At 76.3% G+C, this 53845-nt stretch carries 51 protein-coding genes, 1 tRNA gene and 1 pseudogene; 19 read left to right on the plus strand and 34 right to left on the minus strand.

The annotated features are described in order from the left end of the window. Positions 1 to 474: 474 nt before the first annotated feature. On the minus strand, positions 475 to 1176 hold the full coding sequence (locus tag ACYVOF_RS18160) for a TetR/AcrR family transcriptional regulator (RefSeq protein ID WP_460868995.1): 702 nt from the start codon (positions 1174 to 1176) through the stop codon (positions 475 to 477). 130 nt (positions 1177 to 1306) lie between these two features. Here ACYVOF_RS18160 and ACYVOF_RS18165 point away from each other — a divergent pair, with 130 nt between their 5' ends. From ACYVOF_RS18165 to ACYVOF_RS18185, 5 genes and pseudogenes are all read left to right on the plus strand, one after another. Further along, positions 1307 to 2812 carry an MFS transporter gene (locus ACYVOF_RS18165; RefSeq protein WP_460868997.1) on the plus strand — a complete coding sequence of 502 codons (1506 nt, stop codon included), beginning with the start codon at positions 1307 to 1309 and terminating at the stop codon, positions 2810 to 2812. Positions 2813 to 2852: 40 nt separating this feature from the next. Continuing rightward, positions 2853 to 3518 (plus strand): annotated as a pseudogene (locus ACYVOF_RS18170) (SDR family NAD(P)-dependent oxidoreductase); the annotation flags it as partial. A 186-nt stretch (positions 3519 to 3704) separates the two neighbouring features. Then, on the plus strand, positions 3705 to 4556 hold the full coding sequence (locus ACYVOF_RS18175) for an alpha/beta fold hydrolase (RefSeq protein WP_460869086.1): 852 nt from the start codon (positions 3705 to 3707) through the stop codon (positions 4554 to 4556). Further along, positions 4553 to 5284 carry a hypothetical protein gene (locus ACYVOF_RS18180; RefSeq protein ID WP_460868999.1) on the plus strand — a complete coding sequence of 244 codons (732 nt, stop codon included), beginning with the start codon at positions 4553 to 4555 and terminating at the stop codon, positions 5282 to 5284. The genes ACYVOF_RS18175 and ACYVOF_RS18180 overlap by 4 nt, the downstream gene beginning before the upstream one ends. Before the next feature lie 202 nt (positions 5285 to 5486). Beyond that, entirely contained in the window at positions 5487 to 6011 is a 525-nt protein-coding gene (locus tag ACYVOF_RS18185) for a DUF302 domain-containing protein (RefSeq protein WP_460869001.1), read from the plus strand. 518 nt (positions 6012 to 6529) lie between these two features. On the opposite strand, the gene ACYVOF_RS18190 is transcribed toward ACYVOF_RS18185, so the two are convergent. The 3 genes from ACYVOF_RS18190 to bluB form a co-directional block, all read right to left on the minus strand. Further along, positions 6530 to 6602 (minus strand) — tRNA-Thr (locus ACYVOF_RS18190). Between the two features lie 73 nt (positions 6603 to 6675). Continuing rightward, on the minus strand, positions 6676 to 7914 hold the full coding sequence (locus ACYVOF_RS18195) for an aminodeoxychorismate synthase component I (protein ID WP_460869003.1): 1239 nt from the start codon (positions 7912 to 7914) through the stop codon (positions 6676 to 6678). A 1-nt stretch (position 7915) separates the two neighbouring features. Continuing rightward, complete coding sequence (gene bluB, locus ACYVOF_RS18200) at positions 7916 to 9640, minus strand: 5,6-dimethylbenzimidazole synthase (RefSeq protein WP_460869004.1); 1725 nt, start codon at positions 9638 to 9640, stop codon at positions 7916 to 7918. A 190-nt stretch (positions 9641 to 9830) separates the two neighbouring features. Here bluB and ACYVOF_RS18205 point away from each other — a divergent pair, with 190 nt between their 5' ends. The 4 genes from ACYVOF_RS18205 to ACYVOF_RS18220 are packed head-to-tail and all read left to right on the plus strand — an operon-like array spanning position 9831 to position 15574. Further along, positions 9831 to 10478 (plus strand): precorrin-8X methylmutase, encoded by a 648-nt coding sequence (locus ACYVOF_RS18205; protein WP_460869006.1) that lies wholly within the window; start codon positions 9831 to 9833, stop codon positions 10476 to 10478. 2 nt (positions 10479 to 10480) lie between these two features. Next, positions 10481 to 11992 (plus strand): precorrin-3B C(17)-methyltransferase, encoded by a 1512-nt coding sequence (gene cobJ, locus ACYVOF_RS18210; RefSeq protein WP_460869008.1) that lies wholly within the window; start codon positions 10481 to 10483, stop codon positions 11990 to 11992. 10 nt (positions 11993 to 12002) lie between these two features. Further along, entirely contained in the window at positions 12003 to 13079 is a 1077-nt protein-coding gene (locus tag ACYVOF_RS18215) for a cobalt-precorrin-5B (C(1))-methyltransferase (RefSeq protein ID WP_460869010.1), read from the plus strand. A gap of 32 nt (positions 13080 to 13111) precedes the next feature. Beyond that, the gene (locus ACYVOF_RS18220; RefSeq protein WP_460869012.1) at positions 13112 to 15574 is read left to right on the plus strand and encodes an excinuclease ABC subunit UvrA; all 2463 of its coding nucleotides are present in this window, start codon (positions 13112 to 13114) and stop codon (positions 15572 to 15574) included. Positions 15575 to 15640: 66 nt separating this feature from the next. Here the strand turns inward: ACYVOF_RS18220 and cysK are convergent, their stop codons facing one another. The 7 genes from cysK to allB form a co-directional block, all read right to left on the minus strand. Beyond that, on the minus strand, positions 15641 to 16576 hold the full coding sequence (gene cysK, locus ACYVOF_RS18225) for a cysteine synthase A (protein ID WP_460869014.1): 936 nt from the start codon (positions 16574 to 16576) through the stop codon (positions 15641 to 15643). A 46-nt stretch (positions 16577 to 16622) separates the two neighbouring features. Then, complete coding sequence (locus ACYVOF_RS18230; protein ID WP_460869016.1) at positions 16623 to 17516, minus strand: serine O-acetyltransferase; 894 nt, start codon at positions 17514 to 17516, stop codon at positions 16623 to 16625. A 36-nt stretch (positions 17517 to 17552) separates the two neighbouring features. Then, a complete protein-coding gene (locus ACYVOF_RS18235; RefSeq protein ID WP_460869018.1) occupies positions 17553 to 18425 on the minus strand; it encodes an HAD family hydrolase in 873 nt (290 codons plus the stop codon). Further along, positions 18422 to 19597: a DNA polymerase III subunit delta' gene (locus ACYVOF_RS18240; protein ID WP_460869020.1), complete on the minus strand. Its 1176-nt coding sequence runs from the start codon at positions 19595 to 19597 to the stop codon at positions 18422 to 18424. The genes ACYVOF_RS18235 and ACYVOF_RS18240 overlap by 4 nt, the downstream gene beginning before the upstream one ends. Positions 19598 to 19658: 61 nt before the next feature. Beyond that, a complete protein-coding gene (locus tag ACYVOF_RS18245; protein WP_460869022.1) occupies positions 19659 to 20879 on the minus strand; it encodes a DUF6986 family protein in 1221 nt (406 codons plus the stop codon). Beyond that, positions 20879 to 21913 carry an allantoicase gene (gene alc, locus ACYVOF_RS18250; RefSeq protein ID WP_460869024.1) on the minus strand — a complete coding sequence of 345 codons (1035 nt, stop codon included), beginning with the start codon at positions 21911 to 21913 and terminating at the stop codon, positions 20879 to 20881. The genes ACYVOF_RS18245 and alc overlap by 1 nt, the downstream gene beginning before the upstream one ends. Beyond that, positions 21910 to 23226: an allantoinase AllB gene (gene allB, locus ACYVOF_RS18255; RefSeq protein WP_460869026.1), complete on the minus strand. Its 1317-nt coding sequence runs from the start codon at positions 23224 to 23226 to the stop codon at positions 21910 to 21912. The genes alc and allB overlap by 4 nt, the downstream gene beginning before the upstream one ends. 46 nt (positions 23227 to 23272) lie before the next feature. Between allB and ACYVOF_RS18260 the strand changes: the two genes are divergently transcribed. Then, positions 23273 to 23638 carry an MmcQ/YjbR family DNA-binding protein gene (locus tag ACYVOF_RS18260; protein ID WP_460869028.1) on the plus strand — a complete coding sequence of 122 codons (366 nt, stop codon included), beginning with the start codon at positions 23273 to 23275 and terminating at the stop codon, positions 23636 to 23638. A gap of 77 nt (positions 23639 to 23715) precedes the next feature. Here the strand turns inward: ACYVOF_RS18260 and topA are convergent, their stop codons facing one another. From topA to ACYVOF_RS18275, 3 genes are all read right to left on the minus strand, one after another. Then, entirely contained in the window at positions 23716 to 26706 is a 2991-nt protein-coding gene (gene topA, locus ACYVOF_RS18265) for a type I DNA topoisomerase (protein WP_460869030.1), read from the minus strand. 129 nt (positions 26707 to 26835) lie between these two features. Continuing rightward, positions 26836 to 27429: a hypothetical protein gene (locus ACYVOF_RS18270; protein WP_460869032.1), complete on the minus strand. Its 594-nt coding sequence runs from the start codon at positions 27427 to 27429 to the stop codon at positions 26836 to 26838. 127 nt (positions 27430 to 27556) lie between these two features. Further along, positions 27557 to 27760 carry a cold-shock protein gene (locus ACYVOF_RS18275; RefSeq protein ID WP_003935252.1) on the minus strand — a complete coding sequence of 68 codons (204 nt, stop codon included), beginning with the start codon at positions 27758 to 27760 and terminating at the stop codon, positions 27557 to 27559. Between the two features lie 283 nt (positions 27761 to 28043). Between ACYVOF_RS18275 and ACYVOF_RS18280 the strand changes: the two genes are divergently transcribed. Continuing rightward, positions 28044 to 30389, plus strand: a complete 2346-nt coding sequence (locus ACYVOF_RS18280; protein WP_460869035.1) for a DEAD/DEAH box helicase — start codon at positions 28044 to 28046, stop codon at positions 30387 to 30389. Positions 30390 to 30731: 342 nt separating this feature from the next. Here the strand turns inward: ACYVOF_RS18280 and ACYVOF_RS18285 are convergent, their stop codons facing one another. From ACYVOF_RS18285 to ACYVOF_RS18320, 8 genes are all read right to left on the minus strand, one after another. Then, on the minus strand, positions 30732 to 31115 hold the full coding sequence (locus ACYVOF_RS18285) for an Rv3654c family TadE-like protein (RefSeq protein ID WP_460869037.1): 384 nt from the start codon (positions 31113 to 31115) through the stop codon (positions 30732 to 30734). After that, entirely contained in the window at positions 31112 to 31492 is a 381-nt protein-coding gene (locus tag ACYVOF_RS18290; RefSeq protein ID WP_460869039.1) for a TadE family type IV pilus minor pilin, read from the minus strand. The genes ACYVOF_RS18285 and ACYVOF_RS18290 overlap by 4 nt, the downstream gene beginning before the upstream one ends. 3 nt (positions 31493 to 31495) lie before the next feature. Then, entirely contained in the window at positions 31496 to 31693 is a 198-nt protein-coding gene (locus tag ACYVOF_RS18295) for a DUF4244 domain-containing protein (protein ID WP_460869088.1), read from the minus strand. Positions 31694 to 31788: 95 nt separating this feature from the next. Continuing rightward, positions 31789 to 32298, minus strand: coding sequence for a type II secretion system F family protein (locus tag ACYVOF_RS18300; RefSeq protein ID WP_460869090.1), 510 nt, complete (start codon positions 32296 to 32298; stop codon positions 31789 to 31791). A 212-nt stretch (positions 32299 to 32510) separates the two neighbouring features. Next, on the minus strand, positions 32511 to 33305 hold the full coding sequence (locus tag ACYVOF_RS18305; protein WP_460869041.1) for a type II secretion system F family protein: 795 nt from the start codon (positions 33303 to 33305) through the stop codon (positions 32511 to 32513). Beyond that, positions 33290 to 34489, minus strand: a complete 1200-nt coding sequence (locus tag ACYVOF_RS18310; protein ID WP_460869043.1) for a TadA family conjugal transfer-associated ATPase — start codon at positions 34487 to 34489, stop codon at positions 33290 to 33292. The genes ACYVOF_RS18305 and ACYVOF_RS18310 overlap by 16 nt, the downstream gene beginning before the upstream one ends. Beyond that, positions 34486 to 35532 carry a septum site-determining protein Ssd gene (ssd, locus tag ACYVOF_RS18315; RefSeq protein WP_460869045.1) on the minus strand — a complete coding sequence of 349 codons (1047 nt, stop codon included), beginning with the start codon at positions 35530 to 35532 and terminating at the stop codon, positions 34486 to 34488. Before ssd ends, ACYVOF_RS18310 begins: the two co-directional genes overlap by 4 nt. Positions 35533 to 35687: 155 nt before the next feature. Further along, positions 35688 to 36197, minus strand: coding sequence for a gamma carbonic anhydrase family protein (locus tag ACYVOF_RS18320; RefSeq protein WP_460869048.1), 510 nt, complete (start codon positions 36195 to 36197; stop codon positions 35688 to 35690). A 41-nt stretch (positions 36198 to 36238) separates the two neighbouring features. Here ACYVOF_RS18320 and ACYVOF_RS18325 point away from each other — a divergent pair, with 41 nt between their 5' ends. Beyond that, positions 36239 to 36871, plus strand: coding sequence for a MaoC family dehydratase (locus ACYVOF_RS18325; RefSeq protein WP_460869050.1), 633 nt, complete (start codon positions 36239 to 36241; stop codon positions 36869 to 36871). A 142-nt stretch (positions 36872 to 37013) separates the two neighbouring features. After that, a complete protein-coding gene (locus ACYVOF_RS18330) occupies positions 37014 to 37886 on the plus strand; it encodes an HAD family hydrolase (RefSeq protein WP_460869052.1) in 873 nt (290 codons plus the stop codon). 483 nt (positions 37887 to 38369) lie between these two features. Here ACYVOF_RS18330 and ACYVOF_RS18335 read toward each other — a convergent pair whose 3' ends face one another. After that, positions 38370 to 39779: an aminopeptidase P family protein gene (locus ACYVOF_RS18335; RefSeq protein WP_460869054.1), complete on the minus strand. Its 1410-nt coding sequence runs from the start codon at positions 39777 to 39779 to the stop codon at positions 38370 to 38372. 51 nt (positions 39780 to 39830) lie between these two features. Continuing rightward, entirely contained in the window at positions 39831 to 40223 is a 393-nt protein-coding gene (locus ACYVOF_RS18340; RefSeq protein WP_460869055.1) for an SRPBCC family protein, read from the minus strand. Here ACYVOF_RS18340 and ligD point away from each other — a divergent pair. Both ligD and ACYVOF_RS18350 read left to right on the plus strand, forming a co-directional pair. Beyond that, the gene (gene ligD / locus ACYVOF_RS18345; protein ID WP_460869057.1) at positions 40222 to 41238 is read left to right on the plus strand and encodes a non-homologous end-joining DNA ligase; all 1017 of its coding nucleotides are present in this window, start codon (positions 40222 to 40224) and stop codon (positions 41236 to 41238) included. The genes ACYVOF_RS18340 and ligD overlap by 2 nt on opposite strands. 43 nt (positions 41239 to 41281) lie before the next feature. Then, positions 41282 to 41977, plus strand: a complete 696-nt coding sequence (locus tag ACYVOF_RS18350; RefSeq protein ID WP_460869059.1) for a DUF4870 domain-containing protein — start codon at positions 41282 to 41284, stop codon at positions 41975 to 41977. Between the two features lie 4 nt (positions 41978 to 41981). On the opposite strand, the gene crcB is transcribed toward ACYVOF_RS18350, so the two are convergent. From crcB to ACYVOF_RS18365, 3 genes are all read right to left on the minus strand, one after another. Further along, a complete protein-coding gene (gene crcB, locus ACYVOF_RS18355) occupies positions 41982 to 42350 on the minus strand; it encodes a fluoride efflux transporter CrcB (RefSeq protein WP_460869060.1) in 369 nt (122 codons plus the stop codon). Continuing rightward, positions 42347 to 42793, minus strand: a complete 447-nt coding sequence (locus tag ACYVOF_RS18360; RefSeq protein ID WP_460869062.1) for a fluoride efflux transporter FluC — start codon at positions 42791 to 42793, stop codon at positions 42347 to 42349. The genes crcB and ACYVOF_RS18360 overlap by 4 nt, the downstream gene beginning before the upstream one ends. 73 nt (positions 42794 to 42866) lie before the next feature. Then, positions 42867 to 43784 carry a LysR family transcriptional regulator gene (locus ACYVOF_RS18365; protein WP_460869064.1) on the minus strand — a complete coding sequence of 306 codons (918 nt, stop codon included), beginning with the start codon at positions 43782 to 43784 and terminating at the stop codon, positions 42867 to 42869. 97 nt (positions 43785 to 43881) lie between these two features. On the opposite strand from ACYVOF_RS18365, the gene ACYVOF_RS18370 reads away from it, so the two are divergent. Further along, complete coding sequence (locus ACYVOF_RS18370; RefSeq protein WP_460869065.1) at positions 43882 to 45030, plus strand: TDT family transporter; 1149 nt, start codon at positions 43882 to 43884, stop codon at positions 45028 to 45030. 5 nt (positions 45031 to 45035) lie between these two features. Here the strand turns inward: ACYVOF_RS18370 and ACYVOF_RS18375 are convergent, their stop codons facing one another. From ACYVOF_RS18375 to ACYVOF_RS18390, 4 genes are read right to left on the minus strand one after another with little or no spacing between them, the layout of a single operon-like run. After that, positions 45036 to 46301: a chloride channel protein gene (locus tag ACYVOF_RS18375; RefSeq protein ID WP_460869067.1), complete on the minus strand. Its 1266-nt coding sequence runs from the start codon at positions 46299 to 46301 to the stop codon at positions 45036 to 45038. Continuing rightward, positions 46298 to 46609 carry a DUF202 domain-containing protein gene (locus ACYVOF_RS18380; RefSeq protein ID WP_460869069.1) on the minus strand — a complete coding sequence of 104 codons (312 nt, stop codon included), beginning with the start codon at positions 46607 to 46609 and terminating at the stop codon, positions 46298 to 46300. The genes ACYVOF_RS18375 and ACYVOF_RS18380 overlap by 4 nt, the downstream gene beginning before the upstream one ends. Before the next feature lie 10 nt (positions 46610 to 46619). Next, complete coding sequence (locus ACYVOF_RS18385) at positions 46620 to 46985, minus strand: YidH family protein (RefSeq protein ID WP_460869071.1); 366 nt, start codon at positions 46983 to 46985, stop codon at positions 46620 to 46622. Next, positions 46978 to 47724, minus strand: coding sequence for an oxidoreductase (locus tag ACYVOF_RS18390; protein ID WP_460869073.1), 747 nt, complete (start codon positions 47722 to 47724; stop codon positions 46978 to 46980). The genes ACYVOF_RS18385 and ACYVOF_RS18390 overlap by 8 nt, the downstream gene beginning before the upstream one ends. A gap of 135 nt (positions 47725 to 47859) precedes the next feature. On the opposite strand from ACYVOF_RS18390, the gene acs reads away from it, so the two are divergent. The 3 genes from acs (at position 47860) to ACYVOF_RS18405 (ending at position 51430) form a co-directional block, all read left to right on the plus strand. Next, positions 47860 to 49827: an acetate--CoA ligase gene (gene acs, locus ACYVOF_RS18395; protein WP_460869074.1), complete on the plus strand. Its 1968-nt coding sequence runs from the start codon at positions 47860 to 47862 to the stop codon at positions 49825 to 49827. Positions 49828 to 50028: 201 nt separating this feature from the next. Then, positions 50029 to 50490 (plus strand): phage holin family protein, encoded by a 462-nt coding sequence (locus ACYVOF_RS18400; RefSeq protein WP_460869076.1) that lies wholly within the window; start codon positions 50029 to 50031, stop codon positions 50488 to 50490. 7 nt (positions 50491 to 50497) lie between these two features. Further along, positions 50498 to 51430, plus strand: a complete 933-nt coding sequence (locus ACYVOF_RS18405; RefSeq protein ID WP_460869078.1) for an alpha/beta fold hydrolase — start codon at positions 50498 to 50500, stop codon at positions 51428 to 51430. Positions 51431 to 51437: 7 nt separating this feature from the next. Here ACYVOF_RS18405 and ACYVOF_RS18410 read toward each other — a convergent pair whose 3' ends face one another. The 3 genes from ACYVOF_RS18410 to ACYVOF_RS18420 all read right to left on the minus strand — a co-directional run. Further along, entirely contained in the window at positions 51438 to 52619 is a 1182-nt protein-coding gene (locus ACYVOF_RS18410) for a MarP family serine protease (protein WP_460869080.1), read from the minus strand. Continuing rightward, positions 52616 to 53392 carry an NUDIX hydrolase gene (locus ACYVOF_RS18415; protein WP_460869082.1) on the minus strand — a complete coding sequence of 259 codons (777 nt, stop codon included), beginning with the start codon at positions 53390 to 53392 and terminating at the stop codon, positions 52616 to 52618. Before ACYVOF_RS18415 ends, ACYVOF_RS18410 begins: the two co-directional genes overlap by 4 nt. Next, positions 53389 to 53845: TlpA family protein disulfide reductase (locus tag ACYVOF_RS18420; RefSeq protein WP_460869084.1), on the minus strand; the 457-nt coding region annotated here is incomplete at its 5' end. The genes ACYVOF_RS18415 and ACYVOF_RS18420, both read right to left, overlap by 4 nt.

Genomic DNA, 53845 nt, shown 5'->3' on the forward strand with positions numbered 1-53845 from the left:
GTGGCCGTCTCACCTCACGACGCCACGCCCATCAGCGAAGCCGTACACCACGTCCCTGGACGCAACTCACGATGCAAGATCATCCGCGATCACGTCACGATCACACGACCCCTCGCTGGCACTCGCGAGATGCAATCCTGCAGGTCAGAACCGGAGCCGCCTGTCGGAATCGAACCGACGACCTTCTCATTACGAGACGGGTGCAGCACGTCCTGCGCCCCGGCCGGGGTCCCGTTGATGCTGGTCAGCGGGCCGCGTGGTCCGGTGAGATACGGCCGGTCCCCCGCGGTTCTAGGAATACTGTGACCACACTGCGATCACATCACCCGGCGCACGGCAGCGCGTGTAGTCGGTCGAGCAGCCGCCCCTCGGTTGTGCACCGAGGCCGACCGGAGGTCGCAGTCTCGCTGACGCTACCGACACCGCGTGGACCGGAGCGGGGGTCGCCTCACGACCGGGGCGGAGCACAGCCTGCTACGTGGTGGGTGCCCGACCCACCCACCACTGCACCGCGGTCGCAGCGCTGTCGCGGGCGCGGTCGGGGCTGTCGCCCATCCCGACGACGATCCGGGTGCACAGGGGGCGCAGGACCGTCACCAGGGGGTCGACGTGGCCGGCGAACTGGCCCGCGGCCTCGAGGGTGACGAACCCGTGCACCGCGCTCCACAGCTCCGCGGCGACGGCCGCGGGCGTGATCGGCTGCAGCCGGCCGGAGTCGACGAGTCGCCGGCACGCCCCCTCGAGCAGGGCGTAGCACTCGGCGAAGCGGTCGCTCGGGCGGGCGCGGTCGCTGGGCTGGGCCCGGTAGGTGCCCCGGGTGGAGAGGCCGAACATCAGGTCGTAGAGGTGGGCGTCGGCGACCGCGACGTCGCGGGTGCACAGGGCCATCGCGAAGAGCTGCGCCACGGGGTCGCCCACGTCGGCCGCGATGCCGGTGTAGGTGTCGCGCAGCTCGGTGAAGGCCCGTTCGACCAGAGCTGCGACCAGCTCCGGGACGCCGCCGAAGTGGTAGTAGATCGCGGTGGTCGACTCCCCCGCCTTGTCGGCGACGACCCGGGCCTTCAGCTGCGCCGGACCCTGCGTGCGCAGCACCTCCGCCGCCGCGCGGAGCACCCGCTCGCGCGTCGAGCCTGCGGCACCGTCGAGCGGGCGCGGGTCCTCCGGGGTGCCTGCCACGCGCGTCAGTGTCCTCGCCCTTCCCCCGCGATCAAACTGATGTTAGAACTTCGTTGTGCAGAACTTCGTCACACCTCAGAAGAGCGAGTCCCCAACGGCGGGTGACCACGAGCCGCGCCGCAAAGCGCTGGTGCTGCTGACGCTCTCCCTCGCGGTGTTCGTCGTCAACGTGTCCACGACGATCGTGAACATCGCCCTGCCCACGCTGGTCCGCGAGCTCGGCGCCTCCACCCGGGACCTGCTGTGGATCGTCGACGCCTTCAACCTCGCGTTCGCCGCGCTGGTGCTCGCCGCCGGCTCGCTGAGCGACCGCTTCGGCCGTCGGCCCGCGCTCCTGGCCGGGCTGACCCTCTTCGGCGTCGCCTCGCTCGTCGGCGCGTTCAGCTCCGGCCCCGGTGTCCTCATCGGCTGGCGCGCGGTGGCCGGGGTGGCGGCGGCCGTGGTCTACCCGGTGACGCTGTCGATCCTGACCAACGTGTTCACCGGGCGGGGTGAGCGGGCCCGGGCCATCGGGATCTGGGGCGCCGCCACGGGGCTGTCGGTCGCGGTGGGCCCGGTGGTCGGCGGGGCGCTCATCGAGCACTTCTGGTGGGGCTCGATCCTGCTGCTCAACGGCGGCGCCGCCGTCCTGACACTGCTGCTGGCCCTGTGGCTGGTGCCCGACTCCCGGGACCCGGAGACGCCCCCGCTCGACCTGGCGGGCCTCGCCCTGTCGACCGTGGCGCTCGGGGCGCTGGTCTACACGATCATCTCCGCCCCGGACCGGGGGTGGGCCGCGCCCGCCACGCTCGGCGGGTTCGCCCTCGCCGCCGTCGTGCTGGTGGTGTTCGTCCTGCAGGAGCGCCGCGTCGCCCACCCCATGCTCGACGTGCGGCTGTTCACCAACCTGCGGTTCACCGCCGCCAGCGGGGCCGTGACCAGCGCGTTCTTCGCGTTGTTCGGCTTCATCTTCCTCGTCACGCAGTACTTCCAGTCGGTGCGGGACTACGGGCCCCTCGAGACCGGGCTGCGCATGCTCCCCGTCGCGGTGTCCCTGGCGGTGCTCGCGCTGGTCGGGCCCAGGCTCGCCCTCGCGATCGGCTCCAAGCTCGTCGTCGCCCTCGGCCTGGGCTCGCTCACCGTCGCCTTCCTCTGGGCCTCCACCATCAGCGCGGACACCAGCTACTCCGTCGTCGTCGGGCAGATGGTCTTCCTCGGCGGCGGTCTCGGGCTGACCAGCGCCCCTGCGACCGAGGCCATCATGGGGGTGGTCGCCCCCGAGAAAGCCGGCATGGGCTCCGCGGTCAACGACGCCACCCGCGAGCTCGGCGGCACCCTCGGCGTCGCCGTCATCGGGTCCGTCGCGCTCTCGGTCTACCGGGACCGGCTCGGCACCCCGCCCGTGCCCGCCCAGCTGCTCGACCCCGCCCGCGAGTCCGTCGGCGCCGCCCGCGAGGCCGCGACCCAGGCCGCCGGCCTCGGCGACACCGCCCGGGCCGCGGGCGAGCAGGTCCTGGCCCTGGCCCGCGCCGGGTTCGTCGACGGGTTCACCACCGGCTGCACCGTCGCCGGGGTGGTCACCGCCGTCGCCGCCGTCCTCACCCTCGTCTACCTGCCCGCCCATCCGCAACGCACCGCCCACCCAGGAGACAGCTGATGGGCCGCGTGCTCGGCGTGTCGGCCCCCGGCGACCGACCATGAGCGCCACCCGCGTCGACCTCACCGGGAAGGTCGTCCTCATCACGGGTGGCACCGGGGGCATCGGCCTCGCGACCACCCGGGAGCTGCTGACCCGCGGGGCCAGCGTCGTCGTCGCCGACCTGCGCCCGGACACCCCCGACGTCGCCGCCCGACTCTCTCCCGACGCGCTCGGGGTGGTCGCCGACGTCCGCGACCGGTCGAGCCTGGACGCCGCAGTCACTGCTGCCGTTGACCGGTTCGGTCACCTCGACGTCGTCGTCGCCAACGCCGGGGTCCTCGCCCGCGCCGGCACCTTGCGCGTCACCGACCCCGCCGCCGTCGAGGCGTTGTTCGCGGTGAACGTCCAGGGCGCGGTGAACACGGTGGGTGCGGCGATGGAGCAGGTGGTGGCGAACCGGGGGCAGATCGTGCTGCTCAGCTCGGTGTACGCCTACCTCAACGGCATGGGCACCATCCCGTACGCCATGAGCAAGGCCGCCATCGAGCAGCTCGGCCGCGGCCTGCGCGTCGAGCTCGCCGCCCACGGCGTCAGCACCACCACCGTCTACTTCTCCCTCATCGAGACCGACATGATCCGCGACGGGGTGGACGCCGACCCGGGCGCGTCGGCGCTGATGGCCACCATGCCCGCACCCCTGCTCACGCGACTGCGCCCGGAGGCGGCGGCCACCGCGATCGTCGACGGACTCGAGCGGCGCGCCGCCCGGGTGATGCTGCCCCGACGCTGGCGACCCGTCTCCGCTCTGCGCGGCATCGCCGGCCCCGCCCTCGACGCCCGCCTCACCACCGACCGCCGCACCCAGCGCGCCCTCGCCGCGCTGGACGACCCCACCCGAGAGGACACCACCGTGACCACCGCGACCCACACCTGGGCCACCACCCCGACCCGCACCGTCGACGTCGGTGGGGTGCCGTTCGCCTACCGCGAGCTCGGCACCGACAACCCCGGCGTCCCGGTCGTGCTGCTGCACCACCTCACCGCCGTGCTCGACGACTGGGACCCGCGGCTGCTCGACGGCCTCGCCGCGCAGCACCACGTCATCGCCGTCGACAACCGCGGCGTCGGCTCCACCGGCGGGAAGGTGCCGTCCACGGTGGACGCGATGGGCCGCGACGTCATCGCCTTCCTCCGGGCGATGGGCCACGAGAAGGTCGACCTGCTCGGCTTCTCCCTCGGCGGCGGTGTCGCCCAGATGGTCGCCCTGCAGGCCCCGGAGCTGGTGCGGCGCCTCGTCCTGGCCGGGACCGCACCCAAGGGCGGCGGCGGGGTCAGCGCGGTCACCGGAGTGTTCGTCACGGCCTACCTCAAGGCCGCACTGACCCGGTCGGACCCCCGCAACTTCCTGTTCTTCCCCCGCACCACCGAGGGCAGGCGGGCCGCCGCGGCCTACCTGGACCGGCTCGACGAGCGCACCCACGACCTCGACGACCCGATCTCGCTGCAGGCCCGCATCAACCAGCTGCGCGCCATCCGCGCCGCCGGGCTCGCCGACCCGGACGACCTGTCGCGCATCACCGTTCCCGTGCTCGTGGCCAACGGCGACGACGACCTCATGGTCGCCAGCGCCAACTCCCACGACATGGCCCGCCGACTGCCCGACGCCAAGCTCGTGATCTACCCACGCTCCGGGCACGGCGGGATCTTCCAGCACCACGAGCAGTTCGTGCCCGAGGTCCTCACGTTCCTGGCCGACCGGTGAGCCGGCCCGCGGACTTCCTGACCATCGACGCGTTCGAACGGCCCCCGGGCGGGAACCGGCGCTGGCGCAGGCAGGCCCGCGCCGCGCTCGAGACACCACCACCCGGGCTCCGCTCGGCCACGGTCAACCACGCCAACACCGGCACCCACTCCCTGGTGCCCCGCATCCCCCCCGGGAGCGCGCTCGTCCTCGCGTGGGACAGCGCGGAGGCCGCCGCCGACGCGTGGCACGGTCCGCTGCGCGGGCTCGTCGACGGCCCGGGGCGCTTCAGCCTCGACGGCCAGGTCGCCCGCGCCCGCAGGGAGCACGACGACGACACCTGGCACGGGTGGACCCCCACCGACGAGGGCGCCGACCCGATCGACGCCGCCGACCCCGTGGCCGTGGTCGTCCACGGCGTGCTGCGCCGCCGTCACCTGCTGGGCTTCCTGCGCAACAACCTGCACGCCGCGAGCCGCGCCGCCCACCACCCCGGGCACCGCGGCAGCGTCGACGTCTCCTCCGCGCTGCCCTTCGAGCACACCTCGATCAGCCTCTGGAAGACCCTCGAGCTCGCCGAGGACTTCGCCTACGCCCCCGGCGGACACGCCCCCGTCGTGAAGCACGCCCGCCAGGCCGACACCCACCGCACCGGGGTGTTCCTCCGCGTGCGCCCCCTTGCCAGCACCGGCGGCCTCGGCGGCTGCGACACCGCCTACCCCGACCTGCCCCCGGCGAACCGGGGCTGACCAACAGCGCGGCGCGGTCACCGGCCACAGTCCGCGGGCCACCTCCGTTCCGGGTAGTACCGGGCGGCGTCGACTCAGCGGCGTCTGCTCGAGAACCCCACATCGTGCGGTCGGGTCGGTGCGGTCACGATCCAGGTGCGACCCGTGACACCCGCACCCTGACGACACCAGCGCGCACCCCACATCACCGGAGGTCCCTGCCGTGACGACGTCCACCAGCACCCCGCACTCGATGGTCAGGCTCGACATCGCGACCGGACAGCCGTTCGCGCAGCTCCTCGAGGCCTTCACCGCCGCGGTCCCACCCCTCGACCTGCCGCGCCTGGTCGAGATGGTCAGCAACGGCGGCACGTGGGACGACGTCACCGCGGCGGTGGACGCAGCCGCACCTCACGACTTCGTCATCTTCTCCAGCATCGACGGCCGGGGGATGACGCAGGCGGCGGGGGCGCGGATGTCGGGGTTCGTGGCCTTCGAGATGGGCAACCCCGTCATCGCCGAGCGCATGGCCAGGCACGACATGGACGCCATGCTGTACGCGCCGCTCCGCGTGCTGATCCGCGAAGCGTCGGACGGCACGGCCGTGCTCGTCCTGGACCAGCCCTCAACGGTGTTCGCCGGGTTGGACAACGACGACATCAACGCCGTCGGCCGCGAGCTCGACATGAAGGTCGCCAGACTGCTCGACGCCCTGGGTGTGGTGGCCCCACCGCAGCTCGGCACCTGACACCCAGAACCGGCACATCATGCTGTGACCGGGGCGCTCGGTCGAGCCGAGGGGGTCCGCTCCGGAACCCTCAGAGGCGGGGTCGGAGTCCGTCGGAGACGAGCGCGTGTAGCGGTCGCGGCGGGCGTCCTCGCGCTCGGGGGCCTGTCCGGCCACCGACCTGCCCGCCCTGGTGCGCGAGCTCGGGGTGCGCTCCGAGGCGCGCCGTGAGTCCCGGCACGACGTCGACCACGAGGGACGGTCACGTTCCGGGCCTTCGTCAAGCGCCGCCGCGCCGCGTCCCGTCGATGCCGGTTCGTCCCCGTGGGGCTCTGCAGCCCGCTGGAAGCACCGCTGCCACCAGGTACGAGCTGGTGACGACCGGCGCCGCTCGACACCACGACAACGGGCGGCCTCAACGGGAACGACGAGCCGCATTCCACTCCTTGCGACCACACCGGGGCCTCAGGGCACGAGCAGGGACGGCGGCAGAGTGCCGCCATGTGACGAAGCGGCGCATCGCTGCTGGTCAGGGCCGGAGCCGCCTGTCGGAATCGAACCGACGACCTTCTCATTACGAGTGAGATGCTCTACCGACTGAGCTAAGGCGGCGCGGCCACGGGCGAGCCCGGCGACCGGTGGGCGAGTCTAGCGGGCCGCGGGGGCCCGGCCGCCACCCCCGTGCTCACGCCTCGTCCGCCACCACCGTGGTGCCCGCCGCCGCTGCTAGCGGGGCGGCCTTGGCCAGGCACTCCCGCCACTCCGCGGCCGGGTCCGACGACACGGTGACCCCGGCGCCGACGCCGAGGGTCACCCCGTCCGGGCCGTCCGCGCGGCGGGCGACCTCGAAGGTCCGGATGGCCACGGACAGCTCGAGGCCCGCGGCGGGGCTGGAGTACCCGACGGCCCCGGTGTAGACCCCGCGCGGGTGCTCCTCGAGCCGGTCGACCAGGGCCCGGGCCGCGATCTTCGGTGCCCCGGTGACCGACCCGGGCGGGAACGTCGCCGCGAGCAGCGCCGCGTCGTCCACCCCGTCGGCCAGCTCGGCGGTGACCCGGCTGACGAGGTGCCACACCCCGACGTGCGGCTCGACCTGCAGCAGCGACGGCACCCGGACGGTCCCGGTGGCGGCGACGCGGCCCAGGTCGTGGCGCACCAGGTCGACGATCATCACGTTCTCCGCGCGCTCCTTCGCCGAGGTGCGCAGCCGCTCCACGGCCGGGTCCGGCTGCGCGCCGGGCGTTCTGGGCACCGTCCCCTTGATGGGCGCGGACTCCACGGCCCGGCCGCGGCGGCGCAGGAACAGCTCCGGGCTCAGGCTGACCACCGCGGTGCCGGGGGTGACGACGAGGGCGGCGTGCGCGGGCTCGAGGCGCTCACACAGGTCGGCGAAGAGTGCGACCACCGAGCCGGTGAGCTCGCCGCGCAGCGCGAGGCACACGTTGGCCTGGTACACCTCCCCGGCCCTGATCTGCTCGACGCACTCCTGCACGGCCGCGGTGTAGCGCGCGGCCGTGGTGGCGGCGGTCAGCGGACCGAGCCGGTAGCCGCCCGGCGCGTCCGCGCGCAGGTGCACGGCCCGGCGGACGGCGACGTCGTCGCACAGCTCGGGCAGCCACTCGTGGGTCCACCCAGCGCCGGGGCGGTGGCGCAGCACGTCCGGGTACAACCCCCACCAGCCGGGCTCGGCCGGCCCGCCGGGCTGCGGGTAGCTCAGCCAGCCGAACCACCCGCCCCCCACCCGGTCCCCGCCACCGAGCCCGACGTCACCCGGCGTCGTGGCCGTGCGCACCGGGTCGCGGGCGACGAGCATCCCCCCGCCGGCCCAGTCCCCCCGCAGCACCACCAGGCCGTCCACCGGGGCCAACCCGCGCAGCACGTCGAGCTCGGCGCCGAGCGCGACCGGCTCCGACCGGACCTCCACCTCAGCGGGTGCGGGCAGCCGTCGCGCGGGCCCGGGCGGCGGTGGCCAGCATCCCCGCGGCCAGGGACCCGCCGACGCCCTCACCGGCGCGCAGCCGCAGGTCGAGCAGCGGCTCCAGTCCCAGCTCGCGCAGCACCAGGGCGTGCGCAGCCTCCCGGCTGCGCTGCCCCGCCACGAGGTGCGCGGCGCACCCGGGCTCCAGGCGCACCGCGAGCAGCGCGGCCACCGAGGTCGCCAGGCCGTCGAGCACCACGGCGGCCCCGGCGGACGCGGCCCCCAGCACCACCCCGGTCAACAGCGCCAGCTCGGCGCCCCCGACGGCGGCCAGCACCACCTCGGGGGACGACGCCGGACCCACCCCGGTGCGGGCGAGCGCGGCGGTGACGGCCGTGCGCTTGGCGTCGACGGTGGCGGTGTCCGACGACGCCCCGAGCCCGACGACGTCCGCCGCCGGCAGCCCGAGCAGGGCCGCGGCGAGCGCAGCGGCGACGGTGGTGTTGCCGACCCCGACCTCGCCCAGCACGACGAGCCCGCCCCCGGTGCCGGCGCCGAGCTCCCGGCCGCGGGCCAGCAGCGCGGCGACGTCGGGCGCGGTCAGCGCGTCGGCCCCCACCAGGTCACCGCGGGGCCCGGCCGGACGGGCGACGAGCGCCCCGGGGACCGCCTCGGCCACCCCCGCGTCGACGACAACCACGTCGAGCCCCGCCTCCCGGGCCGTGACGACCCCGAGGGCCTGCCCGGCCACCGCGGCCCGCAGCACCTCCGCGGTCACGCCCACCGGGTAGGCGGAGACGCCGTGGGCGGTGACGGGGTGGTCGGCCGCGGCCAGGACGAGCGTGCCGTCGGTCGGGCGCGGGTGGCCCAGGGCGAGCACCCGGTCCAGCGCCCGGTCGAGCACGCCCAACGAGCCCGGCGCGGTGAGCACCTCGTCCGCCCGGTCCCGCGCCCCCACCACGGCCGCCTGGTCCGGGGCGCGCAGCCGCGACACCGGGGCGGCCACGTCGTCGGCGGGCCACCGCTCGGCCAGCACCACGTCGGCCAGCGGCGCCCGGCGCGACCAGCCGGCCCGCTCCAGGCCGGGCGCGGGCGGGCGCTCGTCCGGCCACCCCAGGCACAGCCAGCCCAGCGTCTCCACGCCCTCGGGCAGGCCCAGCAGCCCGGCGAGGTCCTCGGGGCGGAACAGCGTCACCCAGCCGACGCCCAGGCCCTCGGCACGGGCGGCGAGCCACAGGTTCTGGATCGCGCAGGCGCAGGACCACAGGTCGGCGTCGGGGAACGTCGCCCGGCCCAGCACCCCGGCAGCGGGGGCGCGGCGGTCGCAGCACACCACCACCCCCAGCGGGGCCTCGCGGATGCCCTCGAGCTGCAAGTCCAGCAGCCGCCGCGCCGACTCCGGGTCGAGCCCCTCGGCCTGGGCGAGGCGCTCCCGGTCGGCCAGCAGCGCGGCCCGCTCCCGGGTGGCGGGCTCGGCGACGACGACGAAGCGCCACGGCTGGGAGTGCCCCACCGACGGGGCGGTGTGGGCGGCGGTGAGCACCCGGGTGAGCACCTCGTCGGGCACCGGGTCGGGCCGGTAGCGGCGCACGTCGCGGCGGGCGGCGAGCACGCCGTGCAGCGCGTCGCGGGCCTCGGCGGGGAAGGCCCAGGCAGCCGGGTCGTCGGCGCGCTCGCGGGCGGAGGTGGGGTCGCCGACCAGGGGGACCGGCCTGGCCCAGGTGCTGCTCACGACGTCGTCCTCCTCCCGCTGCCGGCCCCCACCCCACCACGCGCCGCACCGACCCCGGCGCCCAGGACCCACCGGGTCCGGGCCCGCAGGCTCCGACATCAGGTGGATCCTCCTGAATTCGTCGCTTGCTGCGAGCACCACCGGGCCGGGGCGCTGCCGACCGGCAGCCCGCGGCTACCGTGGTCCCACCATGACGACGACCCCCGCGACGACCCCGCGGTACGACTACGAGCACGACGGGGCCGAGATCTACCGCCGCTCCTTCGCGACGATCCGCGCCGAGGCCGACCTCGGCGCCTTCGCGCCCGCGCTGAGCCAGGTCGTCGTCCGCATGATCCACGCCTGCGGCATGACCGACCTCCCCGCGGACGTCGAGGCCTCCGACGGCGTCGTCGAGCGGGCCCGGGCCGCGCTGCAGGCCGGCGCCCCGATCCTCTGCGACGCCCACATGGTGGCCAGCGGCATCACCCGCGCCCGGCTCCCCGCAGACAACGAGGTCGTCTGCACGCTGACCGACCCGGGCGTCCGCGCACTGGCGGCCACCCTGTCCACCACCCGCTCCGCGGCCGCGGTCGACCTGTGGGCCGACCGGATGGGCGGCGCCGTGGTCGCCATCGGCAACGCCCCCACCGCCCTGTTCCGGCTGCTCGAGCTGCTCGACGCCGGCGCCCCCCGCCCGGCCGCGATCCTGGGCCTCGCCGTCGGCTTCATCGGGGCCGCGGAGTCGAAGGTCGCGCTGGCGAGCAGCGGGCAGGACTTCCTCGTCGTGCACGGCCGCCGCGGCGGCAGCGCCATGGCCGTGGCGGCCGTCAACGCCGTCGCCTCGACCCGGGAGTAGGCGTGGCAGGCACCCTGTACGGCGTCGGGCTCGGCCCCGGCGACCCCGAGCTGGTCACCGTCAAGGCGGCCCGGCTCGTCGCGGCGGCGGACGTCGTGGCCTACCACTGCGCGCAGCACGGCCGCTCCATCGCGCGCACCATCGCCGAGCCGTACCTGCGCGCGGGCCAGCTCGAGGAGTGCCTGACCTACCCGGTGACGACGGAGACGGCCACCCACCCCGGCGGGTACACCGGCGCGATCGAGGAGTTCTACACCGAGGCCGCGGAGCGCCTGGCCACCCACCTCGAGGCCGGCCGCGACGTGGTGCTGCTCGCGGAGGGCGACCCGCTCTTCTACAGCTCCTACATGCACATGCACAAGCGCCTGGCCGGCCGGTTCGCCACCGAGGTGGTGCCCGGGGTCACCTCCCCCAGCGCCGCCAGCGCGGCCGCCGGCACCCCGCTGGTGCAGCACGAGGACGTGCTCACCGTGCTGCCCGGTGGCCTGGACGCCGACACCATGGCCCGGCACCTCGCCGACGCCGACGCCGCGGTGGTCATGAAGATCGCGCGCCGCTTCGGCACCGTCCGCGACGCCCTGAAGCAGTCGGGCCGGGTCGACGACGCGCTGTTCGTGGAGCGCGCCTCGACGGGGGTGGAGACCGTGCGCCCGGTGACCGACGTCGACGGCGACACCGTGCCCTACATGTCGCTGGTGCTCGTCCCCGGCCGCACCGCCGCGGCCCCGGTCGTGCCCGACGAGCCGGGTCCTGGCGAGGTCGTCGTCGTCGGCCTGGGCCCCGGCGGGCCCGAGTGGCTCACCCCGGAGGCCCGCGCCGAGCTGGCCGCGGCCGAGCACCTCGTCGGCTACGTCACCTACGTCGACCGGGTGCCCGTGCGGGCCGGGCAGCAGCGCCACGCCAGCGACAACCGGGTGGAGGCCGAGCGGGCCGCGTTCGCGCTCGACCTGGCCCGCCGCGGGCACCGGGTCGCGGTGGTGTCCTCCGGTGACCCGGGGGTGTTCGCCATGGCGGCGGCAGTGCTCGAGGTGGCCCAGGGGGACGGCACCGGGGCCACCGACGTGCCCGTGCGGGTCGTCCCCGGGCTCACCGCCGCGCAGGCCGTGGCCAGCCGGGTCGGCGCCCCGCTGGGCCACGACTTCGCCACGATCTCGCTGTCCGACCAGCTCAAGCCGTGGTCGGTCATCCGGGAGCGGCTCGACGCCATCGGCCGCGCCGACCTGGTGGTGGCGATCTACAACCCCGCGTCCCGCACCCGCCGCGAGCAGGTCGCCGAGGCACGCGACCTGATGCTCACCCACCGCTCGCCGGACACCCCGGTCGTCGTCGGCCGGGCCGTCGGCTCCGACGTGGAGCGCGTCGCCGTGGTGCGGCTGGCCGACCTCGACCCGGCCGACGTCGACATGCGCACCATGCTCATCATCGGCTCCACCCAGACCCGCGCCGTGGTGGCGCCCGACGGCACCACGACGGTGTGGACGCCGCGCAGCTACCCGGCCGACGGCCAGGGCTGACGGCGCGGCCATGACCGGCGCGGCGCTGCGCACGGGGTGGACGACCGGCGCCTGCGCCACCGCCGCCACCACCGCGGCGTGGACGGCCCTGCTGACGGGGGAGTTCCCCGACCCGGTGACCATCACGCTGCCCCGCGGCCAGACCCCGGCGTTCGCGCTGACCGACGAGGAGCTCGGGGACCGCTCGGCGCTGGCCGCGGTGACCAAGGACGCCGGCGACGACCCCGACGTGACCCACGGCGCGGTGGTGTGGGCCCGGGTGCGGCGCGGCGAGCCCGGCAGCGGGGTGGTGTTCGTCGGCGGCGCCGGCGTGGGCACCGTGACCAAGCCCGGGCTGCCCCTGGCCGTGGGTGAACCCGCCATCAACCCCGTGCCGCGGTCGATGATGACCACTGCGGTGGAGCAGGTCTCGGCCGCCCACGGTGCCCCGGCCGACGCCGTGGTCGAGGTCGGGGTGCGGGGCGGGGAGGAGATCGCCGGGCGCACCTGGAACCCGCGGCTGGGGATCCTGGGTGGACTGTCCATCCTGGGCACCACCGGGGTCGTCATCCCCTACTCGTGCTCGGCGTGGATCGACTCCATCCGCCGCGGGGTCGACGTCGCCCGCGCGGGGGGCCGCACCCACGTCGCCGGGTGCACCGGGTCCACCTCGGAGGACACCGTCCGCCGGCTGCACGGCCTGCCGCTCGACGCGATGCTCGACATGGGCGACTTCGTCGGCGCGGTGCTCAAGTACGTCCGCGGCCACCCCGTCCCCCGGCTCACCGTGGGCGGCGGCATCGGCAAGCTGGCCAAGCTCGCCGACGGCCACCTCGACCTGCACTCCGCCCGCTCCCACGTCGACCTCGACCTGCTGGCCCGGCTGGCGGGCACCGTGGGGGCGGACGAGGCGCTGGCCCAGCGCATCCGGTCCGGCAACTCCGCGCTCGACGCGCTGCAGGTGTGCACGGCCGCCGGGGTTCCGCTGGGCGACGCGGTGGCGGCGCGGTCCCGCGAGCAGGCGCTGCGGGTGCTCGACGGGGCGCCCGTGGCCGTGGACGTCGTCGTCATCGACCGGGCGGGGACGGTCGTGGGCCGGGCCGGGTGAGCCGCCCCGGCGGACCGGGGGAGCATGGGCGGATGACCGACACCCCCGGTGCGCCGCACGACGTCCACGACGGGTACGTCCACGTGCGCGGGGCGGACGAGCACAACCTGCGCCACGTCGACGTCGACCTGCCCCGCGACGCGATGGTCGCCTTCACCGGGGTCTCCGGCTCGGGCAAGTCGTCCCTGGCTTTCGGCACCCTCTACGCCGAGGCGCAGCGCCGCTACTTCGAGTCCGTCGCCCCCTACGCGCGCCGGCTGCTGGCGCAGGTCGGGGCACCGCACGTCGAGGAGATCACCGGCCTGCCACCGGCGGTGGCACTGCAGCAGCGCCGCGGAGCCCCCAGCTCGCGCTCCAGCGTCGGCACCATCACCACCCTGTCGAACCTGCTGCGGATCCTCTACTCCCGCGCCGGGACCTACCCCGACGGTACCGGGCACCTCGCGGCGGAGGCGTTCTCCCCCAACACCGTCGCCGGCGCGTGCCCGGAGTGCCACGGCCTGGGGGTGACCCACGACGTGGCGGCCGACCTCATGGTCCCCGACCCGTCGCGCAGCATCCGCGACGGGGCGATCGCCGCCTGGCCGGGGGCGTGGCAGGGCAAGAACCTGCTGCGCGTGGCCAGCCACCTCGGCATCGACGTCGACGCCCCCTGGCACGCGCTGCCCGAGCGCGACCGGGAGTGGCTGCTGTTCACCGACGAGCAGCCCAAGGTCACCATCCACCGCCGCGGCGAGCCCAACGACACCACCGGACGGGACTACCAGGGCACGTTCTGGGGGGCGCGGAAGTACGTGCGCCACATCCTGTCCGACTCGCAGAGCCAGACGCAGCGCGACAAGTTCCTGCGCTTCGTCCGCAGCGCGCCGTGCCGGCGCTGCGGGGGCAGCGGGCTCACCCTCGAGGCCCTGGCCGTCACGTTCGCGGGACGCTCCATCGCCGAGGTCGGCGCGACCCCGCTCGTCGACCTGGCCCCGCTGCTGCGCGACACCCTGGACCGCGGCGCCGGCAGCGAGGCCGCCACCCGCATCGTCACCGACCTGCTGGCCCGCGTCGTGGTGCTGCTCGACCTCGGCCTGGGGTACCTGTCGCTGGCCCGCAGCTCGACCACGCTGTCCCCCGGGGAGGCGCAGCGATTGCGGATCGCCACGCAGCTGCGCTCCGGGCTGTTCGGCGTGGTCTACGTGCTCGACGAGCCGTCGGCCGGCCTGCACCCGGCGGACGCCGAGCCGCTGCTCGAGGTGCTGGAGACGCTCAAGGCCGCGGGCAACACCCTGTTCGTCGTCGAGCACGACCTCGACGTGGTGCGCCGGGCCGACTGGGTCGTCGACATCGGGCCCGCGGCCGGGGACGGCGGCGGCCGGGTGCTGTACTCCGGGCCCGTCGCCGGCCTGCAGGCGGTCACCGCGTCCCCCACCAGCGCGCACCTGTTCGGCCGGGTGCCGCGGCCGGAGCGCGCACCGCGCACCCCGTCGGGCCGGCTGGTGCTGCGCGGGGTGCGCCGGCACAACCTCGACGGCGTCACCCTCGACCTGCCGCTGGGGGTGCTCACCGCCGTCACCGGCGTCTCCGGGTCCGGCAAGTCGACCCTGGTCACCCAGGTGCTGGCCGAGGTCGTCCGCCGCCACCTCGGCCAGGCCCGCGACGCCGACGACGAGGACACCGAGGAGATCCACGTCGACGTCGCCGAGGTGAGCGGGCTCGACGCGGTCGACCGGCTCGTCGTCGTCGACCAGCGGCCCATCGGGCGCACCCCCCGCTCCACCCTGGCCACCTACACCGGTCTGTTCGACGCCGTGCGGAAGGTCTTCGCCGCCACCGACGAGGCCCGTCGCCGCGGGTACACCGCGGGCCGGTTCTCGTTCAACGTCGCCGACGGCCGCTGCCCCACCTGCCAGGGCGAGGGGTTCGTCAGCGTCGAGCTGCTGTTCCTGCCCAGCACGTACGCGCCGTGCCCGGACTGCCACGGGGCCCGGTACAACCCGGAGACCCTGGAGATCACCGTCGCGGGCCGGACCGTCGCCGAGGTGCTCGACCTGACCGTCGACGCGGCCGCCGACGTGCTCGCGGGGGTGCCGGCGGCCGCCCGTGGTCTCGCGGCGCTGCGCGAGGTCGGGCTGGGCTACCTGCGCCTCGGCCAGCCCGCCACCGAGCTCAGCGGCGGTGAGGCGCAACGGATCAAGCTGGCCACCGAGCTGCAGCGGGCGCGGCGCGGGCACACCCTGTACCTGCTCGACGAGCCGACCTCGGGCCTGCACCCCGCCGACACGCGGCTGCTGCTGGCCCAGCTGCACCGGCTCGTCGACGGGGGCAGCACGGTGGTGCTCGTGGAGCACGACCTCGACACGATCGCGGTCGCGGACTGGGTCGTCGACCTCGGGCCCGGGGGTGGTGACGCGGGCGGCCGCGTCGTCACCGCCGGGACGCCCGCCGACGTCGCCGCGGCCGGGGTCGGGGCCACCGCGCCCTACCTGGCCCGGCACCTGGCCCGCTGACGGCGATCGGGCAGCACCCGTGGCCGTGGTGACCACCGGTGCTGCCCGATCAGCAGCAGGTGAGGATCAGTCCTCGGCCGCACCCTCGCTGTCGAAGAGGCCCTCGACCGAGAGGTAGCGCTCCCCGGTGTCGTAGCAGTAGGTCAGCACGGTCGCACCGTCGGGCAGGTCGGCGATCTTCTGCGCGACCGCGGCGAGCGAGGCGCCCGACGACGGGCCGACGAAGATGCCCTCGGTGCGGGCGGCGCGGACGGCGAAGCCGAAGGCGTCCTCCTCGCTGACCTGGATGGTGCCGTCGAGGGTGTCGCGGTGCAGGTTGCCGGGCAGGAAGCCGGCGCCGATGCCCTGCAGCTTGTGCGGGGACGGGTCGCCGCCGCTGATGACCGGGGACTTGGCCGGCTCGACGGCGAAGGTCTGCAGCTGCGGGAACTTCTCCTTCAGCGCCTCGCTGACGCCGGTGATGTGGCCGCCGGTGCCGACGCCGGTGATGAGCACGTCGACGCCGTCGGGGAAGTCGGCCAGGATCTCCTGCGCGGAGGTGCGCTTGTGCACCTCGACGTTGGCGGGGTTCTCGAACTGCTGCGGCATCCAGGCGCCCTCGCGCTCGGCGACGAGCTGCTCGGCCTTGGCGATCGCGCCCTTCATGCCCTCGGCGCGGGGGGTGAGCACGAAGCGGGCGCCGTAGGCGGCCATGACGCGGCGGCGCTCGACCGACATCGACTCCGGCATGACCAGCGTGATCGGGTAGCCCTTCACCGCGGCCACCATGGCCAGGCCGATGCCGGTGTTGCCCGAGGTCGGCTCGACGATCTGCCCGCCCGGCTTCAGCGTCCCGCTGGCCTCGGCGTCCTCGATCATGGCCAGACCGATGCGGTCCTTGATGGAGCCACCGGGGTTGGCGCGCTCCAGCTTCATCCACACGTCCACGCGGTCGCCGAAGAGCCGGCTCAGCTTCACGTGCGGGGTGTTGCCGATGACGTCGAGGATGCTGTCGGCCTTCACGGGACCTCCTGGGGTCGGGTTGCGTCGGGGCGCGGGGCGCCGCTCTCTACAGGTAGAACTCCAGACCGGGGTCGCCTTCTTCCCCGGCCGCGCCACCAGCACCCTTGGGGGTGCGGCGGCGGTCGATCCCGGCGCTGGTGGCGACGGACGAGCCGGCCGGGACGCTGTGGGTGAGCCACACGTTGCCGCCGATGCGGCTGCGGGCGCCGATGACGGTGTCGCCGCCCAGGATGGTGGCTCCGGAGTAGATGACCACGTCGTCCTCGACGGTGGGGTGGCGCTTGCGCTGCATGGACTTCTGCACCACGAGCGCCCCGAGGGTGACGCCCTGGTAGAGCCGCACCCGGTCGCCGATGCGGCAGGTCTCCCCCACCACGACCCCGGTGCCGTGGTCGATGGCGAACGCGCCGCCGATGTGGGCGCCCGGGTGGATGTCGATGCCGGTGGCGCGGTGGGCGAGCTCGCCGAGCACCCGGGGCAGCAGCGGCACCCCGTCGACGTGGAGCTGGTGGGCGAGGCGGTGGACGGCGGTGGCGAAGAAGCCGGGGTAGGCCAGCACCACCTCGTCGACGCCCGACGCGGCCGGGTCGCCGTCGGCGGTGGCCTGGGCGTCGAGCAGCAGCGCGGCCCGGATGGCGGGCAGCGCGGCGAACAGGTTCGCGGCCGCGGCGCGGCGCAGCGGCCCGTCCACCCCCGGCAGGGCCAGGGCCTCGTCGAGCAGCGCCGCGAGGGTGGCGGCGTCGGCCTCCACCTCCCCGGAGCGGCAGCCCGGCTCCCGGGTGAAGTGGGGGAACAGCAGGGCCAGCGCGGCGTGGATGAGGCGCTCGGCGACGTCGGGCAGCCGCGGCGGCAGCTCGTAGGCGGCGCGGTCGGCGCAGATGGCGTCGGCGAGCCCGTCGGGCAGCCTCAGGGTCGGGGAGGTCTCGAGCGCGTTCTCCACGGCCGCGACGCTACGCGGGGCCCCGCGGGCGCGCCGTCAGCGGTGCAGCAGGCCGGCGGCGGCGAGCTCGAGGACCACGGCGGCCCCGTCGTCGCCCACCCCGGGGGCCACCAGGTGGGCGGCGGCACGCACCTCGGCGGGGGCGTCGGCCATGGCCACCGCGGTGCCGGCGCGGGCCAGCATCGACAGGTCGTTGGGCCCGTCCCCGACCGCGGCGGTGGTGGCGAGGTCGAGGCCGTGGTGCTCGGCCAGCCACCCCAGCGCGCGGCCCTTGGTCACGCCGGGAGCGGTGATGTTGACGATCCCGGCGCCCGGCAGGGCGGGGGCCGTGGACAGCTCGGCGGTGAGCCCGAGCCGCTGCGCCACGGCGACGACGGGGTCGGTCGAGCCGCCGGGGGCGACGGTGACGGTGGCCTTGACGATGCCCGCCGCGGCGGCGTCGAGCTCGGCCACCAGGCCGTCGGGCGGGCCGCTGATCTCGTCCCACAACGGCTGCGCCGACGCGCGACGGTCGGTGACCCAGAACCCGCGGCCGACGTAGAGCTCGGCGTAGAGCTCCTCGGCCAGGCACCACGCGACCAGCTCGGCGGCGGCCGCCCCCGGCAGCGGCCAGGTGGCCAGCTCGTGCTCGTCCTCGACCACGGCCGCGCCGTTGTGGACCACGTCGGGCCCGGTGTGGCCCAGCTGGGCGAGCAGCGCGGTGGTGCCGGTGGGCAGCCGGCCGGTGGCCAGGTGCAGCCCGAGGCCGGCGGCGCGGGCGGCGCGGTGCGCGGCGGCGACCCGCTCGGAGGCGACGTCGCCGCGGTCCAGGGTGGTGCCGTCGAGGTCGAGGACCACCGCGCTGGTGGCGGGGGCCGTCCACACGGCGAACCGTCCGCCGGCGACGAGCCCCTCCGGGGGGCCGCTCACCGGGCGGGGGCGGGGACCGCGCCGAGCGCGGCGACGAGCGCGTCGACGGCGATGCGCGGCTTGACGTTGAGGTCGATGGCCTCGCGGCAGTCCAGCACCGCCTCGAGGCAGCGCAGCATGGCCTCCGGGCCGCCCGCGCGGGCCAGGGCGTGGGACTCGGTGACCTTGTCCGGATGGGTGGGGGCGACGTCGGCGCGGCACGCGTGGAGCACCGCGTCGCGGTAGAAACCGGCCAGGTCGACCAGGGCGCGGTCCAGCGAGTCGCGCTGGGTGCGGGTGCGGCGGCGCTTCTGGGCCTTCTCCAGCTCGCTGAGCACCCCGGCCGAGCCCCGCAGCGCCGCCATCGCGCCCTTGCCGGTCCCGCCGGCGCCCAGGGCGGTGCGCAGCTCGTCGGTCTCCCGCTCGTCGCGGGCGTCGGAGGCCTCCTTGGCCTCGCCCTCCGCCCCGGCGACCAGGGCATCCGCGGCGGGCCACGCGGTCTCGCGGCGGGTGGCGGCCAGCGGCAGCGCGAGCACGGCCTCGCGGCGGGCGCGGGCCTCGGGGTCGCGGGCCAGCCGGCGGGCCCGGCCGACGTGCCCGCCGGAGACCGATGCGGCCCAGTCGGCCAGCTCGGGCTCAAGACCGTCCTGCTCCCGCAGCACCCCGGCCACCGCCGCCGTGGTCGGGGTGCGCAGCGCCAGGTGCCGGCAGCGCGAGCGCAGGGTGACCGAGACGTCCTCCGGGTCGGTGGTGGGGGCGCACAGCAGGAACACCGAGCGGGCCGGGGGCTCCTCGACGACCTTGAGCAGAGCGGCGGCGGCGCTCTCGGTGAGCCGGTCGGCGTCCTCGATGATGACCACCTGCCAGCGGCCGACCCCGGGGCGGCGCGAGGCCATCTGCACCACCGCGCGCATGGCGTCGACGCCGATGGTCAGCCCCTCGGGGACGATGCGGCGGACGTCGGCGTGGGTGCCGGCCATCGTGGTGCGGCAGGCGGTGCAGTGTCCGCAGCCCAGGTCGTCCGGCGTCGTGCACTCGAGGGCCGCGGCCAGGCACAGCGCGGCCACGGAGCGGCCGGAGCCGGGCGGGCCGGTGAACAGCCAGGCGTGCGTCATCGACCCCCCGGCGGCGGCCGCCCGCAGGGTCGCCACCACCTCGTCCTGACCGACCAGCCGGTCGAACACCGATGCCACGCCCGGAACCCTAGTGGGGCTCCCCGACTGTGAACGGAAGCTCGCGTCCTGGGTGCAGTTATCACACACGGACGCGGCGGGCCAGGTGCATCAGGGCGTCGGTGCCGAGCCCGGTGCCGGCCTCGACCTCGGCCGCGTCGAGGGCGCCCGCGTCGAGCCCGCGGGCCAGGAACCCGGCCATGGCCGCGGCGGTGGCGGGCTCGTCGAGCAGGCCTGACCCCGCCGCCGTGAGGTAGCTGCGCAGCCGGGTGGCGACCGCGGGCGCGCTCGCGCGGTAGAACGCGAACGTCGCGGCCCACCGCGTCGGCAGCTGCGCGGGGTGCAGGTCCCAGCCCTGGTAGAACCCGGCCTCGAGCGAGCGGGTGACCAGCCGGGCGTGCAGCGCCCACGCCGACCGCACCTGGTCGGTCGACCCCACGGGCAGCACGTTGGTCGACCCGTCGCTGACCGGGACGCCGGTGGCCGCGGCGGCGACGAGCATGACGGCCTTGGCGTGGTCGGCCACCGGGTGCTCCATCGACTGGAACGGGGCGGCCACGCCGAGCGAGGCGCTGTAGTCGTAGGTGCCGTAGTGCAGGCCCGCGCAGCGCCCGGCGGCGGCGTGGAGCATGGGCGCGACCAGGGCGCGGCCGTCCGCGCCGAGCACGGCCTGCGGGGTCTCCACCTGGATCTCGAACCGCAGCGGGGCGGCCAGGCCGTGGGCGTCCTCGAGCGCCTCGCACAGCGCCACCACGGCCTGCACCTGGGCCACGGAGGTCATCTTGGGCACGGTCACCCGGAACCCGTCGGGCAGCGGGCCGGCTTCGGCCAGGGTGCCGACGACGAGGTCGAGGCTGCGCACGCCGCGGGCCCGGGTCGCGGGCTCCAGGGACTTCACCCGCACCCCGCAGCAGTCCGGGCCGGTGCCGCCGGCGGCCATCGCAGCCAGCGCGCGGGCGGCGGCCACCGCGTCGGCGTCCTCGTCGTCCTCGGGGCGCAGGCCGTAGCCGTCCTCGAGGTCGACGCGCAGGTCCGCGACCGGGGCGGTGCGCAGCCGGGCCACCACCCGGTCGTGCTGGTCGGCGACGGCGTCGGGCAGCGGCCCGTGCTCGGCCAGTGCGGCCAGCGCCTCGGACCCCCACCGCGCGGGCAGGTCCGGGGTGACGCGGTCGGCGGGGACGTAGACGGTGTGCGCCGGGGTGCGGCCCACGGGCGGGCCGGGGTAGCGGCGCTCCCGCTCGGCGTCGTCGTCGGCGAGCCGGGCGTCGAGGTCGGCCAGCACGCGCGGCGGCAGGGCCGTCATCAGTGGAAGAAGGTGGTGCGGTCGACGGCGGCGGCCTGCGCGTCGGGCAGCAGGTCCAGCCACCGCCGGGCGTGGGCCGTGCGGGCGTCCTCGGTGACCTCGCCCTCCACCCGCAGCCGAGACAGCCCACCGTCGGGGTAGACGTCGAGGCGCACGGCCGCGACGGGGTCGGGGTGGTGGACGAGGACGCGCTGCTCGGTGTCGGGCAGCAGCGCGGTCCGCGGGAGCAGCTCGGCGCCGGTGTCGAGATCGGTCAGCCGGGCCCACCCGGGGGCGTTGCCGACGAAGCGGGAGGTGTCGACGACGACGCGGCGCACCACCCCGGGCACGCCGAGGGCGATGGTGAGCCAGTCGTTGCCGTCGTCGCGGCGCCGGGCGGTCTCCCAGCCGTCGCTCATCACGGTGGCCCGGCCGGGGGCGAGCACGTTGGCGGGCGAGGAGTAGAAGAGGTTGCTGCAGTCCAGGACCCGGCCGCCGTGCACGGTGGCGGCGAGGTCGACGCGCCCGCCGAGGTCGGCCGGGTCGGCCACCACCTCGCCGTGCACCCGCAGCCGGGCCACCCCGCCGTCGGGGTGCTGCACCAGCTGCACGTGGGTGGCCAGCCGCGGCTCCCCGGCCACGGTGAGCTCGTTGGCAGTGTCCCCGGCGACGTCGGCGCGCTCGACCACGGTGCGCCACTCGGCGCCGGCGAGGTCGGCCGCGGTGGGGTGGCCCAGCACGCAGGCCGTGCGCACCGACACCTGCGGCGGGTAGTTGCCGCGGAAGAAGGCGGTGTCGACGACGACGCCGTGCACCAGGGCGGGCGCGGCGAGCCGGACGAGCACCGCGTCGTCCCCGGGGGTGCGCCGGCGCCGGGTCTCCCAGCCGTCGTAGACCTTGCCGCGGGGGGCGAACAGCAGCGGGTCGTGCGTCGGCGGGGCCGCGGCGATGAGGGTGTGGACGTCGGCGAAGAAGTCGTCGTCCGCGGCCATCACCGCCCCGCCCAGGGCCCGGCCCGCCACGTCGGGCAGCAGCCGCCACCCCGGCGCGGTCACGCCGCACCGCCGCGGGCCACGAGCCGGCCGCGCCGCTCCCCCGCGGCCACGGGGGCACCTGCCAGCCACGTCTGCGTCACCACGCCGTGCAGGGTCTCACCCGCGTAGGCGGTGACGGGGTGGCGCTGCGCCAGTCGCGCCGGGTCGACGACGAACGTCTCCTCCGGGGCCAGCACGCAGAGGTCGGCGCGGCGGCCCACCGCGACGGCGCCGCGGTCGGGCAGGCCGAGGAACGCGGCGGGGGCGGTCGCCATCCAGCCGACCACCTCGGCCAGGCGCACCCCGCGGCGCCGCGCCTGCGTCCACACCACCGGCAGGCCCAGCTGCAGCGAGGCGATGCCACCCCAGGCGAGGTCGAAGTCGCCGACGTCGAACCGCTTCTCGGCCGGGCTGCACGGGCTGTGGTCGGACACCACGAGGTCGATCACCCCGGCGCGCAGCCCGTCCCACAGCGCGTCGCGGTCAGCCTCGCCGCGGATCGGGGGGCAGCACTTGAACTCCGTCGCCCCGTCGGGCACGGCCCCGGCGGTGAGGTGCAGGTAGTGCGGGCAGGTCTCGGCGGTGATGCGGACCCCATCGGCCTTGGCCGCGGCCAGCACGGGCAGGGTCTCGGCGGCGGAGACGTGCACCACGTGCACCCGGGCCCCGGTGCGCCGCGCGGCCGCGACGAGCCGGGTGACGGCGGCGGTCTCGGCGGCCGGGGGGCGGGAGGCGACGAAGTCGGCGAACCGGCGGCCGCGGGGTGCCGGGCCGAGGTGGGCCTCGTCCTCCGCGTGGGCGATGAGCAGGCCGTCGAACGTCGCGATCTCGGTGAGTGCGGCGGTGAGCCCGTCGTCGTCGAGCGGCGGGAACTCCTCGACCCCGCTGGGCAGCAGGAAGCACTTGAACCCGACCACCCCGGCCTCGTGCAGCGGGCGGAGGTCGGCGACGTTGCCGGGCACGGCCCCGCCCCAGCAGGCGACGTCGACGGCGAGCTTCCCGGTGGTGGCGGCGTGCTTGGCCCGCAGCGCGGCGACGTCCACCGTCGGCGGGATCGAGTTCAGCGGCATGTCGGCGATGGTGGTGACCCCGCCCGCGGCCGCGGCGGCCGTCGCGGTGGCGAAGCCCTCCCACTCGGTGCGGCCGGGCTCGTTGACGTGGACGTGGCTGTCGACCAGGCCGGGCAGCAGCACGTGGCCGGCGGGGACCTCGGTGGCGGGGACGCCGGTGTGGTCGCGCACCTCGGTGATGACGCCGTCGACGACGACCACCTCGGCGGCGCGCTCGCCCTCGGGGGTGACCACCCGGTCCGCGCGCAGCACCGTCTCGCCCACGTGATCACTCTTCCACGCGGGCCGGTCGCCCTGGCAGGGTCGGGGGATGGGGCACCCGGTGACCTTCTCCGACGACGACCCGCACCTGGCCGACGTGCGGCGCCTCGCGCTGGCGCTGCCCGAGGCGGTCGAGAAGGTGGCGTGGGGCAGGCCGACGTTCCGCGCCGGGGCGAGCGGGAAGATGTTCGCCGTCTACGAGCGCGGGCCGGTGCTGGTGGTCAAGCCCGAGCCCGCCGAGCGCGAGGCGCTGCTGGCCGACCCGCGGTTCACCTCGCCCGCGTACTGGGGGGCGTCGGGCTGGGTGGGGCTCACCCTCGCCGCGCCGGACCTCGACGAGGTCGCCGAGCTGCTGGACGCCTCGTACCGGCAGGTGGCGCTGAAGCGCCTGGTTCGCGTGCTCGACGCCGGCTGACCCCCTTCCCCCCGGCCATTGGAGTGCCGGTGGTCGTCATCCGGGCGGGGTGACGACCACGGGCACTCCGGTGGCGGTCAGGTGGTCTTCTTGGCCGGGGCCTTCGTCGCGGTCGTCTTCTTGGCCGCCGTCTTCGTGGTCGTCCCCGTCGCGGTCGTCTTCGCGGCGGTCGTCTTCTTCGCGGCGGTCGTCTTCTTCGCAGCCGCCTTCTTGGCGGGGGCCTTCTTCGCCGGGGCCTTCTTGGCCGGGGCCTTCTTCGCGGCCGCCTTCTTCTTCGGGGCCGGCCCCCGGGCGCGCCGCTCGGCGAGCAGCTCGGAGGCGCGCTCGTCGGTCAGCGACTCCACCGCGTCGCCCTTGCGCAGGCTCGCGTTGGTCTCCCCGTCGGTGACGTAGGGCCCGAAGCGGCCGTCCTTGACCACCATGGGCGTGCCGGTGACGGAGTCGTTGCCCAGCTCACGCAGCGGCGGGGTGGCCGCACCCCGCCCACGCCGCTTGGGCTCGGCGTAGATCTTCAGCGCCTCCTCCAGGCTGACGGTGAAGAGCTGGTCCTCGGTCGTCAGCGAGCGGGAGTCGGTGCCGCGCTTGAGGTACGGGCCGTAGCGGCCGTTCTGCGCGGTGATCTCCTCGCCCGTCGTCGGGTCGGTGCCCACGGTGCGCGGCAGCGAGAGCAGCGTCAGCGCCTCGTCGAGGGTGATCGTGGCCAGGTCCATCGACTTGAACAGCGAGCCGGTGCGCGGCTTCGGCCCGGCCGCGGCCTTCCTGGCGGCGGTCTTGCGGGCGGGCGCCTTGGCCGGGGCCTTGGTCGCGACGGCCACCCCGCCCCCGCCTTCGGACGAGGACGCCGCGGGGGTCGCGTCGAGGTCGACGGGGTCCGGCGCCGGCTCGGGCAGGATCTCGGTGACGTAGGGGCCGAAACGGCCCTCCTTGGCGACGATCTCGTGCCCGGTGACCGGGTCGATCCCCAGCTTGCGGCCCTCCTGCGGGGTGGAGAACAGCTTCTCCGCCACCTCCAGGGTGAGCTCGTCCGGGGAGAGGTCGTCCGGCAGGTTGGCGCGCTGGGACTCCTCGGCCCCGGACTCACCGACCACGGTGCGCTCCAGGTAGGGACCGAAGCGGCCGACCCGGACGTGGACCGGGCGGCCCTGCGCATCGTCGAACATCTTGATGGAGTTGACCTCGCGGGCGTCGATCTCCTCGAGGTTGACCCCGACGAGCTTCTTCAGCCCGCCGGCGCGCGCCACGGAGCCCTCGGCCCCGGTCTCGCCGCCGAAGTAGAACCCGTCGAGCCAGTGCGTGCGCTGCTCGGTGCCCGAGGCGATCTGGTCGAGCTCGTCCTCCATGGCGGCGGTGAAGTCGTAGTCCACCAGCCGTCCGAAGTGGACCTCGAGCAGGCCGATGACGGCGAACGCCACCCACGACGGCACCAGCGCGCTGCCCCGCTTGTAGACGTAGCCGCGGTCCTGGACGGTCTTGATGATCGACGAGTACGTCGACGGCCGCCCGATCCCCAGCTCCTCCAGGGTCTTGATGAGGCTGGCCTCGGTGTAGCGGGCCGGCGGGCTCGTGGTGTGCCCGTCGGGGGTCAGCTCCGCGGCGGTCAGGGCCTGGCCCTCGGTCAGCTGCGGCAGCCGCGACTCGGAGTCGTCGGCCTCGCCGCCGGCCTGCTCGTCGACGGTCTCGACGTAGGCCTTGAGGAAGCCGGGGAAGGTGATGGTGCGGCCCGACGCGGCGAACGTGCAGGTCTCCCCGGTGCCGGCGGTGCCCTCGATGCGCAGGCTCAGCGTGGTGCCGCGGGCGTCGGCCATCTGCGAGGCCACCGTCCGCTGCCAGATCAGCTCGTAGAGCCGGAACTCGTCGCCGTCGAGCCGGGAGTGCAGCTCGCCCGGGGTCTGGAACGCCTCGCCGGCGGGGCGGATCGCCTCGTGGGCCTCCTGCGCGTTCTTCACCTTGCGGGTGTACTGCCGCGGCTGCGGGTGGACGTACTGCTCGCCGTAGAGGTCACCGGCCTGGCTGCGGGCCGCGCTGATGGCCGTCTCCGAGAGCGTCGTGGAGTCGGTCCGCATGTAGGTGATGTAGCCGTTCTCGTACAGCCGCTGGGCGATGCTCATCGTCCGCTCGGAGGAGAACCGCAGCTTGCGGCCCGCCTCCTGCTGCAGCGTCGAGGTCATGAACGGCGGGTACGGCCGGCGGCTGTACGGCTTCTCCTCGACCGAGGTGACGGTGAGGTCGGCGCCCTGCAGCGACTCGGCGAGCCGGCGGGCGTGGCCCTCGTCGAGGACCGTCACCTCCGCCTTGCCGCCCTTGAGCTGCCCGTCGGCGCCGAAGTCGCGGCCGGAGGCCACCCGGGCGCCGTCGACGGTGCTCAGCCGGGCGCCGAAGGTGCGCGGGCTGGCCGACTCCCCGGCGTCGAGCACCGCGGAGACGTCCCAGTACCCGGCGGAGCGGAACGCCATGCGCTCCCGCTCCCGGGAGACGATCACCCGCGTGGCGACGGACTGCACCCGGCCCGCCGAGAGCTTCGGCATGACCTTCTTCCACAGCACGGGGCTGACCTCGTAGCCGTAGAGGCGGTCGAGGATGCGGCGGGTCTCCTGGGCGTCGACGAGGTCGGTGTCGAGGTCGCGGGGGTCCTCGGCGGCGGCGCGGATCGCGGACTCGGTGATCTCGTGGAACACCATCCGGCGGACCGGCACCTTGGGCTTGAGCGTCTCCAGCAGGTGCCACGCGATGGCCTCGCCCTCGCGGTCACCGTCGGTGGCGAGGTAGAGCTCGTCGACGTCGCGCAGCAGGGTCTTGAGCTCGCTGACCGTGGACTTCTTGTCCGGGCTGACGACGTAGAGCGCCTCGAAGCCGTGGTCGACGTCGACGCCGAGGCGCGCCCACGGCTCGCCCTTGTACTTGGCGGGCACGTCGGCGGCACCGCGCGGCAGGTCGCGGATGTGGCCCCGGGAGGACTCGACGACGTAGTCCGAGCCCAGGTAGCCCGCGATCTTGCGCGCCTTGGTGGGCGACTCGACGATCACCAGACGGCGCAGGCCGTCCGACGAGCTCTTGCTGCGTGCTGCCACCTGCCGGCCACACCTTCCTGTACGTGCTCGTGGGGTCCGCCGCGGGTGACGTCCCGGGGGCGGACACCGACAGGGTGGCACAGGTCCGTCCCGGCGTGCCGCGACGCCGGTCCCCGCGGGTGGCGCGGCTCAGGCGTGCGGGGCGGGCGCGGCGGGCCAGGAGGCGGGGGCCGCGGGGTCGTCGGGGCACTGCCCCACCCACTCCACGAGCCGCAGCAGCCGGCGGCGCCCGCTGACCCGCAGGGCCGGGCCGCCCCCGCGCGGGCCGAGCAGGGTGGCGGCGACCCCGACGCGGGACAGGGCCGCGGCGAGACCCTGGTGGGTGTCGGGCGCGTGCGGGTCCAGGCCGAGGGCGTAGCCCGCCTCGTCGGTGCGCCCGGCGGCCAGCGCCCACGCCCGCAGCGCCCGCGGCGGCGGCGCCCACGCGGGCGGTACGGTCTTCACCGCGCCACGGGTCCACGCGCGGGCCAGGTCGACCAGCCGGGAGTCGGGCGCGGTGCGCACCAGCGGCCTGCCCTCCTCGGCCGTGACGACCTCGGCCTCGATGCCCGAGCGGGTGACCAGCTCGGCGATGGCGGTCGCGCGCCACAGGTCGGCGACGAGCACCGACACCCGGACCGCGTGCCCGGCGGTGACGAGCTGGCCGTGGGCGGCGAGCAGCCCCGCCAGGTCACCGGGCGCGGGCTCGGCGAGGTCGGCGGAGAAGAAGGACAGCTGCTCCACGGGCGTGACCCTAGCCAGGCCGGGCCGGGCGACCCCCCGGACAGCGAGGACCCCCGCCACCTCGGGAGGTGACGGGGGTCCTGCTCAGTGCTGGTGAACCCGCTGGGGGCTCAGCGCTGGGCCGAGATCAGAGCGCGCGAACGCCCGTGGCCTGGGGGCCCTTGGTGCCCTGGCCGACCTCGAACTCGACGCGCTGGTTCTCCTCCAGGGTGCGGAAGCCGCTGCCCTGGATCTCGGAGTAGTGCACGAAGACGTCAGCCGAACCGTCCTCGGGGGCGATGAAGCCGAAGCCCTTCTCCGCGTTGAACCACTTCACAGTTCCCTGTGCCATGCTGTTTTCTCCTTCAAGAACACCGGATCAGACGCCACAGTTGGCGTGGCGTCGGGCCGGTTGAGAACGCGCTTCCCGTGGAGGGACCCGGGGGTCTTTCCTCGAGGCACACGCCCGCAACGACGATCCTGCGAGCGCGAGAGCGTGATGCCTACGAACACAGAAGCTGCGACCGAGTCCAAGTCAACCACGGCGCGGGCCGCCAGCACAGCCCGCACGCCGATCTTCGTCGCCGACCCCCGCCCGCGGCAGCGGTGTCGGTGGCTCGGGCCAGACTGGCGGGGTGACCACCCGGACCCCGCCGCGGCCTCCCGCCGCCGCTCAGGGCGCTGCGGCTGGGGTCGGCCCGGCGCTGCTGGAGCGGGTGCTCGCCGGCACGCCGTCGGGTGAGAGCCCCGTCACCCACGTCGCCGAGCTGCCCGCCCGGACGGCGCGGCACGCCGACTGGCCCGCCTGGACGCACCCCCGGCTGCGCGACGCGCTGGCCGAGCGGGGCGTCGTGCGGCCGTGGTCGCACCAGGTCACCGGGGCCGAGCACGCCCGCGCCGGGCGCCACGTCGTCGTCGCCACCGGCACCGCGTCGGGCAAGTCGCTGGCCTACCAGCTGCCCGTGCTCACCGCGCTGCTCGAGGACCCCCGCGCCACCGCGCTGTACCTGTCCCCGACCAAGGCGCTGGGGGCCGACCAGCTGCGCTCGGTGACGGGGCTCGGCCTGGCCGGGGTGCGCGCCGCGAGCTACGACGGCGACACCCCGCTCGACGAGCGGGACTGGGTGCGGGCGCACGCCAACCTGGTGCTGACCAACCCGGACATGCTGCACCGCGGGGTGCTGTCCTGGCACGGCCGCTGGGCGCGGCTGCTGCGCTCGCTGCGCTACGTGGTGGTCGACGAGTGCCACACCTACCGCGGCGTGTTCGGCTCGCACGTGGCGCTGGTGCTGCGCCGGCTGCGGCGGGTGTGCGCCCGCTACGGCAGCGACCCGGTGGTGGTGCTGGCCAGCGCGACCTCGGCCGACCCGGCGCCGTCCGCGTCGCGGCTGGTGGGGGCACCGGTCGCGGCGGTCACCGAGGACGGGTCCCCCTCGGGCGCACGGACGGTGGCGCTGTGGGAGCCACCGCTGCTGGACGGGGTGACCGGGCTGGGCGGGGCCCCGGTGCGGCGCTCGGCCGGGGCGGAGGCGTCCCGGATCATGGCCGACCTCGTGGTGGAGGGGGCGCGGACGCTGACGTTCGTCCGCTCCCGGCGCGGGGCGGAGCTGACGGCGCTGGGCTCGGCGCGGCTGCTCCGGGAGGTCGACGCACCGCTGGCCGAGCGGGTGGCCTCCTACCGGGCGGGCTACCTGGCCGAGGACCGCCGCGAGCTGGAGGCCGCGCTGGACGACGGCCGGCTGCTGGGGGTGGCGACGACGAACGCGCTCGAGCTGGGCGTCGACATCGGCGGGCTGGACGCGGTGGTGGTGGCCGGCTACCCGGGCACGGTGGCATCGTTCTGGCAGCAGGCCGGGCGGGCGGGGCGGGCGTCGCAGGGCTCGCTGGTGGTGCTCGTGGCCCGGGACGACCCCATGGACACCTACCTGGTGCACCACCCGGAGGCGCTGCTGGACCGGCCCGTCGAGGCCACGGTGACCGACCCGGCCAACCCGTACGTGCTCGGCCCGCACCTGCTGTGCGCGGCGGTGGAGCGCCCGCTGACCCCGGACGAGGTGGCCGCGGACTGGCCGGGCGCGCAGGAGGTGCTCGACGAGCTGGTGGCCGACGGGCTGCTGCGGCGGCGGCCGCGGGGCTGGTACGCCGCGGCCGGGCTGGACCCGCACGGTGACGTGGACCTGCGCGGCTCCGGCGGGCTGCAGGTGGCGGTCGTCGAGGGGTCGACGGGGCGCGTGCTGGGCACCGTGGAGAGCTCGAAGGCGCCCTCGACCGTGCACGAGGGCGCGGTGCACCTGCACCGGGGGCGGTCCTGGGTGGTGGACGAGCTGCACCTCGGGGACGGGATCGCCCTGGTGCACGCCGAGGAGCCGGACTGGACGACGCGCGCGCAGACGGTGAGCGACATCCGGGTGGTGCGGGTGCTGCAGTGGGCGACGCACGGGCCCGTCGACGTCGGGCTCGCGGAGGTCGACGTGACCAGCCAGGTGGTGAGCTACCAGCGGACGCTGCCCGGTGGCGAGCTGCTCGACGAGACCCCGCTGGACATGCCGGAGCACACGCTGCGCACCCGCGCGGTGGTCTACACCCTCGACGAGCACCTGCCCGAGCGGCTCGGCCTCGACCCGGGGGTGCTGCCGGGGGCGCTGCACGCGGCCGAGCACGCGGCGATCGGGCTGCTGCCGCTGGTGGCGACGTGCGACCGGTGGGACATCGGCGGGGTGTCGACCGCGCTGCACCCGGACACGCTGCGGCCCACGGTGTTCGTGCACGACGGGCACCCGGGCGGGTCGGGTTTCGCCGAGCGCGGGCACACCGAGCTGGCCCGGTGGCTGACGGCGACCCGGGACGCGATCGCGGCCTGCGAGTGCCCGGCGGGCTGCCCCTCGTGCGTGCAGAGCCCCAAGTGCGGCAACGGCAACGACCCGCTGGACAAGGCCGGCGCGGTCATCGTCCTCGACGCCGTCCTGGCCGCCCTGCCCTGACCCCACCACGGCCGCCCTGCCCGCGTTTCGCCCACTTCGCGCTCCCCGGCACGACCCCTGCCCGCGTTTCGCCCACATCGCGCGAGTCCACAGCCGTCCTGGGCGCGTTTCGCCCACTTCGCGCGAGCCCTTGAGCTGCGGCGGGCGCACTTTGCGGTGTTCGCCGGAGCCTGGAGCCGCGGCGGGCGCACTCTGCGGTGTCCGCCGGAGCCGGGAGCCGCGGCGGGCGCACTCTGCGGTGTTCGCCGGAGCCTGGAGCCGCGGCGGGCGCACTCTGCGGTGTCTGCGGCGGCCGGGAGCCGCGGCGGGCGCACTCTGCGGTGTCCCGACGGGGGCTCCGGGTCAGCCCTCGGGCACCGGTTCGGCCCGGGCCACCCCGCGGGCCGACCCGAGCCCGGCGACCGACACCGGGCCGTCCACGGTCACGGCCACCACGGCCGCCCACCCGTCGAACCGGCACTCCGCCAGCACGCCGCCCATGCGCGCCGCGACCAGACCGGCACGGCCGCAGGCGCTCTCCTCCTCTTCGAGCGCGTACGACGCGGCGGCGAGCGCCCCGAGGTCGGCGGCCGCCTCCGCCCGGTGCCGGGTGCTCACCGCCGCCCCGACCTGCAGCAGCAGGGCCATCACGGCCACGATCGCCCCGATCGCGCCCACCGCGAGGACGGTGCCCGAGCCGCGGTCACCCCCCGGCCGCGCCCGGGACACGGCCGCACACCGGCTCACGGCGGACCACCGTCCGCCCCCGTCGGCTCGGGCACCGCGACGGCCACCCCGCTGAGCTCGAGCCCCGGCAGCAGCCGGGCCGAGGCGCTGACCCGCACCGTCACCAGGTCGGCACCCGTGCTCACCTCGACCTGCGCGCCGGCCGGGGCCACCTGGGCCGCTACCGACGCCGCCCGCCCGGCCTCGCCGCGCGCGACGAGCCGGGCGGCCTCCCGGGCCGCGTCGAGGCACTGCACCTGCGCGGCCACGGCCATCAACCCGGCCAGCGCGAGGACCAGCACCGCGGTGATGGACCCGATCGCGATGGCCGACTCCACCGTGACCGCGCCCCGGTCGCCACCACGACCGGCCGCCTCGGGCACCACCCGGGAGGCCACCGGTCAGACCTGCGTGCTCAGCGCGCGCTGCACGATGCCCGTCAGGGCAGTCACCACGCTGTCCCCGGTCACCACCGTGTAGAGCACCGCGCCGAACGCGGCCGCCGCGATGGTGCCGATGGCGTACTCCGCCGTGGACATCCCGTCGTCCGCCACCGCCGCCTCCACCAGCCGCGCCTGCAGCCGGGCGACCGGTCCCACCCGCACCTCGGCGGCCTGCTCGTCGGGCCGCGCATCGTCGATCACCATCGTCGTTCCCCTCTCACCCACCACCGTGGACCATCCACGGTGGACACCTAGACCAGCCCGCCGTGCAGCACCGGGCCGGCGAGCCCGAGTACCACCGGGACCACCCCCAGGCACACGAAGGCGGGCAGGAAGCACAGCCCCAGCGGGCCGGTGACCAGGACGCCGGCCCGCTCGGCCGTCGCCGCGGCCGCGTCCTGGGCCTGCGCCCGGCACGTCGCGGCCAGCTCGGCGACCCCCGCCGCGAGCGACGACCCCGACCGCGCCGAGCGGCGCGCCATCCGCGCGAGGCCCTCCGACGCCGGGTCGTCCGCCGCGTCGGACCAGGCGACGGCGGGCTCGGCCCCCAGCGCGAGCAGCTCGGCCGCGCGGTGCAGCGAGGACGCCAGCCGTGGCGGGGCGCTGCGGGCCACGACACCGGCCGCGGAGGCCAGCGGCAGGCCCGCCCGCAGGCAGGCCGCCAGCAGGTCGAGGCTGCCCGCCACGGCGAGGGGGTCGGGCGCGACCTCGGTGGGCCGACCCAGCCGCCGCACCGCGCGGTGCACCACGCCCGCGACCACCAGGCCCACGACCACCCCGACGACGCCCCCGGCGAGCAGCGCGACCGAGGCCCCGGCCGCCGCGGCGACCAGCACCGCCAGCACCGCGGAACCCCGCCCGTCCTCCGGGGCCACCGCTCCACCGCCCAGCACCGCCAGCCGCCCGCGCGCGGTCACCGCCGGCCCGGGCACGAGCAGCAGCGCCGCGGCCAGCACCACGGCCGCCAGCGCCGTCACCGGGCCACCACCGCGGTGATGCGGGCGGTCCACGCGAGACCGGCGCAGGCCAGGGCCGTGCCCACCAGGAGCAGCACCCCACCGGTCGGGGTGCCCAGGAGCAGCCCGACCGGGGCGGCGCCGACGGCCTCGCCGAGCCCGATGCCCAGCAGCGGCAGCGCGGCGAGCACCGCCGCGGTCGCCCGCGGTCCGGCCAGGCCCGCGTCGGCGCGGCTGCGGAACGCGACCCGCCCGGCGACGTCGACGCGCACCGCGTCGAGCAGCTCGGCCAGCGCCACACCCCGCTCGTCGGCCACCCGCCACGCCGCCGCGACCCGCTCCAGCTCCGCCGCCAGCGCGCCGGGACCGGTGGTGAGGCCCTCGGCCGCGCTGCCCCCGAGCCGGCACCGGGCGGCGGCCTCGGCCAGGACGGTGCGCACCGGTTCGTCGACCTCCTCGGCCGCGGTGGCGCAGGCCGTCGCCGGGTGGGCGCCGACCCGGAGCTCGGCGACGACCACCTCGAGGCCCGCCACCAGCGCGCCGACCTCCGCCGCGTCGCGACGGGCCGTCCGCCGGGCCCGCCACCGCCGTTGCGCCGTGGCCGCGGCGAGGGCCAGGGCTGCGCCGGGCAGCACCCCGCCCAGGAGCACCCCGACCGTGAACCCCGCGGCTGCTGCCCCGAGGGCACCGACCGGGCGACGCACGCGGCGGACCGCGGGACCTCCCACGGCCAGCGTGCGGGCCCGGCGTCGCGCGGGCCCGGGCGGCAGCACCAGCAGCGCGGCCGCGAGGACCGTCAGCGCAGCGGCCACGCCGCACCCCGCTCGGCCAGCAGCGCCGCGAGCTGCTCCGCTCCTTCGCCGGCGCCCGACGCGCGGTCCCAGGCGGGAACCACCCGCACGGTGCGGTCCCCCGTCCGCTCGAGGACCCCGACGGCGGCGAGCCCGCGTCGGCCGTCGGCGTCGCGCCGCACGTGGAGCACCACCTGGACGGCCGCGGCGAGCTGGCTGTGCAGCGCGGCGGCGTCCATGCCCCCGAGCGCGGCGAGCGCCTCCAGCCGGGCCGGCACCTCGCGGGGGGAGTTCGCGTGGACCGTGCCCGCCCCGCCGTCGTGCCCGGTGTTCAGGGCGGTGAGCAGGTCGACCACCTCCGCACCACGGACCTCGCCGACGACGACGCGGTCGGGCCGCATCCGCAGCGCCTGGCGCACGAGCTGGCGCACCGTGACCTCGCCGACGCCCTCGACGTTGGGGGCGCGGGCGACGAGCCGCACCACGTGGGGGTGGCGGGGGCGCAGCTCGGCGGCGTCCTCGACGCACACCACCCGCTCGGTCGGGTCGACCACCCCGAGCAGGGCCGCGAGCAGCGTCGTCTTGCCCGCCCCGGTGCCACCGACGACGAGGAACGCCAGCCGGGCGTCGACCACGGCGCGCAGCAGCGGAGCCACCTCCGCGGGCACGCCGCCGGAGCGGACCAGGCCGTCGAGGTCCTGGCTGGCCGGGCGCAGCACCCGCAGCGACAGGCACGTCCCGTCGGCGGCGACGGGCGGCAGCACGGCGTGCAGCCGAACCCCGGTGCCGCCGTACCCGGCGTCGGGCAGGCGGCCGTCCACCCAGGGCTGGGCGTCGTCGAGCCGGCGCCCGGCCGAGAGCGCCAGGCGCTGGGCGAGCCGGCGGACGGCGGCGTCGTCGGTGAACGCGACCGCGGTGCGGACCAGGCCGGCGCCCCGGTCCACCCACACCTCGTCCGGCGCGGTGACCAGGACGTCGGCGACGTCGGGCTCGCGGAGCAGCGCCTCGAGCGGGCCCGCCCCGGAGAGCTCGGTCTGCAGGGTCCGCAGCACGGCGAGCAGGTCGGTGTCACCGAGCACCCCGCCGGACTCGGTGCGGATGGCTGCCGCGACGACGGAGGGCGTCAGCTCCCCGGTGGCCTCGGCCAGGCGCAGCCGCACCCGGTCGAGCAGCTCCTCCCCGCCCAGCACGGCGGCGGTCCTCACGCGACGTCCGCGAGCACGGCGCGGGCGGCGACGGCGAGCCGGCTGCGGCGCCCGGTGGGCAGCCGTCCGGCCTCGAGCCCCCGCTCCAGCCGGGCGTCCGCACGGACCGTGGCGAGCACGTCCAGGGCCAGCACCGAGGCGACGTCGGCCGCGGAGAGACCACCCGGCCCGGGGCCCCGCACCACGAGCTTGAGGACGGCGGCGCGGCCGGCCACCGCGGCGGCCACCCGTCGGGCGGCGGCGCACGCGCGCAGCTCGGCCGGCACCACCAGCACCGCCAGGTCGGCCCGCTCGAGGGCCGCCAGCGCCGCGTCGCCCAGGGTGCGGGGCAGGTCGCACACGACCAGGTCACCGGCGCGGCGGCCGGCGTCCACCACCGCGGCGACCGCGGCGGGCTCGGGGCCCGGGTCGTCCCGGCCGCAGGCCAGCACGGTCACCTGCCCGCCCGGGACGGGCACCGCGGGCAGCGCGTGGTGCAGCGACTCCGCCGCCACCCGGCCCCCGGCCAGGCCGAGACCGGCCCAGCGCAGCCCGGCGGCGTCCTCCGCGCCGAGCAGCCGGTCGACCCCGCCGGAGAGCGGGTCGCAGTCGACGAGCAGCGCGCGACGGCCCTGCGCCGCGGCGGCGGTCGCGACGGCGGCGGCCAGCACCGAGGCCCCGGCCCCACCGCGGCCCCCGAGCACGGCCACCACCCGTCCCGCCCCGTCGGCGGGGTCGCTGCCCTCCCCCAGCAGGCCGACGAGGAACGCGTCACCGTCGGGCAGCGTCACCACGTGCTCGGCGCCCGCGCCGACCGCCGCCCGCCACACCGCATCGTCCGGGGCACCCGGGGCGACCACGACCACCCGGTCGCGGCGCGGCAGCCGGTCCCCGGCGCACGCCCGGGCGGCGGCGCCGTCGAGGACGACCGCCGCGGCGCGGGTCCACCCGACCCGCACGGCCCCGGGGTCGGCGACCAGCTCGAGCTCCGCCCCGGCGGCCGCGGCCAGCCGCGCCACCTCCTCGCGCAGCTCCCGGTCCACCACCCACGCCAGCACGGCCACCGTCGAACCCCCTCGCCCGCACCGCCGTTCGGTGCCCGAGGACGACGGTGCCGACCCGGGGGCAGCGGCGGAAGGGGGAGATCGGCACCTGTGGACAACCCGGTCCCGGCCGTCCACAGGGCGGTGGCGGCCCTTGTCCCGCGACCGCCGCGCCGCTACAGCTTCGCGTGCTCCCGGGAGAGCGCCACGTAGGCGTCAGCGTTGAACGTCACGCTCGCGCGCTCCTGCTCGGTCAGCTCCCGGCGCACCTTGGCCGGCACCCCCGCCACCAGCGAGCCCGGCGGCACGACCGTGCCCTCCAGCACCACCGCGCCCGCGGCGACGAGCGACCCGGTGCCGATGACGGCCCCGTTGAGCACGGTCGCGCTCATCCCCACCAGCACGTCGTCCTCCACCGTGCACCCGTGCAGCACCGCGCCGTGGCCCACGCTGACCCCGGCGCCGACGGTGCACGGGAACCCCGGGTCGGCGTGCACGACGACGCCGTCCTGCAGGTTGGAGCGCTCCCCGACGCGGATGTGCTCGGTGTCGCCGCGCACGACCACCCCGTAGAAGGCGGAGGCGTCCGCGGCGAGGCTCACCCGCCCGACCAGCGTGGCCGACGCCGCGACCCACGCCGCCGGGTCGACCTCGGGCGTGTGGCCGTGGAAGGACAGGACGGGCACGGTGACCTCCGGGTGTCGGGCCGCTCTGCCACGCTGGCCGGGTGAGCGACGACTCCGAGCCTGCCACCACCGTCGGCCGCGGGTGGCAGGGCCGCTGGTTCGAGGACTTCACCGTGGGGGACGTCCACCGGCACCCGTTGGGCCGCACCGTGCTCGAGGTCGACAACAGCTGGTTCACGCTGCTGACCCAGAACACCGCGGCGGTGCACGTCGACGCCCACGTGGCCGCGCAGACCCGGTGGGGCCGCCCGCTCGTCGACTCCACGTTCACCCTCGCCCTGGTCACCGGGCAGTCGGTGACCGACGTGTCGATGAACGTGCTGGCCAACCTCGGCTGGGACCGGGTGCGGCTGCCGAACCCGCTGTTCGCCGGCGACACCATCTACTCCCAGTCCGAGGTGCTCACCGTGCGGGAGTCCCGGTCGCACCCCGACGCCGGGCTCGTCACCGTCCGCACGGTCGGCTACACCGCCGAGGGCACCATCGTCATCACCTTTGAGCGGACGCTGCTGGTGTACCGCCGGGGCCACGGGCCCGACCCGGCAGGCGTCGCCCCGGTGTGGGACGAGCGGTCGCTGCGGGCCGCCGGGCTCACGAGCCCGCCAGAGGGTCAGGCACCAGAGGATCCGGCACCGACAGGTCAGGCCGGCCCGGACGACGCCGGACCGGCCTGACTGGTCACCTGACCCACACATGGGACGACCCCCGCCAGGGGGGAGGGGCGGGGGTCGTCGAGCTCAGCCCCGGGGGGTCGGGCTGAGCTCTCCCGGGCTAGCCGGGTACCGACGATGCTACACACAGCGTGGCGGTCGTTCGATGTTCAACGGCCGTCCGGTGTGTGCCGCCGCTCACGCGCGGCCGACGCCGCCGCCTTATGCTCGAGGGGTGGCCGGCCCGGTGAGACCCGTCGCGGCGTTCTTCGACCTCGACAAGACCATCATCGCCCGCTCGTCCACCCTGGCGTTCTCCCGGCCGTTCTTCGACGAGGGCCTGATCAACCGTCGCGCCGTGCTCAAGAGCAGCTACGCGCAGTTCCTCTTCATGCTCTCCGGGATGGACGCCGACCAGACGGAGCGGATGCGCTCGCACCTGGCGGGGCTGTGCGGCGGCTGGGACACCGCGCAGGTGCAGTCGATCGTCGCCGAGACGCTGCACGACATCGTCGACCCGCTGGTCTACGCGGAGGCGGCCTCGCTGATCGCCGAGCACCGGGCGCAGGGCCACGACGTCGTGGTCGTCTCCGCCTCCGGCGACGAGGTCGTCGGGCCGATCGCGGCGATGGTCGGCGCGGACCACCACGTCGGCACCCGGATGGAGGTCGCTGACGGCCGCTACACCGGGCAGATCGACTTCTACTGCTGGGGCGAGGGCAAGGCCGAGGCGATCCGGGCCATGGCCGACGAGCGCGGCTACGTCCTCGCCGACTGCCACGCCTACACCGACTCGGTGACCGACCTGCCGATGCTCGAGGTCGTGGGCCACCCCACCGCGGTCAACCCGGACCGGGCGCTGCGCCGGGAGGCCATCGCGCGCGGCTGGCCGGTGCTCACCTTCTCCAACCCCGTCTCGCTGCGTGCGCGGATCCCCACGGCGTCGCGCACTGCGGTCACCACCGCCGCGGTCGGGCTGGCCGTGGCGGGCGGGGCCGCGGCGTGGGCGACGGTGTCCCGCCGGCACCGCCGCCGCTGACGCTGCGCCGTCCACGCTGACGCCGTGCCGTCCGCGCTGACGCTGTGCCGTCCGCGCTGACGCTGTGCGACGGTCCCGCCCGACCGGGTGAGACCCCTTGCTGTGACCGGGGTCACACGGTAGAACTGGGTCAGGGAACGCCGACAGGCCAGGGTCGATCCGGAGGAGAAGGGTCGCACCCCCCGGTCGGAGCTCCTCGCACGAGCCGCCAGGCACCCACGCCGAGCGGGCCCCACGAGGCCCACACCGTCGTCGGCCTGCGACACCGGCACCACCCCGCAGCTCCGGGGACCCGCCGGCTGTCGCCGAGGCCAGCAGCACGACGTACTCCGCACGCCTGGTAACCCGGCTGCTCGTGCTGGAGTGCCGGAGGCCCCGCCGCAGACCGACCGCGGCGGGGCCTCCGGCCTGGGTGCGTGCGGCCCTGCGCGTGCGGCCTGTGAACGAGACCTCGCCCCCCGGGTGCAGCAATCACACACAGCGCTACAGGTGGGACTGCACCCAGGCCTCGACCTCGCTCGCCTCGGTCGGCAGCCCGGCCGACTGGACGACGTGCCCGTCCCGGGTCACCACGAGGTCGTCCTCGATGCGCACCCCGATGCCGCGGAGCTCCTCGGGCACCGTGAGGTCGTTGGCGTGGAAGTACAGCCCGGGCTCCACGGTCAGCGCCATGCCCTCCTCGAGCACCCCGTCGTGGTAGGCCTCGGCGGAGGACCGGGCGCAGTCGTGCACGTCGAGGCCGAGGAAGTGCCCGACGCCGCAGGCGATGTAGCGGCGGTGCTGCTGGCCCTTGGGCTCGAGGGACTCCTCCACCGACACCGGCAGCAGGCCCCAGTCGTGCAGGCCCTCGGCGAGCACGCGCATGGCGGCGGCCTGGAACTCCCGGTAGGCCGCGCCCGGCTTGACCTCGGCCATCCCGGCGAGGTGCGCGCGGTGGACGAGGTCGTAGACCTGCCGCTGGGCGGGGCTGAAGGTGCCCGAGACGGGGAACGTGCGGGTGACGTCCGCGGTGTAGCAGCTCGTGGCCTCGACCCCCGCGTCGAGCAGCAGCAGCCCGTCCTCGGGCACGGCGCCGTCGTTGCGGACCCAGTGCAGCACGGGCGCGTGCGCGCCGGAGGCGACGATGGAGGAGTACCCCACCCCGTTGCCCTCGGTGCGCGCACGCCGGTCGAAGGTGCCCTGCAGCCAGCGCTCGCCCCCGCCGCGGACGGCCTCGGGCAGCGCGGCGGCCACCTCGCCGAACCCGGTCACCGTGGCGTCGACCGCGTGCTGCAGCTGGCCGAGCTCCCAGTCGTCCTTGATCCGACGCAGCTCGGAGAGCACGCGCCGCAGGTCCCCGCCCGCCCCGGTGACGAGCGCGTCGAGCAGCGGCTCCACCCCCACCGTGGCGAGCAGCGCCGGGTAGTTCCCCCGCAGCGCCGCGGGCAGCGCCTCGAGCGGGCGGGTGGTCACGCCGAGCGCCTCGGACCACTCGGCCAGCCCGGGCACGGCCCCGACCCACAGCTCGCCGTCGCGGGCGGAGGCGAAGAAGTCGGCCTCGTCCGGCCCCGCGGGCTCGCGCAGGAACAGCGTCGCGTCGTGCCGGTCCCCGGACGGTGACATCACCAGCACGGCGCCCTCGGCGGTGCAGCCGGTCAGCCACAGGAAGTCCGAGTCGGGGCGGAACTCGTAGTCGCTGTCGTTGGAGCGGACCGGGGCGCGGCCGGCGGCGACGGCGATCCGCTGGCCCGGGAAGGCGTGGGAGAGCCGCTCGCGGTGCTCGGCCGCGGCCTGCGCCGCCCCGGCGAGGGTGCGGGGCTCGCGGTCCCCGGGCCCCCAGCTGCCGCGGACGTACTCGCGGAAGCCGGGGGCGTCGGTCAGTCGGCTGGGGTCGCGGCGCGCGGGACGGGTCATGCCCCCCACGCTAACGCCGCGCGGGCCCGACCCCCAGGGCCCGACCCGGGCTCAGAGCAGGGCGTCGATGCGCTCCAGCACGTCGTCGATGGACTGCTCGATGCCGGGGTGGTCGTGCGGGGAGTGCAGCGTGAGCACCACGGTCGAGCCGGTGCCGTTCTCCTGCACCGTCAGCGCCCCGTGGTAGTCGCTCTCCCCCTGCGCGCCCCACTCGACGCGGCGGGCGGCGTCGTCGGTGCGGAACCACGCCTCGCCCTCCACCTCGCGCTCCGGCTGCCCGGGCGGGTCGATGACGGCGGTGGTGTCGACGGCGTCACCGTCGCCGACGGGGCGCGCCGAGGTGATCTGCGGGAAGTAGCGGGGCAGGTTCTCGACGTCGGACAGGAGTGCGTAGACGCGGTCCGCGTCGGTCTCCACCGGGTGCGAGCGCTCGTGGTCAGCCATGCTCGCCAGCGTGGGCGCCTCGGGCAGGAACTGCAGCACGAAGCCGCCCGCGCCGGACCTGCCCGCGCCGATGCTCGCCACGGCGGGCGACCCCCCGACCGGACCGGGCTGGGCCGCCGAGCTGAAGTGGGACGGCGTGCGCGCCGTCGCCCGGGTGCACGACGGCGAGGTGGTGCTGCACAGCCGCACCGGGCGTGCGGTGACGGGGACCTACCCGGAGGTGGTGGCTGCCCTGGCCGCGTCCGGGCTCGACGTGGTGCTCGACGGCGAGGTGGTCACGCTCGACGCGGCCGGCCGGCCGAGCTTCTCGCTGCTGCAGCAGCGGATGCACGTCGTCACCCCCACCCCGGACCTGGTGGCCGCGGTGCCCGTGTCGCTGCAGTGCTTCGACGTGCTCGCCGTCGACGGCCGCGCCACGACCGGGCTGCCGCTGCACGAGCGACGCGCGCTGCTCGACTCGCTCGGCCTCGCCGGGCCCGGCGTCACCGCGGCGCCCGCGTTCGACGGCGTCACCCCCGCCGAGCTGCTCGCCGCCGCCACCGAGCAGGGCCTCGAGGGGGTCGTGGCCAAGCGCCTCACCTCCCCCTACCGCCCGGGGGCGCGCTCGCGGGACTGGGTCAAGACCGCGGTCCGGCGCACCGCGGACGTGGTGGTCGGGGGGTGGACGGCGGGGCAGGGCTCGCGTGCGACCGCGTTCGGGGCGCTGCTGCTCGGGGCGCACGACGCGGCGGGCGGGCTGGTCTACCTCGGCCACGTCGGCACCGGCTTCACCGCAGCGCACCAGGCGGCGCTGCGCGAGCGGCTCGACACCCTGGCCCGGCCGACGAGCCCGTTCGCGGCCGTGCTGCCCGCTGCCCACCGCCGCGGCGCGCAGTGGGTCGAGCCCGTGCTGGTGGGGCAGGTCGAGCACCGCGAGCAGACCTCGGAGGGCCGGTTCCGCCACCCGTCGTGGCGCGGGCTGCGGCCCGACGTGTCCCCCGCCGAGGTGCTCCTGCCCGGCGCCGACCCCACCTGACCGGGGTCTCGACGCGGCCTTGCCCGCGGTTTACGTTCGGACGATGAGCCAGCCCGACGCGGGGCGCACCGGCGACGAGCCGGGCAGCAGCACCCCGGACCTGACGAAGCGGACGCAGGCGGCCCCGGCGGGCGACGCTACGACCCGCATCCCCCGGGCGCCGGGTGGCCCACCGGCCGGCCCACCGGCCGGGCAGGCCGGCCCCCCGCCCGGCTACGGCCCACCCCCGGGCTACGGACCACCTCCGGGGTACGGCGCGACCCCCGGCTACGGCCCGCCTCCCGGGTACGGCCCGCCCCCGGGCGTCCCGCCGCAGGGCCACCCGCAGCCGTACTCCGGCGCACCCGCCCCGGGGCACGGGCCCGGCACGGTCCCGGGCGTGCCCGACGGCCCCTACTCGCCGCTCGTCGGCCGGCCGCTCACCTCCGACGAGCGGACGTGGGCGATGCTCGCCCACCTCGGGGCGATCTTCGTCGGGTTCCTGGCCCCGCTGGTGATCATGCTGGTCAAGGGCCCGGAGTCGCGCTTCACCCGCGACCAGGCCGTCGAGTCGCTGAACTTCCAGATCACCGTGGCCATCGCCTACGTGGTGTCGTTCGTCCTGGTCCTGCTGGTCATCGGCATCCTGCTCCTCGTCGTCGTCGGCATCGCCCACCTGGTGCTCAGCATCCTGGGCGCGGTGGCGGCGAACCGGGGCGAGGCCTACCGCTACCCGGTCGCGATCCGGCTGGTCACCTGAGCAGTCACAGCAGGGCGGTGACGCCGAGCCCGAGCGCCCCCGCCGCCACGGCCGCCACCAGCTGGCCCAGGCCGACCCCGAGCGCGGCGCCGACCCGCCCCTGCTGGACGAGTCGGACGGTCTCGACGCTGGCCGTGCTGAACGTGGTGTAGCCGCCGCAGAAGCCGACGCCGAGCACGAGCCGCAGGTCGGCGGGGGCGTCGTGGTAGCGCACCAGGCCGACGAGGACGCCGAGCAGCAGCGAGCCGCTCACGTTCACGAGCACCGTCGCCCACGGCAGCGGACCGGGGCGGCGACGCTTGACCTCCCCGTCGACGACGAACCGGGCCACGGCGCCGAGACCGCCCGCGACGGCGAGCAGCAGCACCGTCACCGGACCTCCCCCTCGTCGTCGAGCAGACCCCCGGCCGCGGCACGGTGCCAGCGGTGACCCGCCGTCGCGGCCAGCACGCCGAGCAGGGCGGCGACGAACCCGACCACCACGCTGCCGAGGCCGTAGCCCAGCGCCACGCCGAGCGACCCCTCGCGGGCGAGCAGCAGGTCGACCTCGTCGGTGAGGCTGGAGTAGGTGGTGAAGCCGCCGAGGAACCCGGTGCCGGCCAGCAGCCGCAGCGCCCGGGCCCGAGGGCCCTCCTCACCGCGACGGGCCAGGGCCTCGAGCAGCGCCCCGAGCAGGAACGCGCCGACGGCGTTCACGGCGAACGTCCCGGTGGGCCAGCCCGACCCGCCCGTCGGCAGGGCCAGCGACAGCCCGTGGCGGGCGAGGCTGCCCACCGCCCCGCCGAGGGCGACCAGACCGACCAGCTCGACGCGCAAGTGGACCGGTCGTGGGTCCGTGACCACCGCTGCCCCCGTCCGTCGCGCGCCTGCTCGCCTGCCCGGCCCGAGCCTAGGTCCGGCCCGCGCGGGCGATCGCGACGAGGTCGCGGGCGGGCCCGGCGGGCGGCTCGGCCCCCGTGCGCCACACGGCCCGCAGCACGCGGTGCAGGTCGACCCCCGCCACGGCCACCGGGACCAGCCGGCCCAGCGCCAGGTCGTCGGCCACGGCCAGCGTGCTCAGCGCCCCCGGGGCCACGCCCGCGGCGACGGCCGCCCGCACGGCGGCCGCGCTGGCCAGCTCCATCGCCGGCGGCGCGAGCACCGTCCCGGTGGGCAGGTGGTCGGCCAGGGCGCGGGCGAGGGCGCGCCGCGTCCCCGAGCCGGCCTCGCGGGCCACGAGCGGGGTGGCGGCCAGCTCGGTCGCGGTCAGCGGCTCGGTCCGGGTGGCCCACGGGTGGTCCGGGTCGACGACGACGAGCAGCTGGTCGTGGCCGACGGTGCGGGCGCGCAGGCCGGCGGGCGCGTCGGGCCCCTCCACGAAGCCGACGTCCGCCTCCCCGGCGGTCACCGCGGCCGCCACCGCGTCGCTGTTCGTGGCGACGAGGGAGACCTCGGTGCCGAGCCGGGCGCGCAGCGCGACGAACCAGCGCGGGGCCAGGTGCTCGGCCACGGTGAGGCTGGCGGCCACCCGCAGGTGCGCGGCACGGTCGGAGCGCAGCGACCCGATCCCGGCGTCGAGCTCGCGGGCGGCGTCGACGACGGGCAGCGCCCAGCGGGCCACGAGCGCGCCCGCCGCCGTCAGCCGCGAGCCCTGCGGGGTGCGCACCAGCAGCGGCACCCCCACCTGCGCCTCCACGGCCTGCACCCGGGCCGACGCGGCCTGCTGGGAGATGCCGGCCTCGGCGCCGGCCGCCCCGATGCTGCCGGTGCGCTCCACCGCGAGCAGCAGCTGCAGGCCGGCCAGGTCGGGCACGTGGGGGCTCAGCACCGGCCCCCACACCCCCCGCCTGTCACAACCTGAGGTTGTACCCGGACAAGGACGGGCCGTCTACCGGGGACGCCGGGCCCGGCGCACCGTGGGGGGCATGACCGCGACCCTGGCCCGCCCCGCGACCACCGCCCCCGTCGTGCGCCGGCGGGTGCTCCCGGCGCTGGAGCGCCCCGGGCAGCTGCTCGAGCACATCACCCCGAACTGGTTCGCCTCGGTGATGGGCACGGGCATCGTCGCCAACGCGGCCGCCACGCTGCCGCTGGCCGTGCCCGGGCTGCACGTGTTCGCCCTCGTGGTGTGGGCGGTCGCGGCGACCGCGCTGGTGGCCCTCTCGGTCGCGTTCGCCGCGCACTGGCTGCGCCACCGCGAGAACGCCCGCGCCCACGGCCGCCACCCGGTGATGAGCCAGTTCTACGGCGCCCCGCCGATGGCGATGCTCACCGTCGGCGCCGGCACGCTGCTCCTCGGCAAGGACGTCATCGGCCTGCCCGCCGCGCTGGGCGTGGACTGGGTGCTGTGGACCGCGGGCACGCTCACCGGTCTCGCGACGAGCCTGTGGCTGCCTTACCGGATGATCGTCACCCACCCGAAGGAGACGGCGACCGCGCTGCCCGCGTGGCTCATGCCCGTCGTCCCGCCGATGGTGTCCGCCTCCACCGGTGCGCTGCTGCTGCCCCACGTGGCCGCCGGCCAGCCGCGGCTGACCCTGCTGCTGGCCTGCTACGCGATGTTCGGGCTCAGCCTGGTCATCGGGATGATGACGATGACGCTGGTCTACTCCCGGCTGGTGCACGGCGGCATGCCCGCCGTCGGCGCCGCCCCCACCGTGTGGATCTGCCTGGGCATGATCGGGCAGTCGATCACCGCGGTGAACCTGCTCGGCGCCGAGGCCGGGCTCGTGTTCTCCGGCCAGCAGGCCTCGCTCGCCACCGGCCTGCACGTGTTCGGCCTGGCCTACGGGATCGCCATGGGCGGCTTCGGGGTGCTGTTCTTCGCCCTCGCCACGCTGCTCACCGTGCACGCCGCCCGCCACGGCCTGGGCTTCTCGCTGACGTGGTGGAGCTTCACCTTCCCCGTCGGCACCTGCGTCACCGGGGCGACCGCGCTCGGCACCACGGCGGGCTCGACCGTCGTGCACGCCGTAGCCGTGTTCCTCTACGTGGTGCTGCTGGGCGCCTGGGCCACCGTGGCCGCGAACACCCTGCGGGGCACCGCGACCGGGCGGGTGTTCCTGCCCGCCTGAGCGCCTCAGCCGCGGCGGACGAGCCGTGGGTGGGGCCACCGCCCGTCCACCCCCCGCCCGTCGACCCCCCGCCGGGTCAGCACCGCCCCCGCCACCGCGAGCAGCACGGGGACCACCACCGGACCGCCCGCCCCGGTGAGCTCCACGGCGAGCACGACCGCCGTCAGGGGTGCCTCCAGCGCCGCGCCGAGCACCGCGGCGGCACCGACGAGGGCGACCGCCGCCACCGAGGTCCCCGGCCACAGCGCCGCCGCGCCCCGGCCCACGAGCAGGCCCAGCAGCGCCCCCACCGAGAACGTCGGGGTCAGCAGACCGCCGACGACGCCGGCCCGCAGGCACGCCGCGGTGGCCAGCGGCTTGGCCACCAGCAGGACGAGCACCACCGGCAGGCCGACCGCACCGTCGAGCGCGAGCTGCGCCGGGCCCTTGCCGTTGCCGAGCAGCTCGGGCAGCACGACGGCCACCCCGCCGAGCGCGGTGAGCACGACGACCGTCGCCACCGGCGCCCGCAGGCCCGTCGCCGGACGCGCCCGGGCCGCCGCCGCGAGGCGGGCGAACCCCAGGCCGACCACACCCGCCACCGGTCCGAGGAGCACGCCCACCACCAGCAGCCCGGGCGAGAGGTCCAACCCCGCCGCGGCGAACGCCGACCCGGTCCCCACCACCGGCCAGGCGACAACCGTGGCGAGGGCCGCCGTCACCACGGCCAGCACCACGTCGGCGGCGGCGGCGGAGACCAGCAGCACCTCGAGGGTGAAGACCGCCCCGGCGAGCGGCACGTCGTAGACCGCCGCGAGGCCGGCCCCCGCCCCGCACGCCGCCAGGGTGCGCTGCTCGCGGGCCCCCAGGCCGGTCCGCTCCGCCCACCAGCCGGCCGCCGCCGCTGCGACCTGCCGCGGGGCGTTCTCCCGACCCAACGACGCGCCGACCCCCACCGCGACGACCTGCAGCACCGCGTCGGCCACCGTCGCGGGCACGGGCAGCCGCCGCACCCGGCCCGCGAGGACGTCGGGGACGCCCGGGCGGGGCGCCGCACCGCGACGCAGCAGCCACCACCCGAGGGCCACGACGAGCCCGCCGACGGCCAGGGCCAGGACGCGGCGGGGTCCGCCGGCCCGGTCGACCCCCTCCTGGAAGCTGCCGTCGACGTAGCCGAACGCCGCGTGCTGCGCGAGGTGGAGCACGAGCGTCAGCGCCGCCCCCGCGACCCCCGCGGCCACCCCGGTGAGCAGGGCGGCCCCGCCGAGCCGGACGAGGGGCGGCGCGGTCACCGCAGCAGGCTCGCCGTCGTCGCGACGCAGAGCACCGTGATCGCCACCCCCAGCCCCACGACCACCGCGGGGCGCGGTCCCGGCGGGTCCCCGGCGGCGCCGAGCAGCGCCCGGCTGCGGGCCCGGCCGACGAGCGCGGTCACCACGGCGAGCGCGACGGCCGCCCCGGCGAGCACGAGCCCGCTCGGCCGGCCGTCGAGCTGCAGGTGACGCACCAGCACCAGCCCGCCGTTGCCGAGCAGCGCCAACGAGGTGCGGCTCCAGGCCAGCGCCGTCCGCTCGGCCTGCAGCCCGGCGGGCGCGGTCACCGACCGTCCCTCACCGCAGCGCACCCACCACGAGCAGCACGACCACGCCGACGGCCACGACCGCCAGCCCGGTGGCCAGCAGCCACACCACCCGCACCCGGGGCAGCGGCTCGCCGCGACGCATCGCCCGCTGCACCTGCCGCCACCGCAGCACCCCGCCCACGGAGGCGAGCACGCTGAGCAGCCCCAGCACCACCCCCACCGAGGTCCGGGCGCCGACGACGGAGAACTGCGGCACCAGCTGCACCACCGCCACCCCCGCGGCCAGCAGGGCCAGCGCGGTGCGCGCCCAGGCGAGGAAGGTGCGCTCGTTGGCCAGGGTGAAGCGGTAGTCCGGCTCCTGCTCCCCCGGCGGCGGGCCGGCCGCGTCAGCCACCCGCGGCGTCCGCGATGGAGCCGGCCTCGCGCGCCCCGGCCTCGAAGGCGCTGCAGCACGCGACGACCCAGGCGGCGACGCCGTCGGCCGAGCCGGTGGCGAAGCCGTCCGCCGCGGCCCGGTAGGCCTGCGGGCGGCGGTACCAGGCGACCTCCGGCACGGTCAGGTTGTGCACGTCCAGGCCCGTCGCCACCGCGACCAGGCGCGACGCGGCGCGGGCGACGACGCCGTCGGCGCTGCCGAACGGGGTGAGGGTGAGCAGCTCGCCGTGGACCACCGCGGCCAGCACCGCGGCGGGGACCGTGGTCCCGCCGGTGACGAGCTGGCCCAGCAGGTCCAGCCGGGCGCCGACCTCGGCGTCGGCGCGCGGGCGGCCCAGGGCGTCCGGGTCGGCCAGGTCGGCGGCGGCCTGCAGGTGCAGCCGGGCCAGCACCTGCAGCGGGGCCCGGCGCCAGGTGGCGACGACCCCGTCGAGGTACTCCCCGTCCAGCGCCCCGGCCACCCGCAGCGCGCCCGCCAGCACCGGGTCCTCGACCTCGGCGGTCAGCTCCACCGCGCCGCCGTCGACCGCGGCCGAGGAGCGCCCCGCCCGCACGGCCGCCTCCGCGGCGTTCGCCGGCCAGCCGCGCCGGTTGGCCGGGTGGCGGTGCACCGCGTCGATCGCCGCCCGCGCCTGCTCCGCCGCCCCCCGCACCCCCGGCAGGTCCAGCAGGGGGGCGAGCGGGTCGGGGCTGGTCACGCCCGCACCGTACCGAGCCCCCGGACGGGGCCGTCCCACCCAGCCCGACCGGTCGGCGCGCGCCGGACGCCGGTCGGCGCGCAACGTCGACGCAACGTCTTTGCGGTGTGACGTGCGACGCATAGGTTCGGTCCCATGAGCGACGACGAGAAGACCGTCTACGAACCCACCGACGAGTTCCGCTCCCAGGCCAACGCGGGCCCCGAGCTCCAGCAGTCCGCCGACGCCGACCGGGAGGCCTTCTGGGCGGAGCAGGCGAACCGGCTGCACTGGCACGAGCCCTTCGAGCAGGTGCTCGACTGGACCGAGGCCCCGGTGGCGAAGTGGTTCGTCGGCGGCAAGCTCAACGTCGCGTACAACTGCGTCGACCGCCACGTCGAGGCCGGCCACGGCGACCGGGTGGCGCTGCACTGGGAGGGCGAGCCCGGCGACAGCCGCGACGTCACCTACTCCGACCTGCTGGCCCTGGTCAGCCAGGCCGCCAATTACTTCACCGAGATCGGGCTGGTGGCCGGCGACCGCGTCGCCATCTACATGCCGATGATCCCCGAGGCCGTCGCCACCATGCTGGCCTGCGCCCGGCTCGGGCTGACCCACTCCGTGGTGTTCGCGGGGTTCTCCGCCACCGCGCTGCGCCAGCGCGTCGACGACGCGTCCGCCCGCCTCGTCGTCACCACCGACGCGCAGTGGCGCCGCGGCAAGCCCGCCCCGCTCAAGTCCATCGTGGACGAGGCCGTCGACGGCGCCGAGTCCGTGGAACACGTCCTCGTCGTCAAGCGGGTCGGCGACGCCGAGGGCGCCCCCGAGCTGGCCTGGAACGACCGCGACGTGTGGTGGCACGAGACGGTGGCCCAGGCGTCGGAGGAGCACACCTGCGAGGCGTTCGACTCCGAGCACCCGCTGTTCGTGCTCTACACCTCGGGCACCACCGGCAAGCCGAAGGGGATCGTCCACACCTCGGGCGGCTACCTCACCCAGACCAGCTACACCCACCACTACGTCTTCGACCACAAGGCCGGCCAGGACGTCTACTGGTGCACCGCGGACATCGGCTGGGTCACCGGCCACAGCTACATCGTCTACGGCCCGCTGAGCAACGGCGTGACCCAGGTGCTCTACGAGGGCACCCCCAACGCGCCCGACGAGCACCGCCACTTCCAGATCGTCGAGAAGTACGGGGTGTCGATCTACTACACCTCGCCGACCCTGGTGCGGACGTTCATGAAGTGGGGCCGGGAGATCCCCGACGCCCACGACCTGAGCTCGCTGCGGGTGCTCGGCTCCGTCGGCGAGCCCATCAACCCCGAGGCGTGGCGCTGGTTCCACGAGGTGCTCGGCGGCGGGCGCTGCCCCATCGTCGACACCTGGTGGCAGACCGAGACCGGCGCGATGATGATCGCCCCGCTGCCCGGGCTGACGGCGTGCAAGCCGGGCTCGGCCATGGCCACGCTGCCCGGCATCTCCGCGGCCATCGTGGACGAGGAGGCGAACGTCCTCGACACCTCCGCGGGCGGGGAGGTGCAGGGGTACCTGGTGCTCGACCAGCCGTGGCCGTCGATGCTGCGCGGCATCTGGGGCGACATGGAGCGGTACAAGGACACCTACTGGTCGCGCTACGCCGAGCAGGGCTGGTACTTCGCCGGGGACGGCGCCAAGTACGACGAGGACGGCGCGATCTGGCTGCTCGGCCGCGTGGACGACGTCATGAACGTCTCCGGGCACCGCATCTCCACCACCGAGGTCGAGTCGTCCCTGGTCGGGCACCCGTCGGTGGCCGAGGCCGCCGTGGTGGGCGCGTCCGACGAGACCACCGGGCAGGGCATCGTCGCGTTCGTCATCCTGCGCGGGTCGGCGACCGACGGCGGCGAGGACATGGTGGCCGAGTTGCGCAACCACGTGGCCAAGGACATCGGGCCCATCGCCAAGCCGCGCCAGGTGCTCGTGGTGCCGGAGCTGCCCAAGACCCGTTCAGGCAAGATCATGCGCCGCCTGCTGCGCGACGTGGCCGAGAACCGCGAGGTCGGCGACGTCTCCACGCTGGCCGACTCGACGGTCATGGACCTGATCAGCTCGGGCCTGGGGAAGGGCGACAGCAAGGACTGACCCGGCCGCCCCCGCCGCCGTTGGAGTGCCAGTGGTCGCCATCCGCGCCGGACGGCCGCAGATGGCACTCCAACGGCCGCGCGGGGTGGGCCGGGTGCGGCCGCGCGCGCTGCGGCGACCACCCGTGGCACGATGACGCGCGCACGGCCCCGTACGAGCCCGCACGACCCGCGTGACGACGACTGATGGCGAGGACCCCAGGTGAGCAGCACCACCGACCACACCCACCGTGACGGGGTGCCCACCACCGTGGCGTCCATCCCGCTGACCGACGTCGACGCCCGGATGGCCGGGCAGGGCAGCATCGGCGCGCTGGTCAAGGACGCGACCACGCAGGTGTCGACGCTGGTGCGCGCCGAGGTCGAGCTGGCCAAGTCCGAGATCACCGCCGAGGTGAAGAAGGGCGTCCGCGGCGGCATCTTCTTCGCCGCCGCCGGGGTCGTCGGGCTGTTCAGCCTGTTCTTCCTCTTCTTCACCATCGCCGAGGTGCTCGACCTGTTCCTGCCGCGCTGGGTGGCCTTCGGCATCGTGTTCCTCGCCATGCTGCTGGTCGCCGGGGTCGCCGCCTTCCTCGGCTACCGCAAGGTCAAGACGCTGGGCAAGCCGGAGAAGACCATCGACGCGGTGAAGGACAACGCCAAGGTCCTGCCGCGCTCGAGCTAGGCCCGCGGTGCCGGGGAGCCGCGCGCCCGACCCGTCGAGCGTCCGGGTCGACGGGCCCTGGACGCACCGCGACGTCCACGCCAACGGAATCCGCCACCACGTCGCCGAGATCGACGGCGGCGGCCCGCTGGTGCTGCTGCTGCACGGCTTTCCCGAGTTCTGGTGGAGCTGGAGCGCGCTCATGCCCGCCCTGGCCGAGGCCGGCGCCCGGGTGGTGGCCGTCGACCTGCGCGGCTACGGCGACACCGACAAGCCGCCGCGCGGGTACGACGGTTGGACGCTGAGCGGGGACGTGTCCGGGCTGGTCCGGGCGCTCGGCGAGACCGACGCGGTCGTCGTCGGGGCCGACTGGGGCGGGCTCATCGGCTGGGCCACCGCCGCCCTGCACCCCCGCGTCGTGCGCGGGCTCGTCGTCGTCGGCGCACCCCACCCCGTCACGCTGCGCCGCACCATCCGCCGCGACCCGCGCCACCAGGGCCGTGCGCTGCGCGGCGCCGTCGGGTTCCAGCTGCCGTGGCGCCCCGAGCGCCGCCTCGTCGCCGACGGGGCCGCGGCCGTGGAGGACGTGCTGCGCGCCTGGTCCGGTCCCGGCTGGCGGCAGCAGCCGTCGTTCGCCCGCGTGGCCCGGCGCGACGCCGACGCGTTCCGCATCCCGGGGGTGGTGCACTCGGCCATGGAGTACTACCGCTGGGCGGTGCGCAGCCAGGTCCGCGCCGAGGGCCACCGCTTCGCCACCGACGCCTCGCGCCCCGTCGAGGTGCCCGTGGTGGCCGTGCACGGCGAGCTCGACCCGGTGCTGCTGCTGGGCACCACCCGGCGCTCGGCCGCGTTCGCGCCCGCGATGGAGCTGCGCGCGCTGCCGGGGGTGGGGCACTTCCCGCACCACGAGGCCCCGGACGCGGTGCACGGCGCCGTGCTCGACGTGCTGCGCGGCGGCTGAGCCCGGCTCAGGCGGTGCAGCTGCCGGTGCTCACCTGGGTGGACAGCCCGGGCGCGGCGGCGACCTCGTCGGACACCTCGCCGGCGGTGAGGACGAACCCCGTCTCCGGGTCGTCGATGGAGGCCCCGAAGACCACGCCGAGGACCTGGCCGTCGGCGTCGACGAGCGGGCCGCCGGAGTTGCCGCTGCGCACCTGGCCGCGGACGGTGTAGACGTCGCGGACCACGGTCGAGGACTCGTAGATGTCCGGCCCGCGCAGCGAGATGTCCTCCCGCACCCGGGCGGGGCTGGCCGTGTACGGGCCGTCGAGCGGGTAGCCCAGCACCACCGCGGACTCCCCGGCGGTGGCCGGGTCGGGGGCGAAGGCCAGTGCGGGGGCGGTGAGGCCGGGGACGTCGAGCACGGCGAGGTCGGTCGACGGGTCGTAGAGCACCACCCGGCCGGGCAGCGTGCCGTCGTCCGACTCCACCGCGACCTCGGTGGTGCCGGCGACGACGTGGGCGTTGGTGACGACCCGCTCCGGGGCCACGACGAACCCGCTGCCCTCCAGGCCCCGCTGGCACGACGGCGCCACCCCCCGGACCTTGAGCACGCTGCTGCGCGCGCCCTCGACCAGCGCGGAGGACTGCAGGGCCGGGTCCGGCGCGGCGACCTCGGCCACCGGCGTGCGGCCGAACGGGCCCAGCACGTCGGGCAGGCCGGAGGTGTCGAAGAGGTTGCCGAGCTCGGCGGGCAGCTGCTGGGCCTGGACCGGGAGCAGGCCGTCCACCGAGCCCAGCACCCGCGAGCTGCGGATCTCCGCGGCCAGGCCCACCGAGGCCGCCGAGGACAGCGGGATCGCGACGAGCCACGCGGCGACGAGCACGGCCAGCGCCTGCACGACCGAGCCGAGTGCGCTGTCCGCGGTGCGCAGCGCGGGCAGCCGCATGTGCCCGCGGACCGCGCGGCCGAGCACCACCCCGACCGTCTCGCCGAGGACGACCAGGCCGATGACGACGGCCAGGCCGACCGCGAGGCGGGTGACCTCGCCGCTGACCAGCCCGACGACCGACGGGGCCACCCGCACCCCGACCACCGCACCGAGGACGACGCCGGCGAACGCGAGCACGGAGGTCACCGAGCCCTGCCGCCAGCCGGAGAGGGCGGCGAGCACGACGAGCGCCAGCACCACCAGGTCGACGACGTTCACGACGCGGCCCCCTCGGCCGGGGCGGTCACGGCCGTGCTGGTGTCGTGCGGGTCGGGGCTCGAGGGCCGCGGCGGCACGGGGGGCTCGGGCAGGCCGAACTCCGCGAAGTCCCGGGTGCGGCGGGTGTCCCACGGCCGCTCCCAGCCGGCCAGCCGCAGCATCGTGGCCAGCAGCCCCCCGGTGAAGCCCCAGATCAGCAGGTCGTCGACCGCGAACGCCGGCGCGACGTAGCCGGACGGGTGGGTCAGCCGGAACCGGTTGGCCGGGTCGAGCAGGTCGGCGAGCCGCACCCGGGCGACCCGCGCCGACTCCCCCGTGTCGACCACGCGGACCGGGCTCTCGGTGCGCCAGTACGCCAGGACGGGGCTGACCCGGAAGTGCGACGGCGGCAGGAACAGCTCCGGCAGCACGGCCAGCGGCTCCACCCCGGCGGGGTCGAGGCCGGTCTCCTCCTGCGCCTCGCGCAGGGCGGCGGCCACGGGCCCGTCGTCGCCCGGGTCCAGCGCACCCCCGGGGAACGCCACCTGCCCGGAGTGCGAGCGCAGCGTGGCGGCCCGCTCGAGCAGCAGCACGTCCACGTCGTCCACCCCGGCCCCGGGGTCCGCGGGCCCGGCCAGCAGCACCAGCACCGCAGCCGGTCGTGCGTCCGGCGGCGGTGCGGGGACCCGGCTGAGCTGGGCGGGGGTGACGCCGGCGAGCGCGTCGAGCAGCGGGGTGAGGAAGTCGGGCACCGGCGGGGCGTCCGGGTCGTCGCGGCGCAGCAGGGTGGTCACGTGCGCACCCCGAGGCCGTCGGCGACCGCGGTGGCCACCTCGTCGGCGGTGGTGAACGGCTGCGGCAGCACGGCCGCGACCGTGCCGTCGGCGCGCAGCAGGATCGTCGTCGGCAGCACCTGGGGCGCCCCGACCAGTGCGGCGACCCGGCCGTCGGCGTCCTGCACCCCGGGCAGCCGCACGCCGTAGTCGGTCAGCCGGGAGAGCGCACCGCCCGCGTCGGGGTCGGCGTGCACCGTGAGCACCGTGACCCGGTCGCCGGCGCGGGCCGCGAAGTCCTGCACCGCGGGCAGCTCGGCGGCACACGGCCCGCACCACCAGGCCCACACGTTGAGCAGCACCGGCCGCCCGGCCAGCGCGGTGCCGAGGTCGACGGGGCTGCCGTCGGCCAGGCACGGCAGCGTCAGCCCGGCCAGCGGGCCGCGCGAGGCGCCCGCCCCCGGTGCGGGCGCC

It is taken from the genome of Rhodococcus aerolatus, assembly GCF_054783215.1.

What these genes read in the sequence shown, in the direction of transcription:
- ACYVOF_RS18335 (WP_460869054.1), bottom strand. Translation starts at nt 39,779, where the DNA reads ATGACCCGTCCCGCGCGCCGCGACCCCAGCCGACTGACCGACGCCCCC.
- ACYVOF_RS18350 (WP_460869059.1), top strand. Translation starts at nt 41,282, where the DNA reads ATGAGCCAGCCCGACGCGGGGCGCACCGGCGACGAGCCGGGCAGCAGC.
- ACYVOF_RS18330 (WP_460869052.1), top strand. Translation starts at nt 37,014, where the DNA reads ATGTTCAACGGCCGTCCGGTGTGTGCCGCCGCTCACGCGCGGCCGACG.
- ACYVOF_RS18370 (WP_460869065.1), top strand. Translation starts at nt 43,882, where the DNA reads ATGACCGCGACCCTGGCCCGCCCCGCGACCACCGCCCCCGTCGTGCGC.
- ACYVOF_RS18205 (WP_460869006.1), top strand. Translation starts at nt 9,831, where the DNA reads ATGACGACGACCCCCGCGACGACCCCGCGGTACGACTACGAGCACGAC.
- ACYVOF_RS18220 (WP_460869012.1), top strand. Translation starts at nt 13,112, where the DNA reads ATGACCGACACCCCCGGTGCGCCGCACGACGTCCACGACGGGTACGTC.
- ACYVOF_RS18275 (WP_003935252.1), bottom strand. Translation starts at nt 27,760, where the DNA reads ATGGCACAGGGAACTGTGAAGTGGTTCAACGCGGAGAAGGGCTTCGGC.
- ligD (WP_460869057.1), top strand. Translation starts at nt 40,222, where the DNA reads ATGCTCGCCAGCGTGGGCGCCTCGGGCAGGAACTGCAGCACGAAGCCG.
- ACYVOF_RS18215 (WP_460869010.1), top strand. Translation starts at nt 12,003, where the DNA reads ATGACCGGCGCGGCGCTGCGCACGGGGTGGACGACCGGCGCCTGCGCC.
- ACYVOF_RS18245 (WP_460869022.1), bottom strand. Translation starts at nt 20,879, where the DNA reads ATGACGGCCCTGCCGCCGCGCGTGCTGGCCGACCTCGACGCCCGGCTC.
- acs (WP_460869074.1), top strand. Translation starts at nt 47,860, where the DNA reads ATGAGCGACGACGAGAAGACCGTCTACGAACCCACCGACGAGTTCCGC.
- ACYVOF_RS18340 (WP_460869055.1), bottom strand. Translation starts at nt 40,223, where the DNA reads ATGGCTGACCACGAGCGCTCGCACCCGGTGGAGACCGACGCGGACCGC.
- ACYVOF_RS18260 (WP_460869028.1), top strand. Translation starts at nt 23,273, where the DNA reads ATGGGGCACCCGGTGACCTTCTCCGACGACGACCCGCACCTGGCCGAC.